General features: G+C 45.6%; 58 protein-coding genes and 1 riboswitch (2 of these 59 cut by a window edge). Of the genes, 32 read left to right on the forward strand and 26 right to left on the reverse strand.

The window, feature by feature from the left end; genetic code table 11:
* Positions 1–250, reverse strand: partial view of a DUF2959 domain-containing protein gene (locus MSG34_RS20810; RefSeq protein ID WP_248339238.1) — the 5' portion only. It extends 392 nt beyond the left edge of the window; only the first 250 of its 642 coding nucleotides appear in the window; the start codon lies at positions 248–250; its stop codon lies off the left edge, out of view.
* 205 nt (positions 251–455) lie between these two features.
* Here MSG34_RS20810 and MSG34_RS20815 point away from each other — a divergent pair, with 205 nt between their 5' ends.
* The 3 genes from MSG34_RS20815 to MSG34_RS20825 are packed head-to-tail and all read left to right on the forward strand — an operon-like array spanning position 456 to position 2,755.
* A complete protein-coding gene (locus MSG34_RS20815; protein WP_019826491.1) occupies positions 456–1,397 on the forward strand; it encodes a virulence factor BrkB family protein in 942 nt (313 codons plus the stop codon).
* Positions 1,369–1,803, forward strand: coding sequence for a D-aminoacyl-tRNA deacylase (gene dtd, locus MSG34_RS20820; protein WP_004735590.1), 435 nt, complete (start codon positions 1,369–1,371; stop codon positions 1,801–1,803). Before MSG34_RS20815 ends, dtd begins: the two co-directional genes overlap by 29 nt.
* 16 nt (positions 1,804–1,819) lie before the next feature.
* A complete protein-coding gene (locus tag MSG34_RS20825) occupies positions 1,820–2,755 on the forward strand; it encodes a bifunctional GNAT family N-acetyltransferase/hotdog fold thioesterase (protein WP_248339239.1) in 936 nt (311 codons plus the stop codon).
* A gap of 37 nt (positions 2,756–2,792) precedes the next feature.
* Here MSG34_RS20825 and MSG34_RS20830 read toward each other — a convergent pair whose 3' ends face one another.
* The 4 genes from MSG34_RS20830 to hslR form a co-directional block, all read right to left on the reverse strand.
* Positions 2,793–4,763 (reverse strand): AsmA family protein, encoded by a 1,971-nt coding sequence (locus MSG34_RS20830; protein WP_248339240.1) that lies wholly within the window; start codon positions 4,761–4,763, stop codon positions 2,793–2,795.
* Between the two features lie 154 nt (positions 4,764–4,917).
* Positions 4,918–6,543, reverse strand: a complete 1,626-nt coding sequence (gene pckA, locus MSG34_RS20835) for a phosphoenolpyruvate carboxykinase (ATP) (RefSeq protein ID WP_017062492.1) — start codon at positions 6,541–6,543, stop codon at positions 4,918–4,920.
* 337 nt (positions 6,544–6,880) lie between these two features.
* Positions 6,881–7,759 (reverse strand): Hsp33 family molecular chaperone HslO, encoded by an 879-nt coding sequence (gene hslO, locus MSG34_RS20840; RefSeq protein ID WP_050619713.1) that lies wholly within the window; start codon positions 7,757–7,759, stop codon positions 6,881–6,883.
* Positions 7,760–7,777: 18 nt separating this feature from the next.
* On the reverse strand, positions 7,778–8,164 hold the full coding sequence (gene hslR, locus MSG34_RS20845) for a ribosome-associated heat shock protein Hsp15 (RefSeq protein WP_048607611.1): 387 nt from the start codon (positions 8,162–8,164) through the stop codon (positions 7,778–7,780).
* A gap of 331 nt (positions 8,165–8,495) precedes the next feature.
* On the opposite strand from hslR, the gene gspC reads away from it, so the two are divergent.
* The 12 genes from gspC (at position 8,496) to MSG34_RS20905 (ending at position 20,009) form a co-directional block, all read left to right on the forward strand.
* Entirely contained in the window at positions 8,496–9,377 is an 882-nt protein-coding gene (gene gspC, locus MSG34_RS20850; protein WP_048607614.1) for a type II secretion system protein GspC, read from the forward strand.
* 41 nt (positions 9,378–9,418) lie between these two features.
* Positions 9,419–11,443 carry a type II secretion system secretin GspD gene (gene gspD, locus MSG34_RS20855; protein ID WP_048618586.1) on the forward strand — a complete coding sequence of 675 codons (2,025 nt, stop codon included), beginning with the start codon at positions 9,419–9,421 and terminating at the stop codon, positions 11,441–11,443.
* Positions 11,443–12,945, forward strand: a complete 1,503-nt coding sequence (gspE, locus tag MSG34_RS20860) for a type II secretion system ATPase GspE (protein WP_050619715.1) — start codon at positions 11,443–11,445, stop codon at positions 12,943–12,945. The genes gspD and gspE overlap by 1 nt, the downstream gene beginning before the upstream one ends.
* Position 12,946: 1 nt before the next feature.
* Positions 12,947–14,167 (forward strand): type II secretion system inner membrane protein GspF, encoded by a 1,221-nt coding sequence (gene gspF / locus MSG34_RS20865; RefSeq protein WP_048607621.1) that lies wholly within the window; start codon positions 12,947–12,949, stop codon positions 14,165–14,167.
* A gap of 87 nt (positions 14,168–14,254) precedes the next feature.
* Entirely contained in the window at positions 14,255–14,698 is a 444-nt protein-coding gene (gene gspG / locus MSG34_RS20870; RefSeq protein WP_017062485.1) for a type II secretion system major pseudopilin GspG, read from the forward strand.
* Between the two features lie 78 nt (positions 14,699–14,776).
* Entirely contained in the window at positions 14,777–15,370 is a 594-nt protein-coding gene (gene gspH / locus MSG34_RS20875) for a type II secretion system minor pseudopilin GspH (protein WP_248339241.1), read from the forward strand.
* Entirely contained in the window at positions 15,357–15,752 is a 396-nt protein-coding gene (gene gspI / locus MSG34_RS20880) for a type II secretion system minor pseudopilin GspI (RefSeq protein WP_048618578.1), read from the forward strand. The genes gspH and gspI overlap by 14 nt, the downstream gene beginning before the upstream one ends.
* Complete coding sequence (gspJ, locus tag MSG34_RS20885) at positions 15,739–16,488, forward strand: type II secretion system minor pseudopilin GspJ (protein ID WP_248339242.1); 750 nt, start codon at positions 15,739–15,741, stop codon at positions 16,486–16,488. The genes gspI and gspJ overlap by 14 nt, the downstream gene beginning before the upstream one ends.
* Positions 16,472–17,521: a type II secretion system minor pseudopilin GspK gene (gspK, locus tag MSG34_RS20890; RefSeq protein WP_048612451.1), complete on the forward strand. Its 1,050-nt coding sequence runs from the start codon at positions 16,472–16,474 to the stop codon at positions 17,519–17,521. Before gspJ ends, gspK begins: the two co-directional genes overlap by 17 nt.
* On the forward strand, positions 17,490–18,719 hold the full coding sequence (gene gspL, locus MSG34_RS20895) for a type II secretion system protein GspL (RefSeq protein ID WP_248339244.1): 1,230 nt from the start codon (positions 17,490–17,492) through the stop codon (positions 18,717–18,719). Before gspK ends, gspL begins: the two co-directional genes overlap by 32 nt.
* A 20-nt stretch (positions 18,720–18,739) precedes the next feature.
* Positions 18,740–19,228, forward strand: coding sequence for a type II secretion system protein M (locus MSG34_RS20900; protein WP_248339245.1), 489 nt, complete (start codon positions 18,740–18,742; stop codon positions 19,226–19,228).
* Between the two features lies 1 nt (position 19,229).
* Positions 19,230–20,009: a type II secretion system protein N gene (locus MSG34_RS20905; protein WP_248339248.1), complete on the forward strand. Its 780-nt coding sequence runs from the start codon at positions 19,230–19,232 to the stop codon at positions 20,007–20,009.
* 102 nt (positions 20,010–20,111) lie between these two features.
* On the opposite strand, the gene cysQ is transcribed toward MSG34_RS20905, so the two are convergent.
* The 4 genes from cysQ to MSG34_RS20925 all read right to left on the reverse strand — a co-directional run bounded on the left by cysQ (position 20,112) and on the right by MSG34_RS20925 (position 23,212).
* On the reverse strand, positions 20,112–20,939 hold the full coding sequence (gene cysQ, locus MSG34_RS20910) for a 3'(2'),5'-bisphosphate nucleotidase CysQ (RefSeq protein WP_048612454.1): 828 nt from the start codon (positions 20,937–20,939) through the stop codon (positions 20,112–20,114).
* A gap of 36 nt (positions 20,940–20,975) precedes the next feature.
* The gene (gene nudE / locus MSG34_RS20915; RefSeq protein WP_019826462.1) at positions 20,976–21,527 is read right to left on the reverse strand and encodes an ADP compounds hydrolase NudE; all 552 of its coding nucleotides are present in this window, start codon (positions 21,525–21,527) and stop codon (positions 20,976–20,978) included.
* A gap of 277 nt (positions 21,528–21,804) precedes the next feature.
* Positions 21,805–22,389: a Fe-S biogenesis protein NfuA gene (gene nfuA / locus MSG34_RS20920; protein ID WP_029405734.1), complete on the reverse strand. Its 585-nt coding sequence runs from the start codon at positions 22,387–22,389 to the stop codon at positions 21,805–21,807.
* A gap of 109 nt (positions 22,390–22,498) precedes the next feature.
* Positions 22,499–23,212: a ComF family protein gene (locus MSG34_RS20925; protein WP_282449762.1), complete on the reverse strand. Its 714-nt coding sequence runs from the start codon at positions 23,210–23,212 to the stop codon at positions 22,499–22,501.
* 93 nt (positions 23,213–23,305) lie between these two features.
* On the opposite strand from MSG34_RS20925, the gene bioH reads away from it, so the two are divergent.
* The gene (bioH, locus tag MSG34_RS20930; protein WP_248339251.1) at positions 23,306–24,082 is read left to right on the forward strand and encodes a pimeloyl-ACP methyl ester esterase BioH; all 777 of its coding nucleotides are present in this window, start codon (positions 23,306–23,308) and stop codon (positions 24,080–24,082) included.
* 174 nt (positions 24,083–24,256) lie between these two features.
* Entirely contained in the window at positions 24,257–24,730 is a 474-nt protein-coding gene (locus MSG34_RS20935; RefSeq protein ID WP_048618565.1) for a hypothetical protein, read from the forward strand.
* Positions 24,731–24,980: 250 nt separating this feature from the next.
* Here the strand turns inward: MSG34_RS20935 and MSG34_RS20940 are convergent, their stop codons facing one another.
* Both MSG34_RS20940 and greB read right to left on the reverse strand, forming a co-directional pair.
* The gene (locus MSG34_RS20940) at positions 24,981–27,311 is read right to left on the reverse strand and encodes a Tex family protein (protein WP_248339252.1); all 2,331 of its coding nucleotides are present in this window, start codon (positions 27,309–27,311) and stop codon (positions 24,981–24,983) included.
* Between the two features lie 664 nt (positions 27,312–27,975).
* Positions 27,976–28,458 (reverse strand): transcription elongation factor GreB, encoded by a 483-nt coding sequence (greB, locus tag MSG34_RS20945; RefSeq protein WP_017062470.1) that lies wholly within the window; start codon positions 28,456–28,458, stop codon positions 27,976–27,978.
* 178 nt (positions 28,459–28,636) lie between these two features.
* Here greB and ompR point away from each other — a divergent pair, with 178 nt between their 5' ends.
* A complete protein-coding gene (gene ompR, locus MSG34_RS20950; RefSeq protein ID WP_008218409.1) occupies positions 28,637–29,356 on the forward strand; it encodes a two-component system response regulator OmpR in 720 nt (239 codons plus the stop codon).
* Positions 29,357–29,509: 153 nt separating this feature from the next.
* A complete protein-coding gene (envZ, locus tag MSG34_RS20955) occupies positions 29,510–30,805 on the forward strand; it encodes a two-component system sensor histidine kinase EnvZ (RefSeq protein ID WP_061040400.1) in 1,296 nt (431 codons plus the stop codon).
* 258 nt (positions 30,806–31,063) lie between these two features.
* Here envZ and recG read toward each other — a convergent pair whose 3' ends face one another.
* The 4 genes from recG to gmk form a co-directional block, all read right to left on the reverse strand.
* The gene (gene recG / locus MSG34_RS20960; protein ID WP_248339253.1) at positions 31,064–33,142 is read right to left on the reverse strand and encodes an ATP-dependent DNA helicase RecG; all 2,079 of its coding nucleotides are present in this window, start codon (positions 33,140–33,142) and stop codon (positions 31,064–31,066) included.
* Between the two features lie 244 nt (positions 33,143–33,386).
* Positions 33,387–35,513, reverse strand: a complete 2,127-nt coding sequence (spoT, locus tag MSG34_RS20965; protein WP_048612458.1) for a bifunctional GTP diphosphokinase/guanosine-3',5'-bis pyrophosphate 3'-pyrophosphohydrolase — start codon at positions 35,511–35,513, stop codon at positions 33,387–33,389.
* A 39-nt stretch (positions 35,514–35,552) separates the two neighbouring features.
* Positions 35,553–35,825, reverse strand: a complete 273-nt coding sequence (rpoZ, locus tag MSG34_RS20970) for a DNA-directed RNA polymerase subunit omega (RefSeq protein ID WP_009848003.1) — start codon at positions 35,823–35,825, stop codon at positions 35,553–35,555.
* 279 nt (positions 35,826–36,104) lie between these two features.
* Positions 36,105–36,728: a guanylate kinase gene (gene gmk, locus MSG34_RS20975; RefSeq protein WP_248339254.1), complete on the reverse strand. Its 624-nt coding sequence runs from the start codon at positions 36,726–36,728 to the stop codon at positions 36,105–36,107.
* 324 nt (positions 36,729–37,052) lie between these two features.
* Positions 37,053–37,152, forward strand: a riboswitch (purine riboswitch).
* A gap of 58 nt (positions 37,153–37,210) precedes the next feature.
* Here gmk and MSG34_RS20980 point away from each other — a divergent pair.
* From MSG34_RS20980 to MSG34_RS20990, 3 genes are all read left to right on the forward strand, one after another.
* Positions 37,211–38,581: an NCS2 family permease gene (locus tag MSG34_RS20980; RefSeq protein ID WP_017062465.1), complete on the forward strand. Its 1,371-nt coding sequence runs from the start codon at positions 37,211–37,213 to the stop codon at positions 38,579–38,581.
* 192 nt (positions 38,582–38,773) lie between these two features.
* Entirely contained in the window at positions 38,774–39,199 is a 426-nt protein-coding gene (locus tag MSG34_RS20985; protein ID WP_017079068.1) for a phosphate-starvation-inducible PsiE family protein, read from the forward strand.
* Positions 39,200–39,510: 311 nt separating this feature from the next.
* The gene (locus MSG34_RS20990; RefSeq protein WP_017071067.1) at positions 39,511–39,723 is read left to right on the forward strand and encodes a cold-shock protein; all 213 of its coding nucleotides are present in this window, start codon (positions 39,511–39,513) and stop codon (positions 39,721–39,723) included.
* 350 nt (positions 39,724–40,073) lie between these two features.
* On the opposite strand, the gene MSG34_RS20995 is transcribed toward MSG34_RS20990, so the two are convergent.
* On the reverse strand, positions 40,074–40,940 hold the full coding sequence (locus tag MSG34_RS20995; protein WP_048612459.1) for a YicC/YloC family endoribonuclease: 867 nt from the start codon (positions 40,938–40,940) through the stop codon (positions 40,074–40,076).
* A gap of 248 nt (positions 40,941–41,188) precedes the next feature.
* Here MSG34_RS20995 and rph point away from each other — a divergent pair, with 248 nt between their 5' ends.
* Together rph and pyrE are read left to right on the forward strand one after the other, a co-directional pair.
* A complete protein-coding gene (gene rph, locus MSG34_RS21000) occupies positions 41,189–41,905 on the forward strand; it encodes a ribonuclease PH (protein ID WP_019826449.1) in 717 nt (238 codons plus the stop codon).
* Positions 41,906–42,011: 106 nt separating this feature from the next.
* Positions 42,012–42,653 (forward strand): orotate phosphoribosyltransferase, encoded by a 642-nt coding sequence (gene pyrE, locus MSG34_RS21005; protein WP_017059267.1) that lies wholly within the window; start codon positions 42,012–42,014, stop codon positions 42,651–42,653.
* Between the two features lie 93 nt (positions 42,654–42,746).
* On the opposite strand, the gene lpxL is transcribed toward pyrE, so the two are convergent.
* The 3 genes from lpxL to coaBC all read right to left on the reverse strand — a co-directional run bounded on the left by lpxL (position 42,747) and on the right by coaBC (position 45,738).
* Entirely contained in the window at positions 42,747–43,727 is a 981-nt protein-coding gene (gene lpxL / locus MSG34_RS21010; RefSeq protein WP_048612461.1) for an LpxL/LpxP family Kdo(2)-lipid IV(A) lauroyl/palmitoleoyl acyltransferase, read from the reverse strand.
* Positions 43,728–43,766: 39 nt separating this feature from the next.
* Positions 43,767–44,357 (reverse strand): nucleoid occlusion factor SlmA, encoded by a 591-nt coding sequence (gene slmA / locus MSG34_RS21015; RefSeq protein ID WP_004741428.1) that lies wholly within the window; start codon positions 44,355–44,357, stop codon positions 43,767–43,769.
* A gap of 139 nt (positions 44,358–44,496) precedes the next feature.
* On the reverse strand, positions 44,497–45,738 hold the full coding sequence (coaBC, locus tag MSG34_RS21020) for a bifunctional phosphopantothenoylcysteine decarboxylase/phosphopantothenate--cysteine ligase CoaBC (protein WP_248339255.1): 1,242 nt from the start codon (positions 45,736–45,738) through the stop codon (positions 44,497–44,499).
* 224 nt (positions 45,739–45,962) lie between these two features.
* Between coaBC and radC the strand changes: the two genes are divergently transcribed.
* The 6 genes from radC to MSG34_RS21050 all read left to right on the forward strand — a co-directional run bounded on the left by radC (position 45,963) and on the right by MSG34_RS21050 (position 49,984).
* Positions 45,963–46,637, forward strand: a complete 675-nt coding sequence (gene radC / locus MSG34_RS21025; RefSeq protein ID WP_048607667.1) for a DNA repair protein RadC — start codon at positions 45,963–45,965, stop codon at positions 46,635–46,637.
* A 291-nt stretch (positions 46,638–46,928) separates the two neighbouring features.
* Entirely contained in the window at positions 46,929–47,165 is a 237-nt protein-coding gene (rpmB, locus tag MSG34_RS21030) for a 50S ribosomal protein L28 (RefSeq protein WP_004728407.1), read from the forward strand.
* Positions 47,166–47,178: 13 nt separating this feature from the next.
* Positions 47,179–47,346, forward strand: a complete 168-nt coding sequence (rpmG, locus tag MSG34_RS21035) for a 50S ribosomal protein L33 (RefSeq protein ID WP_002535344.1) — start codon at positions 47,179–47,181, stop codon at positions 47,344–47,346.
* A gap of 204 nt (positions 47,347–47,550) precedes the next feature.
* Positions 47,551–48,075 carry a hypothetical protein gene (locus tag MSG34_RS21040; protein WP_248339256.1) on the forward strand — a complete coding sequence of 175 codons (525 nt, stop codon included), beginning with the start codon at positions 47,551–47,553 and terminating at the stop codon, positions 48,073–48,075.
* 3 nt (positions 48,076–48,078) lie between these two features.
* Positions 48,079–48,888 carry a bifunctional DNA-formamidopyrimidine glycosylase/DNA-(apurinic or apyrimidinic site) lyase gene (gene mutM, locus MSG34_RS21045; protein WP_248339257.1) on the forward strand — a complete coding sequence of 270 codons (810 nt, stop codon included), beginning with the start codon at positions 48,079–48,081 and terminating at the stop codon, positions 48,886–48,888.
* A 91-nt stretch (positions 48,889–48,979) separates the two neighbouring features.
* Entirely contained in the window at positions 48,980–49,984 is a 1,005-nt protein-coding gene (locus MSG34_RS21050; RefSeq protein WP_248339258.1) for an NAD-dependent epimerase, read from the forward strand.
* A gap of 72 nt (positions 49,985–50,056) precedes the next feature.
* Here MSG34_RS21050 and coaD read toward each other — a convergent pair whose 3' ends face one another.
* Genes coaD through MSG34_RS21070 form a run of 4 tightly spaced genes read right to left on the reverse strand, consistent with a single transcriptional unit; the run spans position 50,057 to position 53,416 of the window.
* Positions 50,057–50,539 (reverse strand): pantetheine-phosphate adenylyltransferase, encoded by a 483-nt coding sequence (gene coaD, locus MSG34_RS21055; protein ID WP_248339260.1) that lies wholly within the window; start codon positions 50,537–50,539, stop codon positions 50,057–50,059.
* 4 nt (positions 50,540–50,543) lie between these two features.
* A complete protein-coding gene (locus MSG34_RS21060; protein ID WP_248339261.1) occupies positions 50,544–51,578 on the reverse strand; it encodes a glycosyltransferase family 4 protein in 1,035 nt (344 codons plus the stop codon).
* Between the two features lie 8 nt (positions 51,579–51,586).
* Positions 51,587–52,369 (reverse strand): glycosyltransferase family 2 protein, encoded by a 783-nt coding sequence (locus MSG34_RS21065; protein ID WP_248339263.1) that lies wholly within the window; start codon positions 52,367–52,369, stop codon positions 51,587–51,589.
* Between the two features lie 12 nt (positions 52,370–52,381).
* A complete protein-coding gene (locus MSG34_RS21070; protein WP_248339265.1) occupies positions 52,382–53,416 on the reverse strand; it encodes a glycosyltransferase family 9 protein in 1,035 nt (344 codons plus the stop codon).
* Between the two features lie 105 nt (positions 53,417–53,521).
* Between MSG34_RS21070 and MSG34_RS21075 the strand changes: the two genes are divergently transcribed.
* On the forward strand, positions 53,522–54,241 hold the full coding sequence (locus MSG34_RS21075) for a 3-deoxy-D-manno-octulosonic acid kinase (protein WP_248339266.1): 720 nt from the start codon (positions 53,522–53,524) through the stop codon (positions 54,239–54,241).
* Positions 54,242–54,275: 34 nt separating this feature from the next.
* The gene (locus MSG34_RS21080) at positions 54,276–54,758 is read left to right on the forward strand and encodes a serine acetyltransferase (protein WP_248339267.1); all 483 of its coding nucleotides are present in this window, start codon (positions 54,276–54,278) and stop codon (positions 54,756–54,758) included.
* A gap of 154 nt (positions 54,759–54,912) precedes the next feature.
* Here MSG34_RS21080 and MSG34_RS21085 read toward each other — a convergent pair whose 3' ends face one another.
* The 3 genes in view from MSG34_RS21085 to waaF are tightly spaced (at most 3 nt apart) and all read right to left on the reverse strand, a layout consistent with a single transcriptional unit that may run on beyond the window.
* Positions 54,913–55,950 (reverse strand): glycosyltransferase family 4 protein, encoded by a 1,038-nt coding sequence (locus tag MSG34_RS21085; RefSeq protein WP_248339268.1) that lies wholly within the window; start codon positions 55,948–55,950, stop codon positions 54,913–54,915.
* 3 nt (positions 55,951–55,953) lie between these two features.
* Positions 55,954–57,216, reverse strand: a complete 1,263-nt coding sequence (gene waaA, locus MSG34_RS21090; protein ID WP_248339269.1) for a lipid IV(A) 3-deoxy-D-manno-octulosonic acid transferase — start codon at positions 57,214–57,216, stop codon at positions 55,954–55,956.
* A gap of 2 nt (positions 57,217–57,218) precedes the next feature.
* Positions 57,219–57,671, reverse strand: the 3' end of a protein-coding gene (gene waaF / locus MSG34_RS21095) for a lipopolysaccharide heptosyltransferase II (RefSeq protein ID WP_248339270.1). It continues 627 nt past the right edge of the window; 453 of the gene's 1,080 nt are visible here — the last part of the coding sequence; its start codon lies beyond the right edge, outside the window; its stop codon occupies positions 57,219–57,221.

The raw sequence follows: 57,671 nt of genomic DNA on the forward strand, positions 1-57,671 counted from the left end.
GGTATTTATCATTAATCTTGTTGTACATGTCTTCAAGGTCGCCGCCACTGAAATTAGTCAGGCTACTCAAGGCTTCAAGTGCGCTGGTAAACTCTTCCTGAGCATCCTGCTGCGACTCTTTAGCGTCTTCCACTCTATCGACTATAATGTCACGCTTGTGGTAACCCACTTGCTCCATTGCGGAGTAATAAGCTGATTGGCATCCAGTAAGAGTAAAAATAGAGAGGACTATAACTATTAAATAAGGCATCCTAGTTTCCTATAGTTAAATAATATCAATCGTAGTAAATAACTGCTCAACCTAGCTTGTTAAAACACTCGATAACTTCGTTAGAATTTTTGATTGTAGAATAACTACTTATCGAAAAATCCTGCCTCGTTCTCAAGCCTTTTTCCTACGCTATTTTTGAACATTTTCTTACTGTGATTGATATGTCGGAATATTAATTAGGACTATGAACGAGTTACAAGGGAGTTACAAGTTGAAGATAAAAAAGGTCGCCACACTCAGTATTCAGTTTTCTCGCTATCTTTTGGCGCGGATGACGCACGATAGAGTCAATGTGAATGCGGGCTACTTGGCGTACATTACCTTGCTCTCGATCGTACCGATGCTGACGGTTCTGCTCTCTATCTTGTCGTCATTCTCCATCTTTGCTGATGTTGGCATCGTGATTCAAAACTTCGTCATTACCAACTTTGTTCCCGCGTCTGGGGATGCCGTACACGGTGCCTTGTTAGAGTTCGTTGCCAATACCGGAAAAATGACGGCGGTGGGTAGTGTGTTCTTATTCATTGCAGCGCTGATGCTGATCTCTAATATTGATAAGAACTTAAACTACATCTGGCGTGTCGACGAGAAGCGACGTGCAGTGCTGTCTTTCTCTATGTACTGGATGGTGCTCACGCTTGGACCTATTTTAGTTGGGGCGAGCATTGCAGCTACTTCTTATGTGACATCATTGAGCTTGCTGCAAAACGAAGTGGTGTCTGGCGCCTTTAATACCGTGATTCGCAAACTTCCTTTGATTCTCTCTTTCTTTGCGTTTTTCGGTCTTTATCTGTTGGTTCCCAACAAAAAGATACACTTTTCTCATGCGGCTGCAGGTTCTCTAGTGGCGGCTCTGTTGTTCGAACTCAGTAAGAAAGGCTTCGCGGCCTACATTACTCAATTCCCTTCTTACCAGTTGATTTATGGCGCATTGGCGGCAATACCAATTCTTTTTGTGTGGGTTTATTTGTGCTGGTTGATTGTGCTGGTGGGTGCTGAGGTGACTGCTGCATTGGGTGAGCAGGAACAGTGGAGTGACTCGAAAGAAATGGTACACTCGTCGGATAAAGACAAAATCACAGAGCAAGGAAACAACAGTGATAGCACTGATCCAGAGAGTAAGTGAAGCTGCCGTCCGTGTTGATGGCGAAGTAGTTGGTGAGATTGAGCAAGGCTTATTGGTTCTGTTAGGCGTAGAAAAAGGTGATGACGAAGCCAAAGCCAAACGTTTGATGGAACGAGTGACCACTTATCGTGTCTTTGGAGATGAAGACGATAAAATGAACCTCAACGTGAAGCAGGTAGAAGGTAAGGTATTAGTGGTGTCTCAATTCACTCTGCCAGCCGATACCAAGAAAGGAACACGAGCAGGATTTTCTCGTGGTGCTCACCCAGAAGATGCTGAGCGTCTTTACAATTATTTCTCTGACCAGTGTGAATCAGTGTTGCCAACGGAACGTGGCCGATTCGCAGCCGACATGAAAGTGTCTTTGGTAAATGATGGCCCAGTGACATTCTGGCTGCAGGTTTAGGCTTAAAGGAATAAGCATGTTTAAACTCATAACACCAACCACCGAAAATCAGCTAAACAAGTATTACCATTTTCGTTGGCAGATGCTCCGTGAACCTTGGCGAATGCCGGTAGGTTCTGAGCGCGATGAATATGACCCAATGAGTCACCATCGCATGATTGTTGATGGTCGTGGTCGCCCGATGGCGATTGGTCGTCTGTATATCACCCCAGATCTGGAAGGTCAGATCCGCTATATGGCGGTGAAGAAATCTCGCCAAAGTAAAGGCATGGGTTCGTTGATTCTAGTCGCACTTGAGTCATTGGCTCGCCAAGAGGGTGCTAAGCGCTTGGTGTGTAATGCACGCGAAGATGCGATCTCATTCTATGAGAAGAATGAATTTGAACGTCGCGGTGAGATTAACGATCAACGTGGCCCTGTGCGTCACCAACAGATGGTTAAGCATCTTGACCCAATGGCAGACGTTCTACGCAAGCCTGAGTGGTGTAATGAGCTTCAGCAGCGCTGGGAACATCAGATCCCGATCAGCGACAAGATGGGCATCAAGATCAACCAATACACGGGTTACCAATTTGAGTGTAGTGCTCAGCTGAATCCCAACTTGAACCCGCATAATACCATGTTTGCAGGCTCTGCCTTTACTTTAGCGACCTTAACTGGTTGGGGGATGACTTGGTTATTGATGAAAGAACGCGGGCTGACCGGTGATATCGTGCTGGCAGACAGTAATATTCGTTATCGTCACCCGGTTGAGCAAAACCCTGTTGCCTCTACTTCATTGGATGGGATCAGTGGCGACTTGGACCGCCTTGCGTCAGGAAGAAAGGCACGTATCATCATTCACGTGATCATTCATAGCGGCGATGTGGAAGCGGTAGAGTTTACGGGAACCTATATGCTGATCCCTGACTACAAAAAGGTACTCTCGACAGATACCAATGTGAGCGAATAGCTAACACCGGTAATACTGGCGATATTGACTGAAAGCGCTACTCCTGAGGAGTGGCGCTTTTTTGTTGGCAGTCGTTAATCTCCGAATACTCAGCTTGGGTTAGCTTTCCTGAGATTTGATGACATGGGTCCGATAGGGTAATCGAGAGGGTGTGTTGCTCGGCTTTCAGCAAGTCGAGTTCTCCAGAAGCCTCGCCATTGAGTGTTTGAACCCTTTGTTCGCCTTGCTCTGCTGCTGATGCACCAATAATGTGCATCGGTTCGAGAGTGAAGCGCCCACGGTCAAAATGCGCATTAAGCTCTGGGATTTCAAACACGTTATCAGTCGATGTTTCAGAAAGCTTGTCATTAAAGGTCATCACACCCTGGCGAACGCTGCCAGCGAGTTGCCCTGTGGTTGAGTAACCGAGCATCAGTGAGTCGCCATATAAACCTGCGGCTTGAAGTTCAAACTCGCCATACCCGGTTGCATCGAGCGGTAATTCAAGTCGCTGCAGCATAGGCGCAATGGGTAACCCATCGGCAGAAATATCTAAGCTCCATGGCTTGCTGATTTGGTTAAAATCGAGCGTTGCATTGGCTTCAATGTAGCCATTCCTGAGTGGTGCAAACAGACGTGTCAGCGTCCATTTTCCTTGTTCGCTATTCATCTCAACCACAGGCTGTGCGCTGAGAATATTTTGATAGCTGGCATCATTGGCGCTCGCCATCAGCTTCCCTTGCCACAGGCCTAGCTTTCTATCCTGTAGCAGCTGGACTTGATGCCCCTCGACATGTAATCCAGAGACCTGCCAGTAAGGTTGTTGTGCGAGTTGGATAAGTTGGCTGCGTTCTATGTTAAGTCGGTTAATCTCGACGTTCTGGAGTTGTGTAAGCCAAGGTATTAGTCGAGCTACGACTAGAGGGCTATCTTGGCTTTCGGTAATCCACTTGATCCCTTGCAGGTCGAGCTGCGCTAATTCAATATTGCTAGGGGTGACTTCGCCATTGAGCTGAACAGTGCCTTGTAGGAATTGAGTATAGAAATCCTCAATCAGAATCCGGTTTGCTTCTAGGTTGAGCTTTAGGCTTGGCTCGATGAACATGTCATCATCAATGGTCACTCCTTCTGCCTGCAGAGAGAAAATGGCTTTCTGCTGCTTCCAGATTTCAAAAGACAGTTGGATATTTTCGAGTGAGGCATCAAAGGCAGCGAGGTGGCCATCTTGCCACTCTACGTCGCTGCGTAGAATATCTAAGCTATTGATGTGATTGATCTGAATACCTGCCACATCCCACTCTTTGCTTAGTAGGCTTTGAGTCTGTTCCTGATTGAGTCGTAAGCCATCGACGGTCACATTCACTAACGACCAATCTTGTTGATACTGCTCTGCTTGGCCGGATATCTTGGCGCCACGCCAGTCAAACGACGCACCATAAAGGGTGCTGTCACTTGGCTTGAGGTCTAGGTCAATCAACAGGTTATCGAATGCTTCACCTTGCCAATACAGTTGTGAGGCAGAGAGTTGGGTTTTTCCATAAGGGAGAAGTGAGCTGTCGTTGTGCCACGTTGGGTCGGAGACCTGCAGGTCGATGCCTCGCGCATTAAACTCTGGCGTCGAAAAGTCGAGGTTGTTGATGGCCAGCTGGTGGAGCTTGATGCCTGGTTGGGTAAATAAAGAAGTCAGCGTTTTTAGATCGTCTGCCTCTAACTGCAGGCCACTGATCAAAACAGAGTCAAAGACCAGTTTGGTTTCTGTCATCGAGGTGGGGCTGAACCAAAGATCGATCTTGTCGATATACAGAGGTGTCTGCTTTTCTGGTTGGTTTTGGGTAATGCCCATTAAGGTGATGTGATAAGGCGCCTGATACTCAACATCTTCAATGAGTACAGGTTGTTCAATCGTATGTTTGATAAAAAAGTTAGCAACATCCGCACGGTATTGGGTCTGCAGGCTTAATAGCAACGCTGCGATAGTTACAACGGCGATAGCCAACACAATGCCGAACACCATGAATACCTTTTTCATTCCCTGAGAGCCTTAAATTTCAATAGTCTCAAAACAGAGTGGAACAAAAAGGGGCAAGCAGCAACAAAAAAGCCCCTCAAAAGAGGGGCTTGCTACAAAAATATCACTTTAAATTGGGCGTTCGCTTTTGGCTAAGCCCGAGCAGATGATTGGGTTAGTCCAGTTGAGGGCCAGCCGCAACCAGTGATTTACCTTCAGCGTTGTCAGTGTACTTATCAAAGTTGTTGATGAAGCGCTCTGCTAGATCTTTCGCTTTGCTTTCCCATTGTAGAGGGTCAGTGTACGTATCGCGTGGGTCAAGGATCGCTGGGTCAACATCGTGCAGCGCTAGCGGTACTTCTAGGTTAAACATAGGGATAACCTTAGTCTCAGCGTTGTCGATTGAGCCATCTAGGATAGCGTCGATGATGCCGCGAGTATCTTGGATAGAGATACGTTTACCAGTACCGTTCCAACCTGTGTTCACTAGGTAAGCTTCAGCGCCAGCCGCCTCCATACGCTTCACAAGCACTTCAGCGTACTGAGTTGGGTGAAGAGTTAAGAATGCCGCACCAAATGCCGCAGAGAACGTTGGTGTTGGTTCAGTAATACCACGCTCAGTGCCCGCTAGTTTCGCAGTGAAGCCAGATAGGAAGTGGTACTTCGTTTGCTCTGGAGTCAGTTTAGAAACGGGTGGTAGTACACCGAATGCATCAGCAGTCAGGAAGATAACCTTTTGAGCATGACCGGCTTTTGATACTGGCTTAACGATGTTGTCGATGTGGTGAATTGGGTAAGAAACACGAGTGTTCTCAGTTTTTGAACCGTCATCAAAATCGATAGAACCATCACCACGAACCGTTACGTTTTCTAGTAGTGCATCACGACGGATAGCATTGTAGATTTCAGGTTCTGCTTCTTTAGATAGACGAATAGTCTTCGCGTAACAACCACCTTCGAAGTTGAAGATGCCATCGTCGTCCCAACCGTGCTCATCATCACCGATTAGCTCACGCTTAGGATCGGTTGAAAGCGTTGTTTTACCTGTACCAGATAGACCGAAGAAGATGGCTACATCGCCTTTCTCGCCAACGTTTGCACTACAGTGCATTGAAGCAATGCCTTGCAGAGGAAGCAGGTAGTTCATCATTGCGAACATGCCTTTCTTCATCTCACCGCCGTACCAAGTACCACCGATGATTTGAACGCGCTCTGTTAGGTTGAAAGCAACGAAGTTTTCAGAGTTTAGCCCCTGCTTTTCCCAGTTAGGGTTGGTTGTTTTAGCACCGTTCATTACCACGAAATCAGGTTCGAACGTTGCTAGCTCTTCGTCAGTTGGACGAATGAACATGTTCTTAACGAAGTGCGCTTGCCACGCTACTTCAGTGATAATACGTACACTTAAGCGCGTATCAGGGTTAGCACCACAATAACCGTCGATGACAAACAGGCGCTTGCCAGATAGCTGAGTTGTCACAAGCTCTTTCAGCTCATTCCATACTTCAGTTGTAATCGGTTTGTTGTCATTTTTGCCTTGATCTGACCACCACATGGTATCGCGGGTCGTGTCATCTTTAACAATGTACTTATCTTTTGGTGAGCGGCCAGTAAAGATACCAGTGTCTACCGCAACAGAGCCTAGTTCCGTTACTACGCCTTTTTCGTAGCCTTCCAAACCTGGCAGTGTTTCTTCAACGAATAACTGCTCGTAGCTAGGATTACGAAGAACTTCAGTAACGCCAGTCAGTCCGTGCTTAGTTAGATCAATTTGTGCAGCCTTTGTATGTTCCATAACGGTCATAGGTGCTCCTTGTAGGATATTTTGTAGGGATTTTGTATTAATTTTTTATTGTTATCTGCTCACCATGCTAGCAACGAGACTCGGGGGAAACAGGGATACAGCTCAAAAAATATCCATATTAACCATGGGGTTTTAAGCGCCTCGTCACATATTGGCCCAACTAGTCTATCCTGTACGCAAACCTTTGCGCTAGGGGCGAGAACATTATTAATTGATTAAAATTAAGCGGTGATTTTATTACGAGATGTTACGGAGTTTGCGCTATTTTGATCACAAAAAAGGCCAGCTGAGTGCTGACCTTTTTGGGGTAAATTACGTGTTTTTGGTACGCCGTAAATTAATGAACCGTATTGCTGCCTTTATCTGCTGCTTCTGCGTACAGTGCATCAACATCATTCTTGTCGAACGAGTAGTTTGTGCCACAGTAATCGCAGTGTAGACCAACGCTTCCTTCGGTGCTTAGGATGTCGTAGATCTCTTCTTGAGCAACGGTAATGATTGCTGCTGCGCTTCGATCGCGTGAACAGCCACAGAAGAATTCAACCGGTTGTGGTGTGAATAGCTGCACTTTCTCTTGGTTGTACAAACGATAAAGTAGCTCGTTCGCTTCTAGAGTGAATAGCTCTTCGTTTTTCACAGTGTCTGTTAGTTGCTCTAGGTGTTCGAAGTCGTCTGGAGTACCAGTACCATCAGGCATTACTTGTAGCAACATACCTGCAGCGTGTGCTTTGCCTTCATGCTCACCAGTGCGCAGCCATAGGCGAGTCTTAAGCTGTTCAGAGTTAGCGAAGTAGCCTTCAAGCACTTGTGCAAGCGTGTCACCTTCAAGACCAACGATACCTTGGTAACGCTCACCTTTCTTAGGATCAATGGTGATCACTAGGTGACCTTTACCCATTAGGTCGTGTAGACCAGCGTCGTCTGCGATATCGCCTTCAAAGCGAGCAACACCACGGATCTTCTGATCGTGATCGCCATTGATAACTGCTAGAGATACTGGGCCGTCACCTTGCAATTGCATCGTGATAGAACCTTCAAACTTTAGGGTCGCAGTTAATAGCGTTGTTGATACCAATAGCTCACCCAGTAGCTTTTGCACTGGTGCTGGGTATTCCTTGCTAGAAATAATTTGTTGGTATGCTTCATCCATTTGTACCAATTCACCACGTACTGATAGGTCTTCAAATAGGTAGCGATTTAAAACATTGTTGGCCATTTGGCTATTCCTTCTAGCTTATTGATGCTTGAACTTGATGATGTCACGACGTTGCTTCTTATCAGGGCGACGCTCTGGAGCTGGGTTATGAGCATTCAGTTTACGCTGTGTCGCAAACTCTTCTCTTTTTGCCAAGCTCTCAGTGGTTTCTTCATAGAGGGTTTGAGCGATCGGAGCTCCACCACGATGGGCTGAGATTTTCTCGATCGTTACCGTCTTTTCTTCATTACCTTGGCGCAGTGTAATCACAGCCCCAAGTTCGACAATTTTACTTGGCTTGCTGCGCTGACCATTATAGTGGACTTTACCACCATCGACCATGTTGCGAGCAATAGACCGGGTTTTGTAAAAACGAGCTGCCCACAACCATTTATCGAGTCTGACAGCTTCATTAGCAGTTTTCATATAGGGCTGTGCCTTATTAAGTGAGAAATGAATGCGGTTTAACTGTAATGAACAGTGCGCAACATGTTTTTGATGATGCTTATCACATTAAGTAGAAGCTTAAAGTGGAGGCGGTTGGCATTTTTTTCAAGTCATAATACAAAATAGCCATGTTATGCCGATTTATCGATTTGCTATGATATAGTTCAGGATCTTATTGCTTAAATAAGCTTGGTATCGAACGAATGAATAAAAAAGCTGAAAGTTTAATGATTTGCAGCGTTTGTCGTCATGAAAAGGGACTAGGAAAGTGAACTTTTTAGAGCTCAAAAATCGCGTAGGGAATTCTCCTATGTTGAGCCGCTTATTAGAGAATGGATTTGTACTTCAGCAGAAACTAAGCTTAGCGACCTGTTGTGTATTGATTGCAGCTTCCGCATGGATCTTAGGACAGCTTGCATGGTTTATCGAACCTGCCGAGCAAACTGTCGCGCCTTGGGCAGCAACGGCTTCATCATCTTCAGCACCTCAATCGACCCTTGATATCTCTTCTTTGCAGCAGAGCAACATGTTTGGTGCTTATAACCCAAGCACGCCGGCTGTGGTTGAACAGCAAGTTATCCAAGATGCGCCTAAGACGCGATTAAACCTCGTTTTAGTGGGTGCAGTAGCAAGCTCGAATCCAAAACTGAGCTTAGCGGTGATTGCCAATCGCGGTACACAAGCGACTTACGGAATTAACGAAGAAATTGAAGGCACCCGAGCTAAGTTAAAAGCGGTATTAATCGATCGCGTGATCATTGATAACTCAGGACGAGACGAAACCTTGATGCTTGAAGGTATCGAGTACAAGCGTCTGGCCGTATCAGCGCCTGCGCCACCTCGTAGCTCTTCTTCAGTTCGTGGTAACAACCCGGCTTCTGCAGAAGAGAAGCTTGATGAAATTAAAGCGAAGATAATGAAAGATCCGCAACAAATCTTCCAATATGTTCGACTGTCTCAGGTGAAGCGCGATGATAGCGTTATTGGTTATCGTGTGAGCCCTGGCAAAGATTCAGAACTTTTTAACTCAGTAGGGCTCCAAAACGGAGATATTGCTACTCAGTTAAATGGTCAAGACCTGACTGACCCCGCCGCTATGGGCAACATATTCCGTTCTATCTCAGAGCTGACAGAGCTAAACCTCGTCGTAGAGAGAGATGGTCAACAACATGAAGTGTTTATTGAATTTTAAAACTTTGCGTCTAACGAAGGACGAAAGTGTAGGAGAAGTACGTGAAGCATTGGTTTAAGAAAAGTGCATGGTTATTGGCAGGAAGCTTAATCTGCACACCCGCAGCCATCGCGAGTGATTTTAGTGCCAGCTTTAAAGGCACTGATATTCAAGAGTTTATTAATATTGTTGGTCGTAACCTAGAGAAGACCATCATCGTTGATCCATCGGTGCGCGGAAAAATCGATGTACGCAGCTACGACGTATTGAATGAAGAGCAATATTACAGCTTCTTCTTAAACGTATTAGAGGTGTATGGCTACGCGGTCGTTGAAATGGACTCGGGTGTTCTTAAGATCATCAAAGCCAAAGACTCTAAAACCTCGGCAATTCCAGTCGTCGGTGACCGTGATTCGATCACTGGCGACAGTGTAGTCACGCGTGTTGTGACGGTACGTAATGTCTCGGTTCGTGAACTTTCTCCTCTGCTTCGTCAACTGAACGACAATGCTGGCGCGGGTAACGTTGTGCACTACGACCCAGCCAACATCATCCTTATTACAGGCCGAGCGGCGGTAGTAAACCGTTTAGCTGAAATCATCAAGCGTGTTGACCAAGCGGGTGACAAAGAGATTGAAGTCGTTGAGCTAAAGAATGCATCAGCGGCAGAGATGGTACGTATTGTTGATGCTTTGAGTAAAACTACCGACGCAAAGAATACACCTGCCTTCCTACAACCTAAATTGGTTGCTGATGAGCGTACTAATGCGATCCTTATTTCAGGTGACCCTAAGGTTCGTAGCCGATTAAGAAAGCTTATCGAGCAGCTTGATGTCGAAATGGCAACCAAAGGCAACAACCAGGTAATCTACCTTAAATACGCAAAAGCAGAAGACTTAGTCGATGTACTGAAAGGCGTGTCGGACAACCTACAGTCGGAGAAACAATCTTCAACCAAAGGCAGCTCATCGCAACGTAACCAAGTAATGATCTCAGCTCACAGTGATACCAACTCTTTGGTTATTACTGCACAGCCAGACATCATGAACGCGCTGCAAGATGTGATCGCTCAACTCGATATCCGTCGTGCTCAAGTATTGATTGAAGCGCTGATTGTTGAAATGGCAGAAGGCGACGGCGTAAATCTTGGTGTGCAATGGGGTAACCTAGAAACGGGTTCCATGATTCAGTACAGCAATACTGGTGCATCGATTGGTGGTGTCATGGTTGGTTTAGAAGAAGCTAAAGATACTGAAACGACAACTGCGGTTTATGATGAGAATAATAACTTCCTACGAAACGAAACGACTACTGAAGACGGTGACTACTCAACCTTAGCCACCGCTCTTTCAGGCGTTAATGGCGCCGCAATGAGTGTGGTGATGGGCGATTGGACAGCCTTGATCAGTGCGGTAGCAACCGATTCCAACTCAAATATCCTATCTTCTCCAAGCATCACAGTAATGGATAACGGCGAAGCGTCGTTCATTGTGGGTGAAGAGGTTCCGGTTCTAACTGGCTCAACGGCAGGTTCAAGTAACGATAACCCATTCCAGACGGTTGAACGTAAAGAAGTGGGTATCAAGCTTAAAGTGGTGCCACAAATCAACGAAGGCGATTCGGTTCAGCTGAATATTGAACAAGAAGTATCGAACGTATTAGGCGCAAACGGTGCGGTTGATGTGCGTTTTGCCAAGCGTCAATTGAATACGTCGGTGATTGTTCAAGATGGCCAAATGCTGGTGCTTGGTGGCTTGATTGACGAGCGTGCATTGGAAAGTGAATCTAAGGTGCCATTCTTGGGTGATATCCCTGTGCTTGGTCACCTGTTCAAATCAACCAGTACTCAGGTTGAGAAAAAGAACCTAATGGTATTCATTAAGCCAACCATTATTCGTGATGGCATGACGGCGGATGGTATCACTCAGCGTAAATACAACTTCATCCGAGCAGAGCAGTTGTACAAGGCAGAGCAAGGTTTGAAACTGTTGGATGACGATAATATCCCGGTATTGCCTAAATTTGGTGCCGATATGAATCATCCGGCTGAAATCCAAGCCTTCATCGATCAAATGGAAACAGAATAATGGCTGAATTGGTAGGGGCGGCACGTACTTATCAGCGCTTGCCGTTTAGCTTTGCGAATCGCTATAAGATGGTGTTGGAATATCAGCACCCAGAGCGTGCGCCGGTGCTTTACTATGTGGAACCTCTGAAATCGGCAGCGATCATTGAAGTAAGTCGCGTGGTGAAAAATGGCTTCACGCCACAAGCGATCAGCGCAGACGAATTTGATAAAAAATTGACCGATGCTTATCAGCGTGACTCGTCGGAAGCTCGTCAGCTAATGGAAGACATTGGTGCTGACAACGATGACTTCTTCTCACTAGCTGAAGAGCTGCCACAAGATGAAGACTTGCTCGAATCGGAAGACGATGCGCCAATCATCAAGTTAATCAATGCGATGTTGGGTGAGGCGATCAAAGAAGGTGCTTCGGATATTCACATCGAAACCTTCGAGAAGTCACTGTCTATCCGTTTCCGTATTGATGGTGTGTTACGTGATGTGTTGGCGCCGAGCCGTAAACTGGCTCCGCTGTTAGTTTCGCGTGTGAAGGTTATGGCTAAATTGGACATTGCGGAAAAACGCGTGCCACAAGATGGTCGTATTTCTCTGCGTATTGGTGGTCGAGCGGTCGACGTTCGCGTATCAACCATGCCTTCATCACACGGTGAGCGTGTGGTAATGCGTCTGTTGGACAAGAATGCTACTCGTCTAGACCTGCACAGTTTAGGCATGACGGCAGAGAACCACGAAAACTTCCGTAAGCTTATTCAGCGCCCACATGGCATTATCTTGGTTACCGGTCCTACGGGTTCTGGTAAATCAACGACCTTGTACGCCGGCCTGCAAGAACTCAACAGCAACGAGCGAAATATCTTAACCGTTGAAGATCCAATCGAATTTGATATTGATGGTATTGGCCAAACGCAGGTAAACCCTAAGGTTGATATGACCTTTGCGCGTGGTTTACGTGCCATTCTTCGTCAAGATCCCGATGTGGTAATGATTGGTGAGATACGTGACTTGGAGACCGCAGAGATCGCTGTTCAAGCCTCTTTAACCGGTCACTTAGTAATGTCGACTCTTCACACCAATACGGCAATCGGTGCGATCACGCGTCTGCGTGATATGGGCATCGAACCTTTCTTGATCTCTTCTTCGCTGCTGGGTGTTTTGGCTCAGCGCTTGGTTCGCACCCTGTGTAACGACTGTAAAGAACCTTATGAAGCGGACAAAGAGCAGAAAAAGCTGTTTGGGTTTAAGAAGAAAGACAGCCTGACGCTTTACCATGCCAAAGGGTGTGAAAGCTGCAGCCACAAAGGCTATCGAGGCCGTACCGGTATTCATGAACTCTTGATGATTGACGATTCGGTACAAGAGCTGATTCACAGTGAGGCTGGCGAACAGGCGATTGAGAAAGCAATTCGTGGCACAACACCAAGTATTCGAGATGATGGCTTGAGCAAAGTTCTGAAAGGGGTAACGTCCCTAGAAGAAGTGATGCGCGTGACCAAGGAAGTCTAGTATGGCGGCATTTGAATACAAAGCACTGGATGCCAAGGGTAAAAGCAAAAAAGGCTCGATTGAAGCGGATAACGCTCGTCAGGCTCGCCAACGCTTAAAGGAACAAGGCTTGATGCCGGTTGAGATGACCGAAGCCAAGGCCAAAACAGCGAAAGGTGCACAGCCCTCGACCAGCTTTAAGCGTGGTATCAGCACGCCTGACCTTGCTTTGATTACTCGACAAATATCGACGCTCGTTCAATCTGGTATGCCGCTAGAAGAGTGTTTGAAGGCCGTTGCCGAGCAATCGGAAAAACCTCGAATTCGAACCATGTTACTGGCGGTTCGTTCGAAGGTAACGGAAGGTTATTCGCTAGCCGATAGCTTGGCTGATTACCCTCACATCTTTGATGAACTGTTTAGAGCTATGGTCGCAGCTGGTGAGAAATCAGGTCACTTAGATGCGGTATTGGAGCGACTGGCTGATTACGCAGAAAACCGTCAAAAGATGCGCTCTAAGTTGCTGCAAGCGATGATCTACCCAGTAGTGCTGGTGGTGTTTGCGGTGACGATTGTTTCGTTCCTGTTGGCAACCGTGGTACCTAAGATCGTTGAGCCGATTATCCAAATGGGCCAAGAACTTCCTCAATCGACACAATTTTTATTAGCATCGAGTGAATTTATCCAGGATTGGGGCATCCAATTACTGTTGTTGATCATCGGTGTAATTGTGTTGATTAAGACCGCGCTGAAAAAGCCGGGTGTTCGCATGAGTTGGGATCGCAAGCTATTAAGCATTCCACTGATCGGCAAGATCGCGAAAGGGATTAATACCTCTCGTTTTGCACGAACACTCTCTATCTGTACCTCGAGTGCGATTCCTATCCTTGAAGGGATGAAGGTTGCGGTAGATGTGATGTCGAATCACCATGTGAAGCAGCAAGTACTGCAGGCGTCAGACAGTGTTAGAGAGGGGGCAAGCCTGCGTAAAGCGCTCGATCAAACCAAACTCTTCCCTCCAATGATGCTGCATATGATCGCCAGTGGTGAGCAGAGTGGTCAGTTGGAACAGATGCTGACAAGAGCGGCGGACAACCAAGACCAAAGCTTTGAATCGACCGTGAATATCGCGTTAGGTATCTTTACGCCAGCACTTATCGCTTTGATGGCAGGCTTAGTGCTGTTCATTGTGATGGCGACTCTAATGCCGATGCTTGAAATGAATAATTTAATGAGCGGCTAACCAACCGCTTATAAGACGTTAGTTTTTGGATTATCGAGAAGAAGGACATTATTACCTTCACTCGCTGTCTGTAATTTGGAGAAAATAATGAAAAACAGAATGAAGAAACAATCAGGCTTTACTCTATTAGAAGTGATGGTTGTTGTGGTTATCCTTGGCGTATTGGCGAGCTTTGTTGTACCTAACCTATTGGGTAACAAAGAGAAGGCAGACCAACAAAAAGCCATCACTGATATCGTGGCGCTAGAGAACGCGCTAGATATGTACAAACTGGATAACAGCGTTTACCCAACAACGGATCAAGGTCTTGATGCATTGGTTTCTAAGCCAAGCAGCCCAGAACCTCGCAACTACCGCGACGGTGGCTACATCAAGCGTCTGCCAAACGACCCATGGGGTAACGAGTACCAATACCTAAGCCCTGGTGATAACGGCACTATCGATATTTTCACTCTTGGTGCTGATGGCCAAGAAGGTGGTGAAGGTATTGCTGCGGATATTGGTAACTGGAACATGCAGGATTTCCAATAAGCTTCAGCTTATTGTTTGATTCGTTATTGTTGCTTGATACGTGATTGATGGTAGGACGTAAACAGATGGAGTCTAAAGGTGAAAACTAAGCAAACACAGCCAGGTTTCACCTTGATTGAGATTCTTTTGGTGTTGGTATTACTGTCAGTAACGGCGGTTGCGGTGATCGCGACCATTCCTACCAATAGCAAAGATGTTGCTAAAAAATACGCTCAAAGCTTTTATCAGCGAGTTCAATTACTCAATGAAGAGGCTATTTTGAGCGGCTTAGATTTTGGCGTTCGAGTTGATGAAAAGAAATCGACCTATGTACTGATGGCGCTTAAGTCTGAAGGCTGGCAAAAAGTCGATTTTGAAAAAATCCCCTCTTTAACTGAACTACCGGAAGAACTCACATTGTCACTGACCTTAGGTGGTGGCGCATGGGAAGACGATGATCGGTTGTTCAATCCAGGAAGCTTGTTTGATGAAGATATGTTTGCTGATCTTGAAGAGGAAAAGAAGCCGAAACCACCACAGATCTACATCTTGTCGAGTGCTGAAATGACGCCATTTGTATTGTCGTTTTATCCAAATACCGGAGACACCATACAAGATGGTTGGCGTATTCGAGTATTGGACAATGGTGTGATTCGACTGCTAGAACCGGGAGAAGAAGATGAAGAGGAATAACCGTTCTCCTTATCGTTCTCGTGGTATGACCCTTGGTTCTCGAGGAATGACGCTGCTTGAGGTATTGGTTGCGCTCGCTATCTTTGCGACTGCGGCGATCAGTGTGATTCGTGCTGTCACTCAGCACATCAATACCCTCAGTTATCTCGAAGAAAAAACCTTCGCTGCTATGGTCGTTGATAATCAAATGGCTTTGGTGATGCTGCATCCTGAGAAGCTAAAAAAAGCGCAGGGCACACAAGAGCTGGCCGAGAGAGAGTGGTTTTGGAAGGTCACGCCAATCGATACTAGCGATGATTTATTAAAGGCGTTTGATGTGAGTGTGGCAACCAGTAAACAAGCTTCTCCAGTGGTCACGGTGCGCAGTTATGTGGTTAATTAAAAGCATGTGGTCAACTAAGAGCATGTCCGCCAATAAGCGTGTGCCTCGTAAACAAGGACTATCTTTGAAAGGGAGAGGCTTTACCTTAATTGAGGTTTTGGTCTCGATCGCTATCTTTGCCACGTTAAGTATGGCGGCTTATCAGGTAGTCAATCAGGTTCAGCGCAGCAACGAGCTTTCAATCGAGCGCAGTGCTCGTTTAAATCAACTGCAACGTAGCTTAGTCATTTTAGATAATGATTTTCGCCAGATGGCGGTACGACAATTTCGTACCAACGGTGAAGAAGCATCATCTAAGCTGATCTTAATTAAAGAGTATTTACTGGATTCCGACAGCGTTGGCATCATGTTTACTCGCCTTGGCTGGCATAACCCACAGCAGCAGTTTCCTCGCGGAGAAGTCACCAAAGTGGGTTACCGCATTAAAGAAGAAACGCTTGAGCGTGTGTGGTGGCGTTACCCCGATACCCCTGCAGGTCAAGAAGGTGTGATTACGCCTTTGCTTGATGATGTTGAAAGCTTGGAATTCGAGTTTTATGACGGAAGCCGCTGGGGGAAAGAGTGGCAAACCGACAAATCGCTACCGAAAGCGGTAAGGTTAAAGCTAACCTTGAAAGATTATGGTGAGATAGAGCGTATTTATCTCACCCCAGGTGGCACGCTAGATCAGGCCGATGATTCTTCAAACAGTGACTCGTCAAGTAGTAATGAGGGGAATAATGACTCATCGAACTAACAAGCTTGCACTGACAAGGTCCGCCATGGGGCGCAAGCAGCGTGGTGTTGCGCTGATCATTATCCTGATGCTACTGGCGATCATGGCAACCATCGCTGGCAGTATGTCGGAACGCCTGTTTACTCAATTCAAGCGCGTTGGCAATCAATTGAATTACCAACAGGCTTACTGGTACAGCATTGGTGTCGAAGCGCTGGTGCAAGATGGCATTAGGCAAAGCTACAAAGACAGTGATACCGTCAATTTGAGTCAACCATGGGCGTTAGAAGAACAGGTATACCCATTGGATTATGGTCAAGTTAAAGGCCGTATTGTTGATGCTCAGGCATGTTTTAATCTCAATGCGTTGGCTGGTGTGACGACGACTTCAAGTAACCAAACGCCTTATTTAATTACGGTTTGGCAAACCTTGTTGGAAAACCAAGACGTTGAGCCTTATCAGGCCGAGGTTATCGCACATTCAAGTTGGGAATTTGTTGATAGTGATACCCGAACCACCTCTTCAGCAGGTGTCGAAGACAGTACTTATGAGGCGATGAAGCCATCTTATTTGGCAGCGAATGGCTTAATGGCCGATGAGTCCGAGCTACGAGCGGTTTATCAAGTCACGGGTGAGGTGATGAATAAGGTTCGCCCCTTTGTTTGTGCTCTGCCGAGTGACGATTTTCGCTTGAACGTGAATACACTCACGGAAAAGCAGGCGCCGTTATTGGAAGCGATGTTTGCCCCCGGCTTAAGTGAATCGGATGCCAAACAGCTGATAGACAAACGCCCATTCGATGGTTGGGATACGGTGGATGCGTTTATGGCTGAGCCTGCCATTGTGGGTGTGAGTGCCGAAGTCAGCAAAAAAGCGAAAGCATATTTAACTGTAGATAGCGCCTATTTTGAGCTAGATGCAGAGGTATTAGTTGAGCAGTCACGTGTACGAATACGGACGCTTTTCTATAGTAGTAATCGAGAAACAGTGACGGTAGTACGCCGTCGTTTTGGAGGAATCAGTGAGCGAGTTTCTGACCGTTCGACTGAGTAGCGAACCACAAAGCCCTGTGCAGTGGTTAGTTTGGTCGACAAGCCAACAAGAAGTGATAGCAAGTGGCGAACTGTCTAGCTGGGAGCAGCTTGATGAGTTAACGCCTTACGCTGAAAAGCGCAGCTGCATCGCTTTATTGCCGGGAAATGAATGCTTAATTAAGCGTGTTGAGATCCCGAAAGGTGCTGCTCGCCAGTTCGACTCTATGCTGCCGTTTTTATTAGAAGACGAAGTCGCACAAGATATCGAAGACTTACACCTGACTATTTTAGATAAAGACGCAACGCACGCGACAGTGTGTGGTGTCGATCGTGAATGGTTAAAGCAAGCGTTAGACCTGTTTCGCGAAGCCAATATTATCTTCCGTAAGGTGTTGCCAGATACACTGGCCGTGCCTTTTGAAGAGCAAGGCATCAGTGCATTACAGATCGACCAGCATTGGCTATTACGCCAAGGCAATTATCAAGCGGTATCGATCAGCGAAGCATGGTTACCGATGTTTTTGCAAAGTGATTGGGTTGTTGCGGATGATGAAGAGCAAGCGACGACTATCTTCAGCTACACCGCAATGCCGAGCGATGACGTTCAACAGCAAAGCGGTGCGAATTGGCAAGCAAAGCCTGCGGAATTGGTGATGTCTTTGTTGAGCCAGCAAGCGATCACAAGCGGCGTAAATTTACTGACTGGCACCTTTAAAACCAAATCTTCATTCAGTAAATATTGGCGCGTATGGCAGAAGGTCGCGATTGCTGCTTGTTTGCTGGTGGCTGTGATCGTGACTCAGCAAGTGTTGAAGGTTCAGCAATTCGAAGCTCAAGCACAAGCTTACCGCATGGAGAGTGAGCATATCTTTAGGGCTGTGCTGCCAGGTAAACAACGTATTCCGACGGTTAGCTACCTTAAGCGCCAGATGAACGATGAAGCCAAGAAATATGGCGGCTCAGGCGATGGTGATTCTTTATTAGGGTGGTTAGCATTGCTGCCGGAAACCTTAGGTCAGGTGAAGTCAATTGAAGTCGAAAGTATCCGCTTCGATGGTAATCGTTCTGAGATTCGACTTCAGGCGAAAAGTTCTGACTTCCAACATTTTGAGACCGCGAGAGTGAAGCTCGAAGAGAAATTTACCGTCGAACAAGGTCCATTAAACCGTAATGGCGATGCCGTATTTGGCAGCTTTACTCTTAAACCCCATCAATAACCTGCGTAAGGAGATCAGTGATGAGAAATATGATTGAGCCACTCCAAGCGTGGTGGACTTCAATAAGTCAAAGAGAGCAACGATTAGTTATTGGTTGTTCAATTCTACTGGTGGTCGGTATCGTTTATTGGGGGCTAATCCAGCCACTCAGTCAGCGAGCTGAACTTGCGCAAACCCGTATTCAAAGTGAGAAGCAACTACTGGCTTGGGTAACCAACAAAGCCAATGAAGTGGTTGAGCTACGAGGCAGCGGTGGCATCAGTGCCAGTCTACCTCTGAATCAATCTGTGCCTGCTTCTATGCGTCGCTTTAATATCGAGCTTATACGTGTACAACCACGTGGCGAGATGTTGCAAGTGTGGGTAAAACCTGTGCCTTTTAATAAGTTCGTTGACTGGCTTACATACCTGAAAGAAAAACAGGGTGTTGAGGTCGAGTTTATGGATATTGATCGCTCTGATAACCCTGGGGTTATTGACGTCAACCGACTACAGTTTAAACGAGGTTAATGTGAAACGCGGTTTATCTTTTAAGTATGGCCTGCTCTTCAGTAGCATCTTTATCGTCTTCTTCTCGGTTAGCTTGTTGCTGCACTTACCGGCTTCTTTTGCTCTCAAGCAGGCGCCTGCTGTGCGCGGTTTAAGCATTGAAGGCGTTGAGGGCACCGTTTGGCAAGGCAGCGCTAACAACATCGTGTGGCAGCGCATTAATTACGGTTCAGTGCAGTGGGATTTCCAGTTTTCTAAGCTATTTCAAGCCAAAGCAGAACTGGCGGTTCGTTTTGGTCGTAACAGCGACATGAACTTATCAGGTAAAGGGCGTGTCGGGTACAGCATGAGTGGCGCGTATGCAGAGAACTTAGTGGCCTCAATGCCTGCTATGAACGTGATGAAATACGCCCCAGCCATTCCAGTACCGGTTTCAATTGGCGGACAAGTTGAACTGACGATTAAGCATGCGGTTCACGCTCAGCCTTGGTGTCAATCTGGCGAAGGTACACTGGCTTGGTCTGGTGCCGCAGTCGACTCTCCTGTTGGTTCGTTAGACCTTGGTCCTGTGATTGCGGACATAACCTGTGAAGACAGCACAATTGCAGCGAAAGGCACTCAGAAGAGCGATCAGGTAGACAGTGAGTTCTCAGCGAGCGTAACACCTAACCAACGCTACACGTCGGCGGCATGGTTTAAGCCGGGTACGGAATTCCCGCCAGCAATGCAGAGTCAGCTTAAGTGGTTGGGCAACCCTGATAGCCAAGGTAAGTACCAGTTTACTTATCAAGGTCGTTTTTAGCTAAATAGCTAAGGGCTGCTAAATTACGAGATATAAAAAACGGTCGCCTCATTGAGGTGCCCGTTTTGTTTGAATATCCTATGGCTATAAAGGCTGTTGGCTTTAGTCTTTGCCTTGTAAGATCTCTGCCCACGGTAAATCTGCATCACCGAGTACAATGAAGTTCGGATTCTCAAGCGTCTCTCTTTCATTATACGAAAGTGGCTCTAGCTGAGTACTTAAGATACGTCCGCCAGCTTCTTCAACAATGCACTGCGTTGCGGCGGTATCCCACTCTCCGGTTGGTCCAAGGCGCAGATAACAATCCACAGCACCTTCTGCGACTAAACATGCCTTAAGCGCTGCTGAGCCTAGAGGAACCAAATCATAATTCCATGCTGAGCTCATACGGCTAGTGATGCGATTGATGTCTTGGCGACGGCTGATCGCCATGGCGATTGACTGGTTTGGCAGCTCGTGACGATGCGTTTTGATTTTCACGCTGTCATTAAGGTCTGGGATCTTCCAAGCGCCTTTGCCACTGTAAGCGTAATAGCTCACACCTGAAACGGGAGCGTATACCACGCCCATTACTGGCTTATTATGTTCGATTAGGGCGATAATTGTCGCGAAATCACCACTTCGTGCGATGAACTCCTGGGTACCATCCAGTGGGTCAACCAACCAGTAGCGATCCCACTGAGAACGTTGCTCTAGGCTGATGTCCGCGGCTTCTTCAGACAACACTGGAATGTCAGGCGTGAGCTCACTGAGTTTTTTCGAGATCAGCTTATGCGCCGCAAGGTCGGCACTGGTGACTGGTGTGTCATCACTTTTGGTGAACTCTTCGTAATCTTTTTTCTCGTAGATCTCTAAGATGAGTTGGCCAGCAGAGCGAGCAATCTCAATGACAGAGGGTAGGAGGTGAGACAAATCTTTTGTTATTGGCATAAATGTTCTCTTACTCTTAGAGCGAGCCTGAATGTTCTAGTTATTGTTTAATACACGAAGGCTTAAAAGCAGGGCTGTAATACTACGAGCCTCACAGAAATCGAGATGTGTTAACAGTTCTTCGGCTTGAGCAAGTGGCCAGCGCACAATGTCGAGTGGCTCTGGTTCGTCACCTTCTAGCTTTTCTGGGTAGAGGTCTTCTGCAATAAACAGCGTCATTTTGCTAGAGAAGTAAGAGGGCGCAAGGATCACTTCCTTCAGCGGAGTCAGCTTGTTGGCACCGAAGCCAATCTCTTCTTTAAGTTCGCGAACGGCGGCTTCGTTTGGCTGCTCACCTGGATCGATAAGCCCTTTCGGAAAGCCCAGTTCATAACGTTCTGTGCCCGCTGCGTATTCTCGCACCAACAGAATATCGCCTTGTTCAGTAATCGGAACCATCATTACTGCGTTGCGGCCGCTAGGCTTCATGCGTTCGTAAGTGCGCTGTTCGCCGTTTGAAAAGCGTAAATCGAGAGACTCGATAGAGAATAGTTTTGATTGAGCGACAGTTTGCTGAGCCAAAATCTCTGGCTTGGTCCTTTTTGTCATTGCGCTCGCTCCTTAGCTCATTGGAATTCTTTCTTATAAAGTCATTCTAATATAGGGGAAATGACGTTGAGTTCCTAGATCCGAGTTTTCATATCCTAGAATTATTAGATCAGGAACCGATTGCGATCACTTGAATACCTTACTCAAGATGGTAACTAACCGAGAATTCTGGTTATTTCGTTCAGGAATACAAGAGCATATCTGCTTAGCCCTAAAACAAAAAAGGTTGATGCTCGCGCATCAACCTTTTAATCAGTGATTCATACTAACTGAGTAATTAGTAGTAAGAGTGCTCACCACGATCGTGCTCAGTTGCGTCACGAACAGCAGTCAGTTCACCTTCGAATTGTTGAAGAAGTTCTTTCTCGATGCCTTCTTTTAACGTTACATCAACCATAGAACAACCGTTGCAGCCGCCACCGAATGCAACGATAGCAGCGCCGTCTTCAGTGATTTCTACCAAGCTAACGTGACCGCCGTGACCAGCAAGTTGTGGGTTAACCTGTGTTTGAATTGCGTATTCAACGCGTTCTACAAGTGGTGCATCATCAGAGACTTTACGCATTTTAGCGTTTGGTGCTTTAAGCGTTAGTTGAGAGCCCATTTTGTCAGTCACGAAGTCAATCTCAGCTTCGTCTAGGAATGGTAGGCTTAGCTCATCTACGTATGCAGAGAATGCTTCGAAAGAAAGCTTTGTATCAGACGCTTCGATAGCATCTGTTGGGCAGTAAGAAACACCACACTCAGCGTTTTGTGTGCCTGGGTTTACCACGAACACACGAATGTTTGTACCTTCAGGCTGCTGTGACAGCAGATTGGCAAAGTGAGTTTGAGCTGTTTCTGTAATAGTAATATTTGACACGACGAATACCTGAGTAGATTTGTAGGTTATTAGCGCCATTCTACTCCTGTCAGATTTGTAATTCAGCCCTTTTTTGTTGGATTGCTGTACAAGTAGTGATTAACAGCTTTTATCCAGAGGGCTCAGGAGTGCGGCAGATGCAGTAAATATCAATCCTTTTAACGCCCACTTCAAGTAGTAATTGGCATAATTGATACACAGTACTGCCGGTGGTTACAACATCATCAATTATCGCGACGTGAGAGGGAATAGTTCCTTGAAAGTCTTGTTTTCGCAGCGCAAAAGCGCTCTTTAGATTGTGTGATCGTGCGGATTTAGTCAGCCCCTGCTGGGAAGCAGTTGAGCGAATTCGACGAAAGATCACATCACTTTTAACGCCAAGCTCTTGAGCCGTGTAGTTGGCTAGCAGCTGACTTTGATTAAAGCCGCGATGAGTGTATCGGCGCCAATGCAGCGGCACGCTGGTGATCAGCGGAGCAGGATGTTCGATACGTGATGCCAATAGCTTAGATAGATCACGTGCAAACCAAAACTTATCAGCGTACTTCATTTGCTGAATGTAACCTGCTGTAGGGAAGGTGTAGTCGCCGACACAGTAGAGGCGATGCCACGGTGGAGGTTGAGATAAACACTCACCACACTGATCGACAGTGATTATTGTTTGTAAGCCACATCGCTGACAGCGTGGCACTGGCTCAAAGAGTTTGAGACAAGAATTGCACCATCGAGGGTGTGTATCACTGGGCAGTTTATCGAGTTTGCACAGGTGGCATTGAGGTGTGACCAGACGTGGTGTGTGTTTTTGTAGCCAATCGGATAACATAGCTCGCGATGCTTTTGGGTTATGGTGTTCCTTTTGCTAACCATACTGAAAAGCGCGGATTATCGCTGATGGAAAAAGTAGGGAATATTGAGAATGAGTGACGCGTTATATTGGCATGTTTCTGGGCAAGGGCCTGATTTAGTACTGGTTCACGGCTGGGGAATGAACGGTGCGGTATGGCAACAAACCGTTAATGCATTACAAGCTGATTTTCGAGTGCATGTTGTCGATTTGCCAGGGTATGGACACAGCGCGCACTGCCACGCTCAAGATCTTGAAGAGATTGCTCAGCAACTGTTGGCCGAAGCACCAAAGCAAGCGATTTGGGTAGGTTGGTCACTTGGAGGTTTGGTCGCAACGCACATGGCTCTCCATCACTCAGACTACGTGAGCAAGCTGGTGACTGTCGCCAGTTCTCCTAAATTCGCGGCCGCAAAAGAGCCCGTGTTATGGCGAGGTATTCAGCAAAACGTATTAAGCGCATTCACCGAACAGCTGGTTGAAGATTTCCAAACCACCATCGAACGCTTTATGGCATTGCAAGCCATGGGTAGCCCTTCAGCAAGACAAGATGTAAAACAGCTCAAGCAAGCGGTGCTGTCTCGCCCGTTGCCGAACCCTGAATCATTATTGGCAGGATTAAAAATGTTGTCGGATGTCGATCTGCGTGAGCAACTGCCTGAGATTTCAGTGCCAATGCTGCGCTTGTATGGTCGATTAGATGGATTGGTGCCAATCAAGGTTGCAAAAGACTTAGGCACAGCCTTGCCTCATACCGAGCAATATATCTTTACTCAGTCTTCACATGCACCGTTTATGACTGAAGCGGATGCCTTTTGCAGTGAACTGGTCAGCTTCGCCCAAAAATAATCGCTAAATTTATCGCCGGCTTGGTCGATATATAATCTAACCAACGTGTTGCTTGATACTCAGACCTAACTCTCTCCTGAGCTGATTGCAGTAAGTTGGGCTATGCCTGTTGTGCTGACTCACAGTACAACAGTGTTATAGCAATAACGATGGGCGATTCTTGAGGAGTTCGCGATGATTGTGTCACCTGCAACTGCAGTGAGTGTGCCACTTATCGCCCCGTCCGTTAATGTGCAAACAGAGCAAGTTGCGCGTGATAATAGAGTTCGAGAGCCTGTAGCTCCCGCAGTAGCGTTGGCGAAAACCAATGCAGAGCGAAAGGTAAAGTCGGACGATAAGCGAAGGCAGCAGTCGGCTTGGGATCCTTCAGACCATCCTGGTTATGAAATGGAGAACGAGTCAGAGGCCAATTCGATTAGCCAAGAAGAGCCACAAGATCCTTTTGATAGGTTGTTCAGCTTGTTGGCACTGAGAACATACAGTGCTGACCAAGGAAAGGGCTATACCATGCGTTTTCGCCTGCCAAAGCATGTTTTAGATGCGGCGATTCAGGAGGGACAGATGGAGAAACGACGTAAGGTCATAAAATATCATTATGGTCATGCTGTTGCGCCTCATGCTCCATCAGAGATGCTGGTCGTGTTGTAATTATACTCTTCATACTTGAAGCCGCAGCGTTGTTAACTGCGTAAGTTCACCCTAATCACATAGAACCCCTATGCTCATAGGACTGAACTTACTTGTTGCCTAGCTGCAACTCCAATTATTTTGAGTATAAGCACGAAGAATACAACCAAGCTTCGATGTCTTTTTTGAACACATAATAAAAACCTGCATACCCTAAGGGATGCAGGTTTTCTGTTTTTAAGCTAATCCGTTTTTTAGATGAGCTAACGGATTACTTTTTCGCTTTTGCAAAAGCAGCGGCAAATGCACCACCCATCGCGGCATTTTGTTGTGGCTCTTCACGACGGCGTTGGCCACCTTGTGAGTTTTGATTCGAGCGGTTTTGCGTGCGAGGTGCACTTGAACGTTGCGCGCGGTTGTCTTGGCCTGGTTCATCTTTCATGCGCATGCTTAGCGCAATACGTTTACGTTGAACATCGACTTCCATTACCTTCACTTTGACGATGTCACCGGCTTTAACCACTTCACGTGGGTCAGAGACAAAGCGATCGGTGAGCGCTGAAATATGCACTAAACCATCTTGGTGAACACCAATATCCACGAAGGCACCAAAGTTGGCCACGTTCGATACCACACCTTCTAGAATCATGCCTAGTTCTAGGTCTGAAACGCTGTTTACGCCATCAGCGAAGGTTGCAGTTTTGAACTCAGGGCGAGGGTCGCGTCCTGGCTTATCTAGCTCCTTGATGATGTCTGTGACCGTAGGTACACCAAAGCTTTCATTGGTGTAATCAACCGCGTGCAAACCACGTAAGAAGTCGGTGTTACCCACCAGAGATTTGATGTCTTTGTGGTTTTTCTCAGCGATGGTTTTCACCACTGGGTAAGCTTCTGGGTGAACCGATGATGCATCTAACGGGTTCTTGCCGTCCATGATACGTAGGAAACCAGCACACTGCTCAAAGGCTTTTGGCCCCAAGCGAGCGACTTTTTTCAGTGTAGTACGTGCTTCAAAACGACCATTTTCATCACGGAAATCCACGATGTTCTGAGCGATGGTGCTAGATAGGCCAGCAACACGAGTCAGTAGCGCGGCAGATGCGGTATTCACATCAACACCAACTGCGTTTACACAGTCTTCGACAATCGCATCTAGACGCTTAGCGAGCATAGTTTGGCTCACATCGTGTTGGTATTGGCCCACACCGATGGATTTAGGGTCAATCTTCACCAGCTCTGCCAGTGGATCTTGTAGACGACGAGCAATAGACACCGCACCACGGATTGATACATCCATGTTCGGGAACTCTTTTGCTGCTAGTTCAGACGCAGAATACACAGATGCGCCCGCTTCGCTAACAATGATCTTTTGCGCTTTTAGGTTGCCACGCTTAATTACATCAGCCACAAAGCTGTCGGTTTCACGTGAAGCCGTGCCGTTACCAATCGCAATCAAATCAACATTGTATTGACGAACCATCTGCTCAACCACGTGTGCAGATTTATCGTATTGCTTTTGCGGTGGGTGAGGGTAAATCGTTTCTGTTGCCAGAACCTTACCGGTTGAATCCACGACAGCGATTTTCGAACCGGTACGTAAACCCGGGTCCAAGCCTAAGGTTGCTCGAGGGCCAGCAGGCGCCGCCATCAGCAGGTCTTTCAGGTTGGTTGCGAATACTTCAATCGCTTCGATCTCTGCACGCTCTTTCATCGCGCCCATCAATTCAGTTTCCATGTGCATAGAAACCTTGATGCGCCATGCCCAGCTAATCACTTGCTTACGCCAAGCATCCGCAGGTGCGCTGCTTAGGGTAATGCCGTAGTGATCAGAGATGATGTTTTCGCAGTATGAACCACGTACACCTTCTTCTTGCTCTGGGTCTGCGTTCATTGCCAGTGTTAAGAAGCCTTCATTACGGCCACGCAGCATGGCAAGTGCACGGTGAGACGGTACTTTGCTCAGAGCTTCGTTATGCTCGAAGTAGTCTTTGAACTTCTCACCTTCGTTCTCTTTGCCTGCCACAACACGAGCACCAAGCTCTGCATTGCGGCTTAGGTGTTGGCGAATCTTTTCAAGCAGGTTTGCGTCTTCCGCAATGCGCTCCATGATGATCGCACGTGCGCCATCGAGTGCAGCTTTGGTATCGGCAATGCCTTTATCGCTGCTGATGAAGTTAGCGGCTTCCGTTTCCGGATCGTGCTGTGGTGAATTCCATAACGTATCGGCAAGTGGCTCTAAGCCCGCTTCAATCGCGATCTGACCTTTGGTACGGCGCTTTGGTTTGTATGGTAGGTATAAATCTTCTAGGCGAGTCTTGCTGTCTGCTTGAGTGATATCACGCTCGAGTTCTGGCGTGAGTTTTCCTTGGTCTTGAATCGACTTAAGAATCGTTTGGCGACGATCGTCTAGCTCGCGAAGGTATGAAAGGCGGCTATCAAGGTTACGTAGTTGGGTATCGTCTAAGCCACCCGTAACTTCTTTACGGTAGCGGGCAATAAAGGGAACGGTGTTACCGTCGTCAATTAGGTTTACTGCGGCAGTGACTTGCTCAGAACGGACATTCAGTTCTTCAGCGATCAGTCGACAGATAGCTTGGCTCATCCGATGAATCTCTTATTTAATATCATGACAAATACATGGGGGTGAGCGTACGATTTTTCTAGCTTTGGCTGTGTAATTATCCTGTCAGAAGTCGAATTTCCGTTTCTGATACCTGCTTTGTGCGAGATCTCTTACAAGTGATGTGAGACTAAGTCGCTTTAAACCGATGGTATCGTCTTAAAATAACTGTAAGTGACTGATTTTGTTTGATTGTGTGTTTGTGGGCGTATTTCCCACCTGAAATTTTTTTTGGGACTATCTAGGAAACTCGCTCAATTACCGTAATATTTAACTTGTCGACAGGGAGTTGGCAGGAACAGGAAAAAGCCTAATGGACTAGGTATCTTCAGGATGAAGATTTGATTACTTAGGATGAGTGGTCAGCAAGGAAGTGATAATCTCTGGATGAGATTCGCCAGTCAGGATGACAGGCTAGAATGGACACCGCTAGGATGGCGATGAACAAAAAGGAAATTGGTTAAAGGATTTAGCCACTATCAAGGAAAGATGCAGGGAGCACCTTATCTCGAAGAGATAAACAGTAGCCGGATTGCTGCGATAGAGACTTAACCCCGCTAGGCGAAAGCCTTGCGGGGTTTTCTTTTATCTAGAGTTTGGGTTTGCTTGAACACTCAGCTCATAGCTAGGTGTTTATTAGGTTTGGTTATTCGTTGTCTGCATAGCGAATCGAGTTAATGAACCACTCTTTGTCGCCTTCCGGTGTTTTGACCGTAAACTCATCATCCACTTCTTTCTTGAGCAGGGCTCTAGCCATTGGTGAGTCGATAGAGATATAGCCTTTAGCATCGCCGTAGATCTCTTCTGGGCCGACAATTCGAAACTTCTTAATTTCCCCATCATCATTCTCAATTTCGACCCAAGCACCGAAAAATACCTTACCTTCTTGTTGTGGCGAGTAATCCACGATCGTGACATCAGGTAGGAACTTTCTTAAGAAACGCACTCGGCGATCAATCTGTCGAAGCAAACGCTTATTGAAGGTGTAATCTGCGTTTTCTGAACGATCTCCAAGGCTTGCAGCCCAAGTGACTATTTTGGTGATCTCTGGACGCTTCTCGTGCCATAAGTGGTCATGTTCTGCTTTGAGTTTGTTATAACCTTCTCGGGTGATAAGTTTGGTTTTCATAAATCTTACTTAATGAAATGATGATCTAAGATAGAATATATAGAAAGGCAACATACGTTAACAATTATTTAGGCGACTTTTTCTCCAATAATGTTACATTTTTAATGTCTTATACCAATATACAATTTACCAAGAATGCTTAACCTTACGTTTAAGCTTTAATAGGTGGAACCATTACATGCAAGAAAACTACAAAATTTTAGTGGTCGATGACGATGCTCGTTTACGTGCACTGTTAGAGCGCTATCTGTCAGAGCAGGGCTTTCAAGTGCGTAGCGTGGCAAACAGTGAGCAGATGGACCGCCTGTTAACCCGTGAAAATTTTCACTTGATGGTATTGGATTTAATGTTGCCGGGCGAAGATGGTCTATCGATCTGTCGTCGTCTACGAAACGCAAACAACTCGCTACCAATCCTGATGCTTACAGCAAAGGGTGATGAAGTGGATCGCATTGTGGGCTTGGAAGTGGGTGCTGATGATTACCTGCCAAAACCATTTAACCCACGTGAACTGCTTGCTCGTATTAAAGCGGTACTGCGTCGCCAAGTCATTGAAGCGCCGGGCGCACCAAGCACAGAAGAGTCTGTGGTTGAATTTGGCGAATTCCGTTTGAACCTAGGTACTCGCGAAATGTTCCGCGGTGAAGAGCCAATGCCTCTTACTTCGGGTGAATTTGCGGTACTTAAGTCATTGGTAACGAATGCTCGTGAGCCAATGTCTCGCGATAAGCTGATGAACATGGCTCGTGGCCGTGAGTATTCAGCAATGGAACGTTCTATCGATGTTCAGATTTCACGTCTGCGTCGTCTAGTTGAAGAAGACCCAAGCAAACCTCGCTACATCCAAACGGTGTGGGGCTTGGGTTATGTATTCGTTCCAGATGGCAAAGCTGTGTAATTCAGCTTAATAAGCTCTACAGCAGCTTTATCGATTCTGTGAATCTTACGGGTCATCTCATTAATATGCGATGGCCCGTTTTCTATTCAGCACAATGGTTTAGAGTTATAGTCATATAACACTTTCTTTATCTTTCTACATCTCGGGTACCCCATGCGTATACGTAGCTCCTTTACTCAGTCGATAGTGCTTTTCTTAACGCTATTGGTCGCTAGCCAAATTTTTTCTTATTACGCGGTTTTTAATTATGCGTTGATGCCAAGTTTGCAGCAGTTTAATAAGATTCTGGCACACGAGCTAAACCTGGTATTGGACCAAGGCAGTGATATCGAGATTGATGCGCCACTACGTCAGCGTGTACTTGAGCAGCTAGGGGTAACTGTTCACGCGAAAAACAGCGAAGCCGCGGGTGAGTATTACCATGCAGTAGCAATCGACCTGATGAGTGAGGAGATGACCAAAGAGCTGGGTTCTGAAACTGAAGTGCGGCTGATCTTGGGTAAAGAGAGCTATGTGCTGTGGATGGACATTGCGCAGCTGCCTAACTCTTTGATTCGTATTCCGTTGTCTGAGCTGCAAGAAGAAGATTTTGCACCGCTGTTCCGTAACAGTCTGATCATGGCGCTGTTGATTGTCGCAGGTGGTTGGCTGTTTATCCGATTGCAAAACCGTCCGTTGATAGCGCTAGAGAAAGCGGCACAAGGTGTCGGGCGAGGTGATATTCCACCGCCATTGCCAGTTCAAGGCGCACAAGAGATTCGCTCGGTAACTCGAGCCTTTAACCAGATGTCTAAAGGCATCCAAGAATTGGAAGAAGATAGAGCCCTACTAATGGCGGGTATCAGCCATGACCTGCGTACACCACTCACGCGTATTCGTTTGGCGACAGAGATGATGTCGCCAGAAGACAGTTACTTAGCGGAAGGCATCATCAGTGATACCGAAGAGTGTAATGAGATCATCAGTCAGTTCATGGATTACCTAAAGCCTGTCGACCGAGATTCATTCCAAGCGGTGTTCGTCGATGATATTGCTCGTGAGGTATCAAGCTCTGAGGGTGGCTACGAGGTTCAGATTGAAACCGATATTCCAGAGTCAATGAAGCCAGCGCTAGGTAATCCGATCGCGATGAAGCGTGCTGTGAGCAACTTGGTGGTGAATGCGCTGCGTTACGGTAATGGTTGGGTCAAGGTATCAACTGGTATGACGGCGGATAACAAGCTTGCTTGGGTGACGGTAGAAGATAATGGCCCGGGTATTCCACAAGACCAGATCGGAAAGCTGTTTGAACCCTTCACACGTGGTGACACGGCTCGTGGTAGCGAAGGAACGGGCTTGGGCTTAGCAATTGTGAAACGTATCGTTAGCCAGCATCAAGGTGCCGTTGTGGTCAATAACCGCAGTGAAGGTGGCTTGAAGGCGCAGATCAGTTTCCCTGTTAAGCCCTAGTTATTATAGATCCGTGTGCCGACGATAAGTTCGGTTCGGGAATGGTTAAGAGATCCCCGACTCGGTCATTCTTCCCTCTCGGGGATGACGAATTGTTAACCATGAACCTTGATGACGGAAGTTTATTTTGATCGTCATTCCCTATCGTGAGGAACGAACGAGTAGGGAATCTCGCTCTTGATTGATGAAAGTAACGCGCATGAAAAAGGCTTCCAGATGGAAGCCTTTTTGTGTTTTAAGCCGGAATATGAGGACTAACTAAGCCTTCGAATAAACATCGCGTTCACCCAACCAGCGGTTGATGATCGCCTTGGCGTTGTCTGGGTAGCTATCATGAATATGACGCGCAATACGCTGAACTTCAGGGATCAAACGTTGGTCTCGTACCAAGTCGGCAATCTTAAAGTCGGCCAAGCCGGTTTGCTTAGTGCCAAGCAGTTCACCGGGCCCGCGAATCTCTAAGTCACGCTGTGCAATCACAAAGCCATCGTTACTTTCACGCAGTACACCTAAGCGCTTCTGAGCGGTTTTAGACAGAGGTGAGTGATACAACAATACACAATGGCTTGCGACTGAACCACGACCAACACGGCCTCGTAACTGGTGCAGTTGTGCTAGACCAAGACGTTCTGGGTTCTCGATGATCATTAAACTCGAATTCGGAACATCCACACCCACTTCAATCACGGTAGTCGCAACCAACAGATGAAGCTTGTTCTCTTTGAATTCTCGCATCACTGCTTGTTTCTCGGCGGGTTTCATTCGGCCGTGCACCAAGCCAATTTTTACGTCGGGCAGTTTGCGTTGCAGTTCTTCAGCAGTGTCAGCCGCGGCTTGAGCTTCTAATACTTCGGACTCATCAATTAACGTACACACCCAGTAAGCTTGTTTGCCCTCATTGAGACACGCATTACGCACTCGCTCTACAATGTCATCACGTTTGGTGTCAGGGATCGCCACGGTCTGAATTGGTGTTCGTCCTGGAGGTAGCTCATCGATGATTGAAGTTTCGAGATCGGCATAGGCGGTCATGGCCAGCGTTCGCGGAATCGGCGTTGCGGTCATCACCAACTGATGTGGGTAATAGCCTTGTTTAGCGCCTTTCTCACGCAGCTCTAAACGCTGGTGGACACCAAATCGGTGCTGCTCATCAATGATCACTAAACCAAGGTTTTTGAACTCGACATGCTCTTGGAATAGGGCATGAGTACCGACCACCATTTGCGCTTCGCCATTGGCAATACGCGCCAGTTCGGTTTCACGAGCTTTGCCTTTGAGTTTACCTGCGAGCCAACCGACTTGAACACCCATTACTTCCAACCAGTTAGCAAAGTTGATTGCGTGCTGCTCGGCTAATAGTTCAGTTGGTGCCATTAGTGCTACTTGCTGACCATGTTCGAGTGCCCGAACAGCCGCGAGTGCAGCAACTAAGGTTTTACCTGAGCCCACATCACCCTGCACTAAACGCATCATAGGGTGCGGTTTTTCCAAGTCAGCTTCGATCTCTTTAGTCACTCGTGCTTGAGCATTGGTTGGAGAAAACGGCAGCTGAGCTAACAACTTATCTTTTAGAGCATTCACTGGAGGGAAAGGCATCGCCTTGTCCTGCTGTCCTTTGCTTCGAACAGACAGCATCGACAGGTTTTGAGCTAGCAGTTCCTCCATAATCAGGCGCAGCTGCGCAGGGTGTTTACCTTCATCAAACAGCTCTAGGTCAATCCCTGGAGGTGGTCTGTGAATGGTATGCAATGCTTGCGCTAGGGTGATTTGGTGGTCGTATAAACCTGATGGGAGAAGCTCGTTAACCGCCGCTTTGTCTATCAGATCGAGCGCTTGGTCAGTGAGGTTGCGCAGCGTGACTTGTCTTAGCCCTTCGGTGGTTGGGTACACCGGAGTTAGGTTGGCTTCCACATCTGGTTGCTGCCTTGGTGCAAAGAACTTATAGTCAGGGTGAACAATCTCAAGCCCCATATTGCCGCGCTTGATTTCACCGTAGGCATGCACTTGTTTGCCTTCGGCAAAGTTATTCTTCATTCCTGCCGTAAAGTTGAAAAAGCGCAGCGTGATAGTGCCGTTACCATCGCTGATCTTTACTGCGAGCATCTTACGTTTACCGAAAATGGTATCGACGTGCATCACCTTGCCTTGCACTGCAGCCCATAAGCCCGCGTGCAGTTTTACGATCGGATAGATGCGAGTTCTATCTTCGTAGCGTAAAGGGAGGTGAAACAGCAAGTCTTGTACGTTGTTAAGCCCAACCTTCTCCAGTTTCTCTGCGACTTTTGCGCCGACTCCAGATAAAGAGTTGAGAGGGATAGCAGATAAAAGCTGTGACATAACAAGGCTCATAAACGTAAGAGAGATAATCTATTCAAGCATTTTACTGGATTTTTGTACAGGATAAAGCGAAAGAGCAGATTAGGAGCAGATACGGGATGCGGGTAAACGAGATACGAAAAGAATAGGGTGGTATAAAAAATTAAAGCAGACTCGAAATACGAAAGGTTGAGTGGTGAAAAGCTTTTGCTCTTCGCATCTCGAGACTCGTATCTCTCTCTGCTTTATCTATCTGCTTTCAGATCTAGTTCTTACGACGTCTTACTTTCAGCGCGTGCGGCATCACACGTAGCTTCTTCATAATACTTGCAAGGTGAACACGATCTTTGGTGGTCAGCAAGATTGTCACTGTGTACAGGCGTCCATCACGTTCTTCGGTTGAAATACCGTGAATGTTAGAGCCTGTTTTCGAGATAACGTTAGTTAACTCAGCCAGTGCACCTTGGTGGTTCTGCAGATCAACCTGTAGCTCAGCTGTGAACTCTTGGTCGTAATCGTCAGACCATTCAACTGCCATGTATTTGTCTGGTTCTTTCTGGTAACCACGAACGTTTGGACACGTTTCACGGTGAACCACAAGGCCACGACCTGGAGATACATGGGCAATGATGTGATCATCTGGAATCGGGTGACAGCAGTTAGCGAACGTCAGTAGTAGACCTTCAGCACCACGGATCGGAAGTTTCTTCCTCGGTGTGTCGCTGTTGTTTTCTACTTCAGTCAGTTCGTCAGCATCACCAAGCAGGCGACGAGCAATAACGATACTCATCAGTTCACCAAGACCAATCGATGCCAGTAAGTCTTCAACGCTTTCTAGGCGTAAGTCAGACAATACATGTTCTAGATTCTCTTGGCCGATATCGGCAATAGAGTGTTCGCCAAGCGCATGATTCAGTAAACGACGACCTAGCGTGATCGACTCTTCACGACGCATGGTTTTTAGAACCTGACGGATCTTGGTACGTGCGCGTGAGGTCACTACGTAGTTGAGCCATGCTGCATTCGGACGTGCGCCCGGAGCACTGATGATCTCAATCGTTTGACCGTTTTTCAGCGATTTGCTGAGTGGGTAAGGGTTCATGTCTACACGAGCACCTACACACATATTGCCGACGTCGGTATGCACCGCGTAAGCAAAATCGACCGCTGTTGCGCCTGCAGGAAGTTCGACAATGCGACCCTTCGGCGTGAACACGAAGATCTCATCTGGGAACAGATCAGATTTAACGTTTTCAATGAATTCGAATGAGTTACCCGCGCTTTGTTGCAGCTCAAGTAAGCTCTGCATCCAACGTTGTGCTTTAACCTGTGCGGTTGTGCCATTACTGCTGCGTGAGCCGTTGCCTTTGTAAGACCAGTGCGCCGCGACACCTTTGTCTGCCATTTGATCCATATCTTCAGTACGGATCTGAACCTCAACTGGCACCCCGTGAGGGCCGATCATTGATGTGTGCAGAGATTGGTAGCCGTTGGCTTTTGGTACCGCAATGTAATCTTTCATGCGGCCAGGACGAGGCTTGTACAGGCTGTGAGCCTGACCAAGTACGCGATAACAAGTATCTGGGGTATCAACCACGACGCGGAAAGCGTAGATGTCCATAATGGTGTGGAAGCGCTGCTCTTTAGTTTTCATCTTGTTGTAGATGGAGAACAGGTTCTTTTCACGACCAAGTACGCGAGCAGGCAAACCGACCTCTTCAAGGCGGCCTTCAATTTCGCTATGGATACGTTGGATCATTTCTTTACGGTTACCACGCGCAGCTTTCACTACGTTTTTAAGTACGCGATAACGGTTAGGATAGAGGGCTTCAAAGCCTAACTCTTCTAGTTCGGTCTTGATGTTATGAATACCAAGACGGTGAGCTAGTGGAGAATAAATCTCTAGGGTTTCACGAGCAATACGACGCTTTTTGTCAGGACGAAGTGCCCCAAGCGTGCGCATGTTGTGAGTACGGTCAGCTAATTTGATCAAGATAACGCGGATGTCTTGCACCATGGCGAGAACCATCTTGCGGAAGTTCTCTGCTTGCGCTTCTTTGCGATCACGAAATTTAAGCTTATCCAGCTTAGATACACCATCAACCAATTCAGCAACGGTATTGCCAAATTTTTCCTCTAGATCTTCTTTAGTGACATCACAGTCTTCGATGACATCATGAAGCAGAGCAGCTTGCAGGGTTTCGATATCCAGACGCATTTCTGCCAGGATTCTTGAAACAGCTACAGGGTGGATAATGTATGGTTCACCGCTTGAGCGGGTTTGCCCTTCATGGGCGTCTCTCGCTACCACATAAGATTGACGCAGAGCCTCAATTTGAGGCTCTGTTAGGTATTCTTGGGCAACGTCTTTGAGGCTATCGAATAGATACAAATTAAAGGCCCGGAAGGTTAATTAGTTCGAATGACGTTCTTAACGAGTGTGAGCGATGCTGCTTACTGCTGCAAGTTCAGCCGCTTCTTGCTCTTGTTGCTCTTGACGTTCACGAGCATCTAGTACGTCTTTAGTGATAAGACCTTCTTCGATTTCGCGAAGAGCGATAACCGTTGGCTTATCGTTTTCTTCAGGCACTAGTGAATCTTTGCCGCCAGTTTGCATTTGACGTGCGCGGCGAGCCGCAATAAGAACTAGGTCGAAACGGTTGCCAACTTTTTCAACAGCGTCTTGAACAGTTACGCGTGCCATGAGGACTCCAAATAGTAATTAACTAATAAATTTTTGATGACGAGAAAGTATACAAGTTTAACTAGAGACTTTCTAGATCACCGTATACTTATCTCAATGGAAAATCCAGTTATACCAATCACAGTAAATAAGTGTTCAGAGATAGCGCCGAAAAAAAGTTTGAGAACAAGGCAGAATTTTTCGATAAGTAGTGACCCTACAATCAAAAATTCTAACGACGTTATCAGGCTTTTTCACAAGCTAGAATGACCAGTTGTTTACTACGATTGGTATCAGAGATTATTCCGCCAGTAGTGCTGTAAGCATGCCGCTGTATTTAGCTGCTTGCTTATCTTCTTTTAAGCGCTCCGCACGAATGATAGCTCTGAAGTCCATTAGGGCTGCATCAAAGTCATCATTCACGATCACATAATCATATTCTGCATAGTGAGAAATCTCTGATTTTGCTTCGCTCATGCGTTTCGCAATAACTTCGTCGCTGTCTTGACCGCGAACATTCAAACGACGCTCTAGTTCACCATTTGATGGTGGAAGAATGAAGACACTCTTCGCTTGAGGCATTTGTTCACGGATCTGACGAGCACCTTGCCAGTCGATATCTAGGAATACATCGATACCGCGGTTTAGGTTTTCTTCAATCCAAACGCGTGAAGTACCGTAGTAGTTGCCGAACACTTCAGCGTACTCTAGGAATTCACCTTTAGTAATAAGGTCTTCAAAATGATGCTTCTCTACGAAGTGGTAGTGAGCACCATTTTCTTCACCAGGGCGCATACCGCGAGTGGTGTGTGAAACAGATACCTTCATTGCGTAGGTTGGATTGGTTTCTAGCATTGCTGAGATCAAGCTCGACTTACCTGCGCCACTAGGTGCAGATACGATGTAAAGAGTACCTTTGCCCATCTGTATATTTCCACTGTTGGTTGGATTGAGTGAAGGCAATAAACCTACACTATAAAAGATAGCACTGACTCTAATTGTTGTTCCGTTGGTTACGTCTATTAAGAGATAACGAGTAAAACTAATAGAAGCAACTGGTGAAAATTAGGCCAGAAAAATGGAGGCGAAGAGTAGCATATTTAGATGATTGAGAACAACTGGCTTGATCGTTATTTATTAGCAAATGATCTTCTCAAGGATCTTTGTATAAATGTAATGACTCATCATCGGTACTTTTTTATGTGATCTGGACAAAATTTGTTGAAGTTTTAATCTCAATCCTTACAATCCGCGCAAACGATTAAATGCTGTATATATCTAGTGATATGGACTAGATGTTTCTACTACCGAGCCTACCTTGGTGACTACAGTTTTTAGTGTAGAGACCTCTCTATTCTCACAGCATTTGAATCACCAAATTCTTAATTTATTGCATAGGTTTTGTTGTGAGTACCGATTCCACCCTGAAAGCCCAGAACACCTCTGGCTCGCTTGATTCGATGTTTAAAATCACTGAAAGAAAAACCACGATTGGCACTGAGCTGTACGCGGGTTTTATTACTTTCTTGGCGATGAGTTACATTCTGGCGGTTAACCCAGCAATTTTGGGTGATATTCCAGGCATGGACAAAGGTGCCGTGTTTACTGCAACGGCTCTGTCTGCGGCTATCGCAACCCTAATCATGGGCATTTGGGGCAACTACCCAGTAATGCTTGCGCCGGGCATGAGCATGAACGGCTTCTTCAAAGGCTTACTATTAAGTGGTTCAGTCGCGGTACTTTGGAATGAGGCGCTGTTCGGCATCTTCCTGTCAGGTATCCTGTACCTCGCATTCTCGTTAACCAATATTCGTAAATCGATGATTGAGTCGATTCCTGAAGATTTGAAGTTGGCGATTACCGTGTCTCTCGGACTGTTCATTGCTTTCTTAGGTCTTAAGAATGCGGGCATCATCGTTTCTAACCCATTCGTATTGGTTGGCTTAGGCGATATTTCCGATCCAAAAGTGATCATCGCTTACGTGAGCATCTTCATCGCACTGGGTTGTATGGTTCGCGACATCAAGCTAGCAACGTTCATCTCGTTTGTTTCAGCTATCGTGTTGACGATTCTTGCTGACGTCTTCATGGGCACTTCAAATGCACCAATTCCAGAACAGTTCATTGCTATGCCGCCAAGCATGGCTGGCAGCTTTGGCGCTATCTTCGATTTCTCTGCTTTCACGCCAGAGAAAATGTTCGACCTACTGTTCATCGTACTTATATTCTTGATTGTCGATTTCTTTGATGGCTTGAGTACGATTGTTGGCGTTGGCCGTGATGCGGGTATCATCGATAAAGACGGCAAGGTGCCAAACGCGAAATCGGCTCTAGTGGCAGATGCGGGCGGTACTGTGATCGGTTCAATTCTTGGTACCACATCAATTACTGCATTCTCTGAGTCTGGCATTGCGTCTTCTCAAGGTGCAAAAACGGGCTTAGCGGCGGTGATGGTTGCTGGTCTGTTCTTAATCTCGCTATTCCTATACCCAATCTTCTCTATCTTCTCGGCTGCAATGGTTGCACCGGCGATGGTCGTGGTTGGCATCTACATGGTAGGTCGTCTTGGTCAGATCAACTGGGAAAAGAAAGAGTCACGCATTGCAGCCTTCTTTACCATCATGTTCACAGTGCTAAGTTTCTCTCCAGCGAACGGTATGGCAATGGGCTTTATCAGCTACGCATTCACAATGGTTGTGGCAGGTAAGCGCAAAGAAGTACACCCGCTTATCTACGGACTGTGTGTGGTGTTCTTAACTTACCTGATTCTGCTTTAAGGCTAATTGGCCACTAAGCAGTCGCTAAGTAAAAGACAAACAGATGGCTCTGCAGTGAATGTGGGGCCATTTTTGTATCTGTTGCTTCTCTATAGCGTGTGCAATTGATGGCGTTAATGCTTTGAGAGTACGCGACTTATATTGATGCATGCTATTGTAGATACTGGATTAATTATTTCTTGAAGAGTGACTATGCCTTCTAACTTACCTAAATCTTTTAGTAAGCCGTTTTTAAAAGTATTCCACATCATGGAAGCGGTATTGCTGGTGGCGATCACGCTCGCGACCTTGTTTGCGATGGTCGAAGAGTTCATGCATGTCTTCGCTGAACGCCGAGTGCAATTGACCGACATTCTGCTGATGTTCATCTATTTAGAAGTGTTGGCGATGGTTCAGCAGTTTGTGATGAACGGTAAGATTCCAGTGCGATACCCGATCTATATCGCGATGATGGCGATTGCTCGTTACATCACTTTGGGCATGAAAGAACTCGATGCCGTATTGATCGTTTGGTTGTCTTTAGCAGCATTTATCTTGGCCGCGGCAACATTGTTGATTCGTGTTGGACATCATTATTGGCCGTATGTAGATCTTCGAACCAAGCAGCCAGATGAGTAACACTTTGAAGGTTAAAGTTTTATAAATGAAGCCCAACGATATCGTTGGGCTTTTAATTTAAGTCGATTGAACAAAAAAACATCAAATTGTCCAAATAACGCTTTACAAGCAGGCTCAGATCACCAAGAATGGCGTCGCTCTGTTCTCAGGGTTATTAAATGAAACATCCAGTTGTAAAGTAAAACCCTTAGTATTGCTTCATTGTTATTCTCAGTGTTTCCCTTAGCTTCATAGATACATTAAATAATTCAAGCTTTCAGCGCATCGCACTTTTGGCGATTAATTTTTTATTTTTATATAAGGGACACATCATGTCTAACAAAGTAAACGGCGTAGTAAAATGGTTTAACGAAGAGAAAGGTTTCGGTTTCCTAACTCAAGACAACGGCGGCGCTGACGTATTCGTACACTTCCGTGCAATCGCTTCTGAAGGTTTCAAGACTCTTAAAGAAGGCCAACAAGTGTCTTTCGAAGTAGAGCAAGGCCAAAAAGGTCTTCAAGCTGCAAACGTTGTAGCTCTATAAGATTTTAAGTCGGCGCAGGTTGCATTAGCAACTTGCGTCACTTTCTCTCTCAAATCTGTTTCCCCCTCAGTTTTACCGTAACACTCTCCTCCACTAGCAATACCTCCTCAAAATATTCAAAAATCCTGTTTTACGTCCGTCATCTCGTTCTATCTATCGTTGTATCTATCTTTTGTGCTAAGTACATTTCCTAAGTAATAACCTGCTCACTTAGTCGTCCTGATTGTCATTACTGTACCTATAAAAAAAGCCCCTAAAAAACTAGGAGCTCATTTTGATCTAATCAACACTGTTAGTTAATCAACACAGATTAGGCTGATTACTCTTTATCGTGTTTAGCTTACAGACTGTTACTCAATGTTTTGAATTTGCTCACGCATCTGTTCGATAAGAACCTTAAGCTCTACGCCTGATGCTGTGATGTCTGTGCTGATAGACTTAGACGCTAGTGTGTTTGACTCACGGTTGAACTCTTGCATCATGAAGTCTAGCTTACGGCCACAAGCGCCACCTTTCTTCAGTACTGCATTCGCTTCTTTCACGTGAGAGTCTAGACGGTCTAGCTCTTCTGCTACGTCTGACTTCTGCGCCAGTAGGATAAGCTCTTGCTCAACGCGAGAACCTTCAAGTTCGATTTTCGCATCTTCAAATTTGGTAAGAAGACGCTCACGTTGCCATTCTAGGATTTCAGGCATACGCGCACGAACTTTCACTACTTCTTCAGTGATTGCATCTAAGCGCTGCACGATGAGCGCCTTCATGTTTTCACCTTCACGAGCACGAGCATCAATGAACTCTGCGATAGCATCGTTGAATGCGTCTAGCAGGTCTTTGTTGATAGCATCCATGTCTTGCTCTGGCGTTTCCATCACACCAGGCCAGTTCATGACTTGGAATGGGTTCAAACGGCTGTCTTCGCCAGTCATTGTCATTACTTGGTTCGCCGCATTGATTACTTGCTGAGCCAAACCTTCGTTAATGCTTAGCTCGCCCTTTGCAGCAGGGTTTGCTTCAAAGCGTAGGTTACATTCAACCTTACCGCGCGCTAGACGCTTACGGAAACGCTCACGCAAGATTGGCTCTAAGCCACGGAACTGTTCAGGCATACGGAAGTAAGTTTCTAGGTAGCGTTGGTTTACACTACGGATTTCCCATACTGCTGTACCCCAATCGCCTTTTACTTCTTTGCGTGCGTACGCGGTCATACTATAAATCATCGAATTTTCCTGTCTTTTATCATTCTGAAAATAACGCGCACGCATAGTATCACGATATGGTGTGCTCTCGAAGCCTGTCGCTTTTCACTATAAATAGCCTTTCGTGATAAATAGCTTTGAACGGTAAATAGATTTGCACGATAAACTGCTATATAATCTTGCCCCAATCAAAACTGTCTCACCCCTTTCTTAGGTGATGCACTCTTTCGATAGTAAATCACTTCAGACTGTTAATAAGGTAGATACCAATGCGTCCAAATGACCGCGCTGTAGATCAAATTCGTCCAATTAAAATTACTCGTAACTACACAGCTTATGCTGAAGGTTCTGTATTAGTTGAGTTCGGCAACACTAAAGTTCTATGTAATGCGACGGTAGAAGAAAACGTACCGCGTTGGTTAAAAGGCCAAGGAAAGGGTTGGGTAACCGCTGAATATGGCATGCTGCCACGTGCAACGCACACTCGTAACCGTCGTGAAGCGGCGAGCGGCAAGCAAGGTGGTCGTACGATGGAAATCCAACGTCTGATCGCTCGTAGCCTACGTGCTGTTGTTGACCTGAAAGTAATGGGTGAAATCATGATCACTGTCGATTGTGATGTTATCCAAGCAGACGGCGGTACTCGTACTGCTTCTATCTCAGGTGCAAGCGTTGCAATGGCTGATGCTATCAACAGCCTACTAGCAAGCGGCAAACTGAAAAAGAACCCAATGAAAGGCCACGTAGCGGCAGTTTCAGTGGGCATCGTTGGTGCACAAGCACTGTGTGACCTTGAGTACGTTGAAGACTCAGCAGCCGATACCGACATGAACGTTGTAATGACGGAAGACGGTAAGATGATTGAGATTCAAGGCACAGCAGAAGGCGAACCGTTCAGCCACGAAGAGCTGATGCAGCTTTTAGCCCTGGCGAATAAGGGTATTGCTGATATTGTTGAAGCGCAGAAGTCGGCGTTAGCAGAATAGTTTTTAGATAGCTCCTTTTTTAAGGGGCTATTTTTTTGTCTGTAAAACTCGAAAGAGTAGTGCAGAGCGTAAGTTAAGTTTTATTGAATAAACGTAGAGGAAAAACATGAAAGCATATCAACGTGAATTTATTGAATTTGCACTAGAGAAAGAAGTACTTAAGTTTGGTGAGTTTACTTTAAAGTCTGGCCGTAAGAGCCCTTACTTCTTCAATGCTGGATTGTTTAATACAGGTCGTGACCTAGCACGCTTAGGTCGCTTCTACGCAGCAGCATTGGCAGATTCAGGTATTGAGTTTGATGTACTATTTGGCCCTGCATACAAGGGTATCCCAATTGCAACGACGACAGCGGTTGCACTGGCGGATCACCACGATGTAGACACGCCTTACTGTTTTAACCGTAAAGAAGCGAAAAACCACGGTGAAGGTGGCAACCTTGTCGGTAGCGCGCTTGAAGGTCGTATCATGTTAGTGGACGACGTGATCACGGCAGGTACTGCGATTCGTGAGTCGATGGAAATCATCCAAGCTAACGGCGCTGATTTAGCGGGTGTGCTTGTTGCTATCGACCGTCAAGAGAAGGGCAAAGGCGAACTGTCTGCGATTCAAGAAGTTGAGCGTGACTTCGGTTGTGCGATTATCTCAATCGTTAGCCTGACTGACTTGGTGACTTTCCTTGAAGAGAAAGGCACCGACGCAGCGCATCTAGAATCTGTAAAAGCCTACCGCGCTCAATACGGCATCTAATACAATTTGTTATAGCTATAGAATGCACAAGGGGCTGATGAATCATCAGCCCCTTTTCTTTTGGTTCAGAAGTATTTACTGGTAGCGGCGACTCTACTTATAACGAATACCGCGCTCAGCTTCTGGGTCTTCCATGGTCTTAAAGCGCTTGTGTAGCCACATCCACTGTTCTGGTGCTCTTAAGATAATCTTCTCAAGGTAGCTGTTCATGTAGGCAGCGGCGGCTTTCTCATCTTTTTGTGGATAGTTATCTTCAATTGACTCATCGGCCATGATCTCATACTTGCCATCGGCATTTCTAAAACCAGACCCCGGAACAAGTGCACATCGGCTAGTGTAAGCCAGAATACTGGTGCCTGTTGTGGTACATGCATCTTCTACCGCGAAGAAAGGCACAAACACAGACTTGTTACGACCGTAGTCATGATCCGGTAGGTAGAAAAGGATCTCACCCTGACGCAGGATTCGAATCATACGCTTCACGTCTTTACGGTGAATCAGGCGGTTGCCGTTCTGAGTACGACCACGGTATTGAATGAACTCGTAAGCTGGGTTGTTGTGCGGGCGATAAACACCTAAACCAGAAATACCAAGAACGGCCATTGCTCGCGCAGTGATCTCTAGGTTTAAGGCATGCACACAGCATAGAAGAACACCTTTACCGTTGGCTTTGTGCGTACGCAGTGCTTGGGTATCTTTATCTACTAGGATTCGCTTGAAACGCCACGTCGGCCAAAACCAGGTAATGCCGGTTTCGATGAGTGCCATACCGGTGTTCTTAAAGTTCTCACTGACCATTGCCGCGACTTCATCTGCTGGCTTGTCTGGGAAGGCGAGCTCCAAGTTACGTGTTGCTACCGCGACGCGCTTTTTACCATAGCGAGCACCCAAAGAGCCTAACGATCGGCCTAACAGCAGTAAGAGGCGATAAGGGAGAACGTTAACGATAAGCGCCAATAACCCAAAACCGAACCATACTCCCCAGTATTTAGGGTGGAGTAACGCCAGAGTAAAGGGTGGCTTAGTAATAACGTGTTGTGCAGTGCTGTTTGTCGGAGAAGTTTTCGTCGTCATAACCATCACTTAAGATTTGATTGCTACTTAATTTGATTGTTACTTAATCTGAGCGCTTAGCAGAGCCCAATAAGCATCAAAGTTTTCTGTTGGTTGATATTTGAAGTCTGAGCGAACAAATCGATTCAAGCTGCCTTCAACTTGACCGAGCAGTTGAGCGGCTAAGATTTTCTCATCAACCGGGAATGATTTCCCTTCACGAAGCTTTCTTTCACGCAGGATCTGGCGAAGTTGCGTCTCAATGCGTTCGAAAAGTTGGTTGATGCGATCACGCAGGCGTTCATTTTCAAACATTAGAGCATGACCAGACAAAATTCGAGTCAGGCCTGGGTTACGTTCTGAGAAAACTAAGATAAGTTGTAGCACTAGGCGTATGCGCTCTAGCGTGTCTTTCTCTTCATCCAGAATGCGGTTGATTCGAGACATCAACGCTTCTTCAATGAACTCGATCAGGCCTTCAAACATGCGGGCTTTGCTTGGGAAGTGGCGGTATAACGCAGCTTCAGAAACACCAACTTGCTTGGCCAACTTTACCGTTGTGATACGAGAAGCACCTTCGGTCGATTCCAACATTTGTGCGAGAGCTTGTAGGATTTCTTCACGACGGTTTGATTTTCGAGTACCAGCCATCTATTTACTTCCTTTCCTAAAGATGAGGATTGAGTGAAGAAGGATTATAAACACCATTCAATTCTGTTTCCTAGTTTTGTGAGCCCTAGGTCAACAGAATCGAGAGGTGTCAGCAGATTGTCAGAGCAAATTCGTGCGTTTATGCATCAATAAGCTGTTGGATTTGATTGAGGATCTGGAAACCAAGTGTGTCTTTGCTTTCCAGTGGCAGAGATTTATCGCCGCCTTTCCAATAAAGGTGCAGCTCATTGCTACTGCTATTGAAGCCTTGCCCTTCGACTGAGACGTCATTGGCGCAAATCATGTCGAGGTTCTTTCTTTCCAGTTTGCCACGCGCGTATTTCTCAACATCTTGAGTTTCTGCAGCGAAGCCGACAGTAAATGGGCGACCTTCGGTCATTGAAGCGACAGAAGCGACGATGTCTGGGTTTTTAACCATTTGAATGGTCATGTCGTCTTTACCGTCGACCTTTTTAAGCTTTTGGTCTGCAATGGTCTCAGGGCGATAATCGGCAACCGCGGCGCAGCTGATGAAAATATCATGTTGAGAAGCGTTTGCTGCAACCGCATCAAACATCTGCTGAGCGCTGTCGACATCGATACGAGTCACTTGGTTTGGTGTCGCGAGTGATACAGGGCCGCTGACTAGAGTTACTGTTGCGCCTTGTTTCGCAGCCGCTTCAGCCAGTGCATAACCCATCTTGCCTGAGCTGTGATTGGTAATGTAACGCACAGGGTCAATCGCTTCACGAGTCGGGCCTGCAGTAATAAGCACAGAACGGCCAGTAAGCGGCTTAGGTTGGAAGAAGTCTTCACAGCGATGCACGAGCTGCATTGGCTCTAACATACGACCCATACCGACATCACCACACGCTTGCTCGCCAGCTGCTGGCCCCCAAATTTCACAACCACGACGTTTTAGTGTCGCGATGTTCTCTTGAGTCGCAGGGTGGCTGTACATTTGTTGGTTCATTGCTGGAGATACCGCAACTGGCGCATCGGTTGCTAAAACCAAAGTGGTCAGTAGGTCGTTACCCATGCCCGCCGTCATACGAGCAATCAGATCAGCGGTGGCCGGCGCTAGTAATACCAAGTCAGCCCACTTTGCGAGCTCAATGTGCCCCATGGAAGCCTCAGCAGCAGGATCAAGCAAACTATCAGACACTGGCCTTCCAGAGACGGCTTGCATGGTGAGAGGAGTGATGAACTCCTTGGCTGCATTTGTCATCACGACTTGTACTTGCGCCCCACGCTCAATTAAGCGTCGAGTCAGTTCGGCACATTTATACGCAGCGATACCACCACTAATGCCAAGTAGGATTTTTTTCCCAGCTAGGCCTTGTAGGTCAGCGTTATCCAGTTGATTAACCAATGTTTGCATGATTCTGTTCCTTAATTTCTCTGGGACTTACGATATCAGAACAAAGGATTAGTGCCTAGAAGCAGAATTAGAACAGATTTGACGCTCATCAAGTTGGTGTTATCAAACTTATCAATTACACGGTTTTGTTAGTGACTCGTTTCCTTTTGTCTCTATCGAAGGATCTCTGATTACGATCTCATTAAGGTGGTGGGTCGTGTTCATGACTAGTGATTAGCTTTTATATGCCAATAGATAAAATGCCTGCTGAATCGATGCCGAGAGAAAAGTTATTGAGTCGAGGGCCTGATTCTTTGAGTGATGCGGAACTGCTCGCGATATTTCTGCGAACAGGGACACAAGGAATGAACGTGTTGGAACTCGCTGACAAGTTGATCAAAGACTTTGGCTCGCTCCGTCACCTTTTTTCAGCAACTCAGGAAGAGTTTTGTGCCCATAAAGGGATGGGGCAGGCCAAGTATGTCCAATTACAGGCTGTGTTAGAGATGACACAGCGCTATCTAGCAGAGACGTTATCTCGTGGAGATGCACTCACTAGCCCAAGTCATACCAAGCTTTATCTTTCGAGCATGTTGCGTGATCGCCAGCGAGAAGCCTTCTATATATTGTTCCTCGATAACCAAAATAGGGTAATAAAGGACGAGGTGATGTTTGAAGGAACCATCGATGCCGCCTCGGTTTACCCGCGGGAAGTGGTTAAACGGGCACTTCATCACAATGCAGCGGCATTAATCTTGGCTCATAACCATCCTTCGGGTGTCGCGGAGCCCAGCCAAGCGGATAGGCGGATTACACGCCGATTAACCGATGCATTAGCGCTGGTGGACATCCGAGTTCTCGACCATTTTGTCGTTGGAGATGGCGAAGTTGTCTCTTTTGCAGAGCGTGGATGGATTTGAATCACATTTTAGGTTGTTAGTTGCGTTAAATCTGCTATTATTCCGCCCACATTTTTAGACCTAAAATCAGCTCTGATTACTCAAGCAAGCTGCGCTGCACAAAAAAAGATCACGAAATCCGTAAAAAGGATCTGTTCGGGTCTTGAGCAATGCGTGTCAAGTTAGTATAATGCGCGACCTTTGATAGCCTTGTATGGATTTTCCATAACGGTTTTTACCTTCTATTTTAATTGATAGAGAGGTTCGGCCACCAAGGTTGATATCGAGCTGAAACGATTGGAGAAGACATTCATGTCCCGAGTATGCCAAGTAACTGGTAAGCGTCCAGTAACGGGTAACAACCGTTCACACGCACGCAATGCTACTAAGCGCCGTTTTCTGCCGAACCTACAAACTCATCGTTTCTGGGTAGAGAGCGAAAAACGTTTTGTTAAACTACGTCTAACTGCTAAAGGCATGCGTATCATTGATAAGAAAGGCATCGATGCTGTTCTTGTTGATATCCGTGCACGTGGCGAAAACGTTTAAGAGGAATTAAGCAATGGCTAAAGGCATTCGTGAGAAAATTCGTCTAGTATCTTCTGCAGGTACTGGTCACTTCTACACAACTGATAAGAACAAGCGTAACATGCCAGGCAAATTTGAGATCAAAAAGTTTGATCCAGTAGTTCGCCAACACGTTATGTACAAAGAAGCTAAAATCAAGTAATTGATGCTTTTTTTGCTCTTCTTCAGTAGAAGAAAGAATTGAAAAACCCAGTTTAATCGCTGGGTTTTTTTATATCTAAAATTTGAGCAACTCAATTGCTCTTGCTTAATATAGCACCTGATAGACAGAAAACTGCGCAACATAGAAAGTATTGCCATTTTCACGATATACTGAATGTTCAATAGGTTAGATGAGCAGAATCAGATGAGATATCGTGGACGCCGGTGGAACAACATACTCATGTTCAGTGTGATCGCTTTTATTGGCGTGTTAAACCTTCCAACATTGATCAAAGCGTACCTTATCGAGCCTGAACCACAGGTTGATAGCCCTTATCCTTATCTCCTGAACCCAACAGCAGAGCTTCAAGCGCTGCACTTTGCTAAGTGGTCTGTCATTCAACAAGATAATCAATGGGTTTACCAGTTCAAAGGTACGGACTTCCCTCAAGCTACCAATGCACAAGAGTTGTCACAACGTTGGAAAGAGCTAGTGGGCACGGAAGTCGACTCACAGACCTACACAGACCTTACGCCTCGGTTAAATACACCACACACCATCGAAGTATGGTATCAAGACCAAGAAGAGCCCCAGCGTATTACCTATTATCAATTGCCTGAGTTCTGGTTGTTAAAAAACTGGAATGATCAGTGGTTGGCGGTGTCTATTGAAGAGAGCTACCTGTTTCCAAGCTTTAACGCTAACCACTCCTCTAAATCGGACGACTAGATTATGCCTGAATTACCCGAAGTCGAAGTAAGCCGTATGGGGATCTCACCTCATTTAGTCGGCGAGACCATTAAAACTCTTAGTTTTCGCACGCCTAAGCTGCGTTGGGATATCCCACAAGAGCTAAAAGCATTAGAAGGGCAGGTGATTCGCTCTATCTCGCGTCGCGCAAAGTACTTATTGATTGAGACGGATACTGGCACTGCCATTGTTCACCTTGGTATGTCTGGCTCACTGCGCGTATTAGATGCCGATTTCCCGGCAGCCAAACACGATCATGTGGATCTTAAGCTCACCAACGGCAAAGTGCTGCGTTATAACGACCCTCGCCGCTTTGGTGCGTGGTTATGGTCTGCTCCTGACGAAACGCATCCTGTGCTACTGGGATCTGGCCCTGAGCCGCTCACTGACGACTTCAATGCCGACTACATAACTGAGAAGGCAGAAAAACGCAAAGTTGCCGTAAAGCAATTCATCATGGACAACAAAGTGGTGGTGGGGGTCGGAAATATCTACGCCAACGAAGCGCTATTTGCTTCACGTATTAGCCCTTTGCGCCCTGCAAGCAAAGTGACAAAACAAGAGTGGGTCTTGTTGACTCAAGAGATCAAACAAGTGCTCGCCACCGCCATTAAACAAGGCGGTACTACCCTAAAAGATTTCGCACAAGCAGATGGCAAGCCGGGGTATTTTGCTCAAGAACTGCAAGTTTATGGCAAAGCAGGCGAAAAATGCCCTCACTGTGAAGCTCTGATTCAAGAGCTGAAAATAGGGCAGAGGAACACGTTTTTTTGTGAAGAGTGCCAAGTATAAAAAAACTGAACTTATGTTCACTTTTTTACGCTAGTAGATAGGCAGGCTAGTAGCTACAATTACACTAATGATATGAATTGAGAATAGTAGAATGAAATATTTAGTAACTGGCGTTGCCGGGTTTATTGGCTCTGCAGTTTCAGAGCGACTATGTGCAGCCGGACATGAGGTTGTCGGTATTGATAACTTGAATGACTACTACGAAGTCTCTTTGAAACATGATCGCCTAAAGCGCATTGCGCATGAAAACCTGACCTTCATCGAGCTGGATCTTGCTGATAGGGAAGGCATGGCAACGCTGTTTGCTGAGCAAAAGTTTGACCGTGTCATTCATTTAGCGGCGCAAGCTGGCGTTCGTTACTCAATTGATAACCCGATGGCGTATGCCGATAGCAACCTTGTCGGTCACCTGGCTATTCTTGAAGGCTGTCGCCATAACAAGGTTGAACACCTCGTTTATGCTTCATCAAGCTCTGTTTATGGCTTGAACCAGAAAATGCCATTTCACACGGCAGACAGTGTTGATCACCCAATCTCATTGTACGCAGCGACCAAGAAGTCTAATGAGCTAATGGCACACACTTATTCTCATTTATACGATGTACCGACGACAGGCCTTCGTTTCTTTACCGTCTACGGCCCTTGGAGCCGCCCTGATATGGCGATGTTCAAGTTTGCGAACTTAATCGTGGCGGGTAAAGAGATCGATATTTACAACAATGGCGACATGATGCGCGACTTCACTTATATCGATGATATTGTTGAAGGTATTATTCGTGTCCAAGATCGAATTCCAGCTAAACAGCCAGATTGGACAGTAGAGCAAGGCTCACCCGCGACCAGTTCAGCACCATATCGCGTATTTAATATCGGCCATGGTAGCCCAGTGAAATTAATGGACTACATCGAAGCCTTAGAAGGTGCTCTAGGTGTTGAAGCGAAAAAGAACTTCATGCCAATGCAACCAGGTGATGTGTACGCGACTTACGCTGATACGGAAGATTTGTTTGAAGCGGTTGGCTACAAGCCTCAAGTTAAGATCCAAGAAGGAGCAAAAGCTTTCGCAGATTGGTATAAAGCCTATTATTCGCTGTAGTAATTGATGGTTTTGAATTAAAAATAGCGCTCACTGAGCGCTATTTTTGTTTTTCGGAGTAGATAAAGATAATTACTTGGTAGTTTTCAGCTTTATCTCGGCTGCAACTTTTTGTGGTACAAACTGACTAATATCCCCGCCGTGTATAGCGACTTCACGAACAATGGTTGAAGAGAGGAACGCGTACTCTTCTGAAGGGGTTAGAAAAACGCTTTCAAGGCCGGGGAGGAGCCTTCGATACATATTAGTTAAGCCGAACTCATATTCAAAATCTACCGTAGTACGTAAGCCCCGGATAAGTATGTTAGCTTGCTCTTGCTTAGCAAAGTCAACCATTAAACCAGAGAAACCTTTGACTGTAACATTAGGCATACCTGCGGTGACATCTGTCACTAGATTCACACGTTCTTTCAAGGTAAACAAAGTGTTCTTACTTGGACTTGCAGCTATCGCAATAATGATCTCATCAAACATCTTCGTTGCACGCTCAATGAGATCAAGGTGCCCGTTAGTTATAGGATCAAAAGTACCTGGGTAAATAACTTTCTTTTTCATTGAGTTACTCTTTTTTAAGGTTTGCGTATAGTTGTTCATAACGTTGGGCTGTGTACTCAATACGGAAAGTATTGAGTTTTAGCTTTGCGCCATGGAGGATTGAATTGCGAAGTCGCTCGTTATTTTTTGTATCGAGAATAGCTTGAGCTAATTGTTCTGCATTGCCGGGTTCAATCAATAAACCTGACTTACCATGGTCAATAATATCTGGAATACCACCGGCATTACTGGCTGCTACTGGCAACCCTGCGTCAAGAGCTTCGAGAATCACTGAGCCAAGTCCTTCTGAGTATGACGGGTGAACAAGCATATCCGCAGCTGCGAACCAGTCACCCATTTGCTCTTGTTTTCCGACGAAACTAATATTGTCTAATCCGTGAGCCTTTTTCTCTAACTCAGATCGGATTTTCCCATCACCAAGCAAAGCAAAATGGATACTTGGGTCCTGTTTAGAGAGAGTTTTGGCTGCCTCTACTGTTACATCGAAGCCCTTGTGGTCAAGCATATTTGCGGCATGGATGACTAAATAGTCACCTGTAAACTGCTGTCGGATTATAGATATATTCTGTTCATTGCTGGGGTAACGTACAGGAGAGCTAGGGATACATTCCACCGGTTTATTCGGAAATACGGATTTGATTCGCGATACTATCTCCCGACTCAGTCCAACAAGAGCATCTGCTTTTTCGTAAGCTAAGTTAGAAAGCCATCTCTTCTTGAGCGGGTTGTCGATTCGGCGTGTGATTATATAAGGGATGTTGAAGAGTAAATGTTGAATCAGAGCCCAATAAATAGCACGACCTTCATGAACATGGATAACCTGAGAGTCTTGAGTAATAGAGCGCTGATGTTTGAATAAATAATGCTTGGTTAAAATACAGTTGCACCCCAGTTCTTGCACTGCTTTAGCGAAAGGGCTTTTAGGGTTAGCGACAACCGTTAGCTCATATCCCAGTTTAAGTTGCTGCTTTATGAGTTGAAGTGTTTGATTTTCACCGCCATGGTACCCTGAAGCTAGATTAACGTGACATATTTTCATAGTGGTTGTTACTCAACTCTCTTCTTCTTTTTCATGTAATCTCGTAACCATAGGTCAGCATAGCGTGTAAATGTTGTATTTGCGCTAAGTAGGGCTAGTAATAACCCATGTCTGCCGTCAAGAAATCCGCGTTTGATAATATACATTTTGAAAAATCGGAAAAAGCCATGACTGATTGCATTAGTCAGTGATACCGATTTTTTCCCTTCTCGTTGATCTGCCCAAGCTTCCATATAGTGTTGAGTTTTTCGGACGTAATTCGGCATAGAGTCAATTGTATAGTGAAATAGGTCACCATCTAATTGTTTGACTTTAAAACCCTCTGGCACAATGACTGATTCATGCACTAGGACGTCATTATATTGTGTGGCGAGCCTTGGGTAGAGGCGAGTTACTCGGTCAGGGTACCACCCTGAGTGACGAATAAATTTGCCAAAAGCTTCAGTTAAGCGGTTAATTTTATATACTGATTTACCATCATCTGTCTTTACTGCATGAAGAATAGATGCTTTAAGTTCAGGAGAAACCTCTTCATCAGAATCTAGTGGGAGGACCCAATCACTGTTCATCAAACTTTGCGCTTTTTGTCGCTGGGGACCAAAACCAAGCCAATCTTGGTGATAGACAGAATCGGTATATTTTCTTGCGATATCCAAGGTACCGTCAGTACTGCCTGAGTCCAAAATTACGATTTCATCCACCCAGCGTGAAACGGAAGACAAGGTCTTTTCTAGGTGTTGTTCTGCATTTTTGACGATCATAAGAACGCCGATACTCACATGAGTTGTCATATCAGTTTTCGCTCAACTTACGTTTTTGTTTAAGGTGCTATCTAGCTTTTCCTTTACTGATTCAAAAGCAATAGCTTCCATAAGTGTATCACCTTTGGCTCGAGTTCCCCATGAAGCTGATTTAGATTGATTTTTAATATGGCTATCATAGGACGTTACAACGAGGTCGAGGCTATTATATGGCCCTGTTCGTTCAGGGTTACTATGTGCGTAAAGTCCAATTACGGGTGTACCTTGTGTTGTAGCTATATGAGCGGGGCCGGAGTCAGGGGCTACTACTATACGAGCTTTAGCTAGCACTGCGATAAGTTGCTTGAGATTTGTTTGGCCTATTAAATTGTTAACCGGTGAAGTACATAAAGCTTCAATCCTTTGTCCCAATAACACCTCTCTCTCTGAAGGAGAACCGCATAGAGTAATATTTAAACCTTTTCTATGAGCGTAGTCGATTAGCTGAACATACCTATCTGTCAACCAGTTACGCTCATCCTTACTCGCAGAAGGACATATCACCAATGTATTGTTGGGTATATTCTCTTTTGCAAAATCTAATTCTTGCTGCTTCAAGGGAATATTCCATTGTGGTTTATCAAACGGGACACCGATATAGCGTGCGAATTCTGCAAAGTTGTCTAGAACGTGGAAAGCACTGGTTTTTGGTAAATGTTTGTTAGTGAAAAAATATTGCCCTTCTCTAGTTCGGTTAAGACTAAATCCTACCTTATACTTAGCTTTTATACCGAGAGAAAGTACGCTTGCTCTAAGAGCTGCTTGCATATGTAAAAGGCAATCAAAGCGGGTATTTGATAACTCTTTCCAAACATTTCGCATTCCAGCAAAGCCCTGCTTTTTATCGAAGACGACTACTTTAAGATTTGGTAGATCTTGAATGAGTTGAGCTTCCACTTTACCTGTAACCCATGTAATTTCAGTGGTAGGCCAATACTGTTGAATAGCTTGTATTACCGAGATAGCATGACAGACATCTCCAATTGCAGAGAGACGGAGCACACATAAGTTTTTTGGGGCAGAGGAAAATAGAGCCATAAGGGACTTCAATCAGAAACGACTAATACGAATTATGCAGATACGGGGAATAAATGTAAAATATTCAGGTTATTTAGTCAGTATCTTTAATTGGTAGTTTATAAAATGATCAAGCAATCTCTTCTAGAGAATCGGGTTATATGGTACGAGAGTCAATTCATTGATGAAGCATCGCCGCAGTTGTTTGAGCCTGACTTTTGGAAGGGTCAAGATAAAGTGATCGGCAGTGCTCAAGGTAGGGGGACTACTTGGTTTGTTGATTTAGGTAATATTCATGCTGCTCTGCGCCATTATCGCCGAGGTGGCCTGTTTGGAAGACTGGTAGAAGATCGTTATCGCTTTTCTAATTGGAAAAAAACACGTTGTTATGAAGAAATGATGATCTTGGATAGGCTTCATAGAGCTAAAGTTAATGTGCCTAGACCGTTAGCCTCCAGTGCTGTTAAAACTAGTTGGACTTATCAAGCCGATATCTTAGTTGAAAAAATCCCAGGAGCTAAAGATTTAGTTGCCATCCTAAAAAGCAAGGCGCTGACTAAGGAGCTTTATCAAGATATTGGAAAGATGATTGCTAAAATGCATCAAGAACAAGTCAATCATACCGATCTCAATATCCACAATATTTTGTTGGATCAATCGAAGACTGTATGGATCATTGATTTTGATAAATGTCGTGTGGACCCTGGCGATAAGTGGAAAAATGATAACTTGAAGCGATTATTAAGGTCATTTAAGAAAGAGCAGGACAAGGCAAGAATAAACTGGGAAGAAAAAGAGTGGCAATATCTGATAAACGGATACAATGGTTATTCTAATCAAATCTAAACTTCAATAAACAACTACTAGCTAGAAATTAATAATGCTTAAAAATATATTAGAAATCATCAATCTATCATGGTCCATGCTGTTGACCGGAACTCCAAGCCAGTTATTGGAAAAAAGAATTTCTCTCATGCGATTGTACCGTTCCATTCATTTAGATTGGATTGCACGTAAAATTCAAAGAAAAGTGTATAAAAAACATCATTGTGATATCTCTAGAAAAGCAGTAATTGGAGACGGATTTATTATTGGTCACGCTGTTGGTATTGTTATTGGTGGTGGGTCAGTAATTGGAAATAATGTGAGAGTCTTTCAGAATGTGACTTTAGGTGGGGCCCATAGAGATAGGCTTGGCATGCCTACTGTCGGTAATGATGTGATCATATACTCTGGTGTGGTAGCTGTTGGCGACATAAAAATCGGCAACAATGTTATTATTGGAGCAAACGCAGTTGTAACCAAAGATGTGCCGGATAATATGACCGTGGTGGGTCACAACAAATTCAAAAAAATGGTGTGAGTTTTAGCGAACTAGTTATGTAGTCATTCTAGTTGTAGGTTCACGTTTAGCGATTGTGCGCCTCGTTAATCAACGTTGTTTTAAAGTCATCGTGGAATCCTAAACCGGAAGAACGGTAGAGCCTTGCATCATGATTTCCGTTCTTCCGATTGTTCTAGTGGTTTATTAAATGTTTATCAATCGCAGCTAAAGAGCGTGTCGCGTAGTCTATATCATCATAGGTTACCGATTTGCATGCAGCTTCAACTAGGCTCTGATAAATATCATTGTTTCCTGCTAATCGAAGTATGCGTTCTGAAAACCAATCTATATCTACAGAAGGGTTTATCCAGTCTTCAAATTCTTCACTTAATATCTCGTGAGCCCCTACGTTTTGAGTCGTAATGACAGGAGTGCCCATAGCGAGCGCTTCTGCTACTACCATACCAAACTCCTCTAACTTAGCCGGATAGACAAAGATATCTAATGAGCTTAGCCAGAACTCTGGTTTAGAGTTACTCGGTTTGTAGCGAAATTGCTTCAGGGTTAGCGTCGGATGCTGACTTAATTCTTTGGGGATTCTTTTAGCACCAAGGACAAAGAATGCAATGTCGTCTCTTTCTTCGGCGACCTTTTGGCAAATGTCTAAAAATTCCTTTAATCCACGTTTTTCAAAGTTCCCAGAAGTAATAAAGCCAATGACTTTTTTATAATCTTCTAGTTTTAGAGCTTTTATTGCATGGTTTCTATATTGCGTTTTGGTTTCTAGGTTAAATTTTTGATGATTGTAGCCAGGGTGAATAACAGATATCCTGTCATCTGGGACTCCGAGGTGGACCATCAAATTTTTTGCGCATTGTGAGGGAGTGAATATATGATTTTCACTCTGCCTAAGCCATCCTGTGTAACTATTTTCATCGTGTTCAATATTCGTTAATGGAACGTTGTGGATGAAGGTGAGGTCGGCGTTTCGAAGACTGCCTTCATGATCAATGATAGCTGTGTTTTTGGGGGCTTTAACTACCAATCTATCGTTGACGACTTTCGCCTTTTTGGCTATTTGTAAGTGTTTAAACCAAAGAGTCCCCCAGCCTTTTTGGCAAGTTAACTCAAAAGTTTTACCTAACTTTTTCAATCTCTTTGCTTGCATGACAATGAGCTGGCCTGCACCGCTAGAGGTAAATATTTTTCTTCTGTAAATTACTAGTTTCATCAATCAAACCTCTATCATGCCAATTGTTTTTTTGAGAGCCCCTTGATTCTGCTTTACTACACTTAGTGCGTTGGTTCCCATCTGAACACTCTTAGCTGGAGAATCAATTAAACCGAGTATATGGATACTAAGCTCATCGTGTGATTTTATAACTTGGAGCGCTTCAACTTGTATAAGTTGCTGTGCAATATCTGAAAAATTAAAATAACTTGGACCTGTTAGACAAGGCTTTTTTAGTGCAGCAGGTTCAATGAAGTTATGACCTCCGACTTTACCACCCAGTAAACTTCCTCCCATAAAACAAATATCACTTGCGGAAATCAGAGTCATCATCTCTCCCATAGTGTCTGCTAAGTAGACGTTTGTATGGTTACTATAGAGTTTATCGTTTGTTCTTCTTGTTACATTCATTCCTGAATTTTTGCAAAGCGACTCTACGTCATTGAACCTTTCTGGGTGACGAGGAACTAGAACTAAAAGGGCATTCGGTCTTTTTCGTAAAATCAATTGATGCGCAGCAAGGATAATTTCATCTTCACCCTTGTGAGTGCTAGCTGCAATCCATACTGGACGATCTTTCCCTAGTTGCTTACGCAAAGAGTTACCTTCATCAACCGTTTTCTGTGATACATCGATATCAAATTTAATCGAGCCAGTTACATTAATTCGCTCTTTTTGAATACCGAGCCTTATAAATCGGTCCGCATCACCTTGGTATTGGCAAAGTAACGCTGTGATATTTTTTGATAGCAAATTAAAAACATATTGGAATCTTCGATACCTTAGGCAGGAGCGCTCGGAAAGGCGAGCATTGATTACAATAATTGGAATACCAAGCTTCGCCACTTGATGTAGCGTGTTTGGCCACAGCTCAGTTTCAATGATTATCATTTTCGAGGGCTGCACGGATTTTAGAAAGCCGCTTATGCACCAGGGGAAATCTATGGGCATGTAGCGGTGTGTGACTAAATCGCCGAGTTTATCTATTTGTGCAGCGCCAGTACTCGTTGTTGTGGTAACTACAATCTCACGTTGTGGGTTAAGAGCTTTTAGCTCTCGGATGATCGGAGTTGCTGCGATAGATTCGCCTACTGATACGGCGTGGATCCAAATAGAATCGACTCCATCGGTTTTTGGGGTCTGCCCCCAATGCTCTTTCCAGCGAGACCCAAATTTGGGCTTTCCAGGCTTGTTTTTGTACAGGGAAAGCAATAGGAAAGGTGCAACTAACACTAGTAGGAGTGTATAGATAAAGCGAATTGCCATAATTACGAGTTTACTTTGGAAGTTGTGATAATCGTTTCTAGCCTTTGTTTACTCAGTTCTTGAATTGCATGAATAACTTTTTCTGGCTTTAGCTCAGTCAAGCATTTTAAATGCTCATAGGGGCATTCACGCTTGAAACAAGGACGGCATTCTATTTCAGTATGTACAACGGTGCTGCGTTTCGCTAATGGTGGAGTATAACTGGGTGAAGTAGAGCCGTAGACACCTACAACATCACAGCCGGCAGCACAAGCGACATGCATTAACCCCGAGTCATTACTGACTACGGTTTGACAGCATGCTAATAGATCAACGGCCTCGATTAAGCTTGTTTTTCCCGCTAGGTCGAAGGCATGCTCTCTTAATGGCTCGGGGATGTGTGAAATGATTTCCTGAGTCGTAGCACTGTCTTTTGCTGAACCAAATAACCAAACTTGTGCCCCTTTCTTGATTTG

The sequence above is a fragment of the Vibrio sp. 1CM2L genome, assembly GCF_023161695.1.
In the GTDB taxonomy this organism is placed as follows: Bacteria; Pseudomonadota; Gammaproteobacteria; order Enterobacterales; family Vibrionaceae; genus Vibrio; species Vibrio coralliirubri.

Coding starts and splice junctions, on each gene's coding strand:
- MSG34_RS21050 (WP_248339258.1), top strand. CDS start 48,980: ATGAAATATTTAGTAACTGGCGTTGCCGGGTTTATTGGCTCTGCAGTT.
- gspC (WP_048607614.1), top strand. CDS start 8,496: ATGTTGAGCCGCTTATTAGAGAATGGATTTGTACTTCAGCAGAAACTA.
- cysQ (WP_048612454.1), bottom strand. CDS start 20,939: ATGCCAATAACAAAAGATTTGTCTCACCTCCTACCCTCTGTCATTGAG.
- MSG34_RS20990 (WP_017071067.1), top strand. CDS start 39,511: ATGTCTAACAAAGTAAACGGCGTAGTAAAATGGTTTAACGAAGAGAAA.
- MSG34_RS20925 (WP_282449762.1), bottom strand. CDS start 23,212: ATGTTATCCGATTGGCTACAAAAACACACACCACGTCTGGTCACACCT.
- rpmB (WP_004728407.1), top strand. CDS start 46,929: ATGTCCCGAGTATGCCAAGTAACTGGTAAGCGTCCAGTAACGGGTAAC.
- pyrE (WP_017059267.1), top strand. CDS start 42,012: ATGAAAGCATATCAACGTGAATTTATTGAATTTGCACTAGAGAAAGAA.
- MSG34_RS20940 (WP_248339252.1), bottom strand. CDS start 27,311: ATGAGCCAAGCTATCTGTCGACTGATCGCTGAAGAACTGAATGTCCGT.
- hslO (WP_050619713.1), bottom strand. CDS start 7,759: ATGGCCAACAATGTTTTAAATCGCTACCTATTTGAAGACCTATCAGTA.
- gspE (WP_050619715.1), top strand. CDS start 11,443: ATGGCTGAATTGGTAGGGGCGGCACGTACTTATCAGCGCTTGCCGTTT.
- MSG34_RS20935 (WP_048618565.1), top strand. CDS start 24,257: ATGATTGTGTCACCTGCAACTGCAGTGAGTGTGCCACTTATCGCCCCG.
- MSG34_RS20830 (WP_248339240.1), bottom strand. CDS start 4,763: ATGAAAAAGGTATTCATGGTGTTCGGCATTGTGTTGGCTATCGCCGTT.
- bioH (WP_248339251.1), top strand. CDS start 23,306: ATGAGTGACGCGTTATATTGGCATGTTTCTGGGCAAGGGCCTGATTTA.
- slmA (WP_004741428.1), bottom strand. CDS start 44,357: ATGGCTGGTACTCGAAAATCAAACCGTCGTGAAGAAATCCTACAAGCT.
- MSG34_RS21085 (WP_248339268.1), bottom strand. CDS start 55,950: ATGAAACTAGTAATTTACAGAAGAAAAATATTTACCTCTAGCGGTGCA.
- pckA (WP_017062492.1), bottom strand. CDS start 6,543: ATGACCGTTATGGAACATACAAAGGCTGCACAAATTGATCTAACTAAG.
- gspJ (WP_248339242.1), top strand. CDS start 15,739: ATGTGGTTAATTAAAAGCATGTGGTCAACTAAGAGCATGTCCGCCAAT.
- coaD (WP_248339260.1), bottom strand. CDS start 50,539: ATGAAAAAGAAAGTTATTTACCCAGGTACTTTTGATCCTATAACTAAC.
- lpxL (WP_048612461.1), bottom strand. CDS start 43,727: ATGACGACGAAAACTTCTCCGACAAACAGCACTGCACAACACGTTATT.
- mutM (WP_248339257.1), top strand. CDS start 48,079: ATGCCTGAATTACCCGAAGTCGAAGTAAGCCGTATGGGGATCTCACCT.
- gspF (WP_048607621.1), top strand. CDS start 12,947: ATGGCGGCATTTGAATACAAAGCACTGGATGCCAAGGGTAAAAGCAAA.
- gspI (WP_048618578.1), top strand. CDS start 15,357: ATGAAGAGGAATAACCGTTCTCCTTATCGTTCTCGTGGTATGACCCTT.
- nudE (WP_019826462.1), bottom strand. CDS start 21,527: ATGACAAAAAGGACCAAGCCAGAGATTTTGGCTCAGCAAACTGTCGCT.
- MSG34_RS21060 (WP_248339261.1), bottom strand. CDS start 51,578: ATGAAAATATGTCACGTTAATCTAGCTTCAGGGTACCATGGCGGTGAA.
- gspG (WP_017062485.1), top strand. CDS start 14,255: ATGAAAAACAGAATGAAGAAACAATCAGGCTTTACTCTATTAGAAGTG.
- MSG34_RS21070 (WP_248339265.1), bottom strand. CDS start 53,416: ATGGCTCTATTTTCCTCTGCCCCAAAAAACTTATGTGTGCTCCGTCTC.
- gmk (WP_248339254.1), bottom strand. CDS start 36,728: ATGGGCAAAGGTACTCTTTACATCGTATCTGCACCTAGTGGCGCAGGT.
- MSG34_RS21065 (WP_248339263.1), bottom strand. CDS start 52,369: ATGACAACTCATGTGAGTATCGGCGTTCTTATGATCGTCAAAAATGCA.
- hslR (WP_048607611.1), bottom strand. CDS start 8,164: ATGAAAACTGCTAATGAAGCTGTCAGACTCGATAAATGGTTGTGGGCA.
- MSG34_RS20815 (WP_019826491.1), top strand. CDS start 456: ATGAACGAGTTACAAGGGAGTTACAAGTTGAAGATAAAAAAGGTCGCC.
- envZ (WP_061040400.1), top strand. CDS start 29,510: ATGCGTATACGTAGCTCCTTTACTCAGTCGATAGTGCTTTTCTTAACG.
- MSG34_RS20995 (WP_048612459.1), bottom strand. CDS start 40,940: ATGATTTATAGTATGACCGCGTACGCACGCAAAGAAGTAAAAGGCGAT.
- MSG34_RS21080 (WP_248339267.1), top strand. CDS start 54,276: ATGCTTAAAAATATATTAGAAATCATCAATCTATCATGGTCCATGCTG.
- MSG34_RS20825 (WP_248339239.1), top strand. CDS start 1,820: ATGTTTAAACTCATAACACCAACCACCGAAAATCAGCTAAACAAGTAT.
- MSG34_RS21075 (WP_248339266.1), top strand. CDS start 53,522: ATGATCAAGCAATCTCTTCTAGAGAATCGGGTTATATGGTACGAGAGT.
- waaA (WP_248339269.1), bottom strand. CDS start 57,216: ATGGCAATTCGCTTTATCTATACACTCCTACTAGTGTTAGTTGCACCT.
- rph (WP_019826449.1), top strand. CDS start 41,189: ATGCGTCCAAATGACCGCGCTGTAGATCAAATTCGTCCAATTAAAATT.
- recG (WP_248339253.1), bottom strand. CDS start 33,142: ATGTCACAGCTTTTATCTGCTATCCCTCTCAACTCTTTATCTGGAGTC.
- rpmG (WP_002535344.1), top strand. CDS start 47,179: ATGGCTAAAGGCATTCGTGAGAAAATTCGTCTAGTATCTTCTGCAGGT.
- MSG34_RS20985 (WP_017079068.1), top strand. CDS start 38,774: ATGCCTTCTAACTTACCTAAATCTTTTAGTAAGCCGTTTTTAAAAGTA.
- greB (WP_017062470.1), bottom strand. CDS start 28,458: ATGAAAACCAAACTTATCACCCGAGAAGGTTATAACAAACTCAAAGCA.
- rpoZ (WP_009848003.1), bottom strand. CDS start 35,825: ATGGCACGCGTAACTGTTCAAGACGCTGTTGAAAAAGTTGGCAACCGT.
- gspK (WP_048612451.1), top strand. CDS start 16,472: ATGACTCATCGAACTAACAAGCTTGCACTGACAAGGTCCGCCATGGGG.
- ompR (WP_008218409.1), top strand. CDS start 28,637: ATGCAAGAAAACTACAAAATTTTAGTGGTCGATGACGATGCTCGTTTA.
- MSG34_RS21040 (WP_248339256.1), top strand. CDS start 47,551: ATGAGATATCGTGGACGCCGGTGGAACAACATACTCATGTTCAGTGTG.
- coaBC (WP_248339255.1), bottom strand. CDS start 45,738: ATGCAAACATTGGTTAATCAACTGGATAACGCTGACCTACAAGGCCTA.
- MSG34_RS20900 (WP_248339245.1), top strand. CDS start 18,740: ATGAGAAATATGATTGAGCCACTCCAAGCGTGGTGGACTTCAATAAGT.
- radC (WP_048607667.1), top strand. CDS start 45,963: ATGCCAATAGATAAAATGCCTGCTGAATCGATGCCGAGAGAAAAGTTA.